This window comes from Dyadobacter psychrotolerans (assembly GCF_004349265.1).
GTDB lineage: Bacteria > Bacteroidota > Bacteroidia > Cytophagales > Spirosomataceae > Dyadobacter > Dyadobacter psychrotolerans.
In genome coordinates, this window is record NZ_SMFL01000022.1 from 1 (window position 1) to 57,671 (window position 57,671).

Here is a 57,671-nt window from a genome sequence, read left to right on the forward strand (position 1 = left end):
CAGAGTATGTCACGCGCTGACGATCCTTATGATAACGCCTGGGCTGAATCTCTTTGGAGCCGACTCAAGGCGGAATTAGAAATGCCTAAGGGAGGTTATGAAAGTGTTGAAAACCTAACAACTGTTTTATTCGAATACATCGATGGATATTACAATATCCGAAGGTTACATTCCGGGTTAAATTATTTAAATCCAGTAGCCTTTGAAAACTTGTATTACAAAAAAACAGGATGATATTTCAGTGGTAATTATTTAACTAACCTGCGAAAAGTGTAAACCGAAAGTGAACCACGTCAAACCTCCTAGTTATTTCTGTGGAAAAGCTTGATGCTATACGCCAGTATTAATTTGCAAGAAGATGTTGATAAAACATCCTCGATGACCGGATTATCAACATCGTATACTTAACTAGTCGGCAGTCGTGGCAATATTTGCGGCAACTGCCGACTATTTAAGTGTTGAACATACACGATTTAGTCTAATCCTTTTCAGAAACGAAAATTACCTCAGACGGGATGGTATATTATTATGGAGAATTGGCGATGATAGCAAATCGATGCCCGTCAACTAGATCGGAGCAATATTAGATTTAAGATTGGAAATCTTTGATATAACCCAACCTAGTCAGGTGAACTCACACTGTAAGAGCATTAGCCCGTGTATTCTATTTTGTTCTAACCACGGACGCGTAAGATGAGCGGTGGTGCAAAATCTAAACGGGCTAATCTCCCTGATAGATCTGATCCAGTATGTTGAACTATAATATTAATATTGCCTTGAACATCACTTAATAAATTCACTATCCATACTTGACATTTTTAGGGTAAATTCAAACGAACTGAATACCCAATTATTCACAAAGAAATTTAACCACTTTTAAGAATATTTTCCCTTTTGAGATTGTCTAATAAAACCGCACACTAAATTCTCTTAATTTTGTGTGAAATGGAAAAGAAAACAGCCAGCCGAAAACGTCGTAAATACGATGAAAATTACAAGCAGGAGATCTTAAAGATGATCAATTCTGGCCGTAGTGTGCCTGAAGTTGCTCGAACGATGGGCTTAGGCGAGAATCTGGTTTACAAGTGGAAAGCTGAATCAAGAATCCAGGAAAGTCCAGAAGAAAAGTCTGTAAATTCTGAATTGGATCAACTTCGCAAACAAATTCGACAACTTGAGACAGAGCGGGATATTTTAAAAAAAGCGCTCGTTATTTTTGGCCGGGGGACATAACAAAATCCTACGAAGTAATCGAAGCATTGTCATCCGAGTATCCAGTTCGAGTACTATGTTCCGTTCTGAATGTTGGTTTTGGGGTGTTTTATGCTTGGAAACGATCAGAGACATACGTACTCGGAAATGCAAAAAAGGATTTGGCAGAGCAAGTAAAGGTTGTTTTTGATGATCATCGGTGTCGTTATGGAGCGATAAGAATAAGTAAAGAATTGCAATCCAGAGGTGTGAAAATTGGACGCCATCAAACTCAGACGTTGATGAGAATACAGAATTTAAAGGCGATACAGCCCAAGAGTTTTGTCCCGAAAACGACAGATTCAAACCATAAATTTGGACGGAATGCTAATTTATTACTCGATAGAGCACCGCCAATACAGCCTAATGAAGTATTTGTAGGTGATATAACGTACATTCCTTTGGCCGACGGGTCCTTTCTTTATCTAGCCACTTGGCTTGATATGTTTAGTAGAGTGATAGTTGGTTGGGATCTGGATGATAATATGCGTAGTGATCTGGTAATAAACGCCTTATTTAAATCGATTGAAAGGCGAAACCTGAACGATGAACTAATTATCCATACCGACGGAGGTGGACAGTATGCATCTGAAGACTTTCGAAAGCTGGTAAAAAAGCATAAGTTCAACCAAAGTATGACGCGAAAAAACAATCACTATGACAATGCAATGGGTGAAAGCTTATTTAGCAGATTTAAGGCCGAATTAATGCAGAAGGGAACGTTTCTCAATTTTGATGACGCATACACGGAGATTTTTGAATACATCGAAATATACTACAACCGAAAACGGAGACATTCAGGTATCAATTATGAAATACCTGCTGAATTTGAAGAGAACTTTCAAAGACAATCAAATAAATCAACCTAAATTTGAGTCAGACAAAAGACTACACGGCTTCCTAACGCAGGGGCAGATATTCAAATATTTGTCCTTCGTTTCGAAGAAATTTTGAAACTCTTATACAATTAACCGTGCGGCAAAATTAGCACACCTCATTTGACATAAGGGTTTCTTTTCTGATGTAGTTGTCTTTGCTAGATGTGTAGCCAAAAGCTACTTTTTTGGCTCGCTGTAGCGCTCTAGTGAAATTGGTTGCAATGTTCGCGTCGAAGGTGCCGTCCACTGAGTTCAAGTCTGTGAAATGATCGGTTTATTATGGCGCCGTCCAAAATCACCCAACTCGAAGCGTGAATCAGGTGGATACTGCTTAGATTTCACAAGCGTTTCTGACTAAGATATCGACATAGGCCTTTGCAGGATTGTTTTTCCGATGTCCCATCCAAAATATCCTTGCTTTTAGGGTTTTTCGTATTCCCCGGTGATTCGCCAACCTTAACTACTTTAAAATTCGATTACGCAACCATCAAATAAAGTTACGAGCTTTGCTTAACAAGTACTTCCATATTTTCAAAGTGCATTTTTATCCCAGATCCAATGTCAAAAGAACTAATATCGCATCCTGACTTCAATTTTGTCAAAGTACAGGGAGCAAAACAGAATAACCTGAAGAATGTTGATCTGGAAATTCCCAGAAATGCGCTGGTGGTATTTACAGGTGTCTCGGGTTCTGGCAAATCATCACTGGCTTTTGGGACATTGTACGCCGAAGCGCAGCGTCGTTACCTGGAATCAGTCTCTCCGTATGCGAGGCGACTGTTTAATCAAATGTCCATTCCTCAGGTGGATAGTATAGATGGTCTTCCTCCGGCTATCGCTTTGCAGCAGCAGCGGGGAGCTGTAAGCACACGTTCTTCTGTGGGCAGCGTCACGACGATCTCAAATCTGATCAGGATGCTGTATTCGAGGGCAGGAGATTATCCGCCAGGTCAGTCCATTGTATATGCAGAATCGTTTTCACCAAACACACCGGAAGGCGCCTGTCCGGAATGCCACGGTTTGGGGGTTGTTTATGAAGTGACAGAGCATTCGATGGTGCCCGATGATTCACTCTCGATCAGGGAAAAAGCCATCGCAGCGTGGCCCACCGCCTGGCAAGGGCAGAACCTAAGGGAAATACTGATGACACTTGGTTACAATGTGGACGTACCCTGGCGCGATCTTCCCAAGAAAGACAGGGACTGGATCTTGTTTACCGAGCAGCAGCCTGTTGTTCCGGTTTATTCCGGACTTACTATGGCGCAAGTTCAACAAGCTTTGGCGCGAAAAATGGAGCCCAGCTATATGGGTACATTTACCGGCGTGAAACGGTATGTGATGCAAACATTTGCGAATTCACCGAGTCAGGCAATGAAAAAGCGCGTGTCAAAATTTATGCGAGGCGCGCAATGTCCCGTCTGCCATGGAAAGCGCCTGCGTGCTGAGCCTTTATCCGTGAAGTTTGCAGGGATGGACATTGCTGAATTTTATCAGTGCAATATCAAGAATTTACATGAGATAATATTTTCATCCGTAAAAGCCAAAAGTACCGACCCAGACCATCCGGAAAAGGCTTTGGTTCTTCAACGGATAGGTCATGATCTGTTATCCCGCCTGGATGTACTCATTGACCTGGGACTGGGGTATTTGACTCTTGAACGTAGTACCCCAACGCTTTCGCCGGGAGAATTGCAGCGCCTGCGGCTGGGCACTCAGATACACTCCAATCTTTTTGGCGTTGTCTATGTGCTCGACGAGCCATCGGCAGGTCTTCATCCTGCCGACACACAGTCATTGCTGCGGGCCCTGGACCGGTTAAAAACAGCCGGTAATTCGCTTTTTGTAGTCGAACATGAGGTTGAAATTATTCGCCATGCGGACTGGGTTGTTGATGTAGGGCCGGGCGCGGGCGAAAAGGGGGGTGAAATACTTTACAGTGGTCCATTACAGGGATTGGCAATGATTCACAAGTCTGTTACAAGGCAATATCTGTTCAATGTAGATCAAAGCCAAACGCCTGCAAGAGAGCCAAAAGGATGGTTGCGATTAAGGGACGTAAGCCGAAATAATTTAAAGAATGTCGATGCCGACTTTCCATTGGGCGTATTAACCAGCGTCACTGGCATATCGGGTTCGGGGAAGAGTAGTCTGATCAGTCAGGCGCTTGTAGAGCTTGTTTTAGAGAAATTAGGGCAGCAAATACCAAGCACAGATGATCAGCAAGATAATTTGCTTCAAGCAGAAAGCCCGAAAACAACGACGGGCTATATCCTGGAAGGGATCAGTCACATCCGCAGGTTAATACCGGTAGATCAGAAGCCCATCGGACGCACGCCAAGATCAAACCTGGCGACCTACACAGGCCTTTTTGATCATGTGCGTAAATTGTTTGCAAATACCAAAATGGCAAAGAGCCGAAAATATGATGCAGGACGTTTTTCCTTTAATGTCGCAAAAGGGCGCTGTCCGAATTGCGAGGGAGAAGGCTTTGTAATGGTTGAGCTTTTGTTTCTTCCCAGTGTTTATACGCCATGCCCGGCCTGTGGTGGAAGTCGTTACAATGAAAAGACGTTGGAAGTTACCTATAATGACAAAAATATTGCCGATGTACTTGCCCTGGCCGTCGATGAGGCGTTTGACTTTTTTGAGTCTGAACCTCAGATCAACCGGGCGCTTGATGTGGTTCGTCAGGTTGGTCTGGGATATCTTCGTCTGGGGCAACCGGCTACGGAGCTTTCAGGTGGGGAGGCACAGCGAATCAAGCTGGCCACCGAGTTGCAACGGGCTCAGCATGGCAGTACATTGTATATTCTTGATGAGCCAACGACGGGACTGCACCCTTCCGATGTGGACAATTTACTTGTTCAGCTCAACAAGTTGGTTGATCAGGGAAATACGGTCATTTTAATAGAACACGACATGCAAGTGGTCGCAAACAGCGACTGGGTGATCGACGTTGGTCCAGGTGCCGGAGATGAAGGTGGTCAAATCGTCGCTTTTGGTTTGCCAGCAACTGTTGCCCGTCAACCAGCAAGTCAAACAGGAAAATATCTGGCAATGTCATTTCCACAGGGGTGAACACGAAGGAATCCAGGAGCGTCATAGGACTATGAATGCCTGAATTTTCTACGCGAGAATGTTAGATTCCAACAGATCAAATCCATCAGTATCTGCACACCAATTCAAAAGCTGGAAGAGAGATTTGGTGATTTTTTTTCAACTTAGACGGATCGGAATAGAAGCAGAAAGCAACAGATAGAACAGGTTTTAAAAATTTGAATAGCAAATGAGCTACAACCCTTACGGTCTGAGCCAATGACGGTTTAGGTAGATGTTGCTGCTCCTGACAGCTACTGTGCATCACGACAGAGGCTTTTTTTATATTGATTGGCTTGCTTTATCTTCTTATGCGCTTGATAACCATTCATTTCAGGCAATTGGAAATCCAGAAAAATTACCCGCGCAGGTACGCTTCCGCTGTTAATAGGATCTGACAATGAATCAAGTAGCGTCGGCGCGCCCTGCAAAAAGCGGGCGGGGTAATCAGCAACAATTCGGTTAAGGAAAGATCCCAGAAATAGTCGTTGGTCGGTCGAATCGTCTACAACATATATGGACTGCATTTTTGAGTAATTTCATTCCGGCTCTGCATTGAAATCATCATTACGGTTCCTTACCTGGCCCCTTTGACCTTTTCCCCTTTGATTTCGTCTCGTTCTTCCAGCTGCTGGTCTGCATCCGGAGCAGATTTGTCAATGCCATGATCATCTTCGGTGTCTTGCTGAAAGTTGTCGTTGGCATTTCTGCCAGAAGCGAGCGACTTTTTGACCACTTGGTCCCTTGCAGGTAGGATCGTTTTGATTTTCGGGTTCCATGATAGGCATTTTATCCATGATGTGTGATATGTATAAATAACGTTCGTGGCATTTTGTATGCCTTTGGTTGTATGCAGGTTAGCGGCCCAAAATTTGCAAACTGACTGAAATGTATTCTTAGGAATAGAATAATTCACAGCTTTGACAATCACTGCGTTTGCACCGGCCTGGTAGCATTGTTGAATTTGAAGCGCGGAATTATCACTGGTCATGATCACAATGGGAATGTCATTAATCTGGGGACAGTCCGCTAAATGTTGGCTGCAGTAATATCCGTAGCAGTTGGACGCCATTCATATTGCCGCTGCCGCTAAATACGTGACAATCGGCGTCGGTTTTGATGTTTTTGCCCAGATGCTTTGTTATGTGGCCATGTTCAGAAACGCTTTGGGAAATGCGGTCATGGGCGCTTTTTTTAGCGAAAATGTGTACCGGCTCACTCAGGATTATCTGCAAAAACTGGCTTCAAAAATAGATGCAAACAGGCTCGAACCACTAGCCGCAGGGATTTACAATCAATCTTTGAAAAGTGGCTTGCCAAGCTTTCATGCTTCACAGCTGGCTTCCAAAGCAGTCGCTGCCAGATTAAACCAGCAGGCAATGCTTCTGGCCGGCAGAGATATCTTTGGTTGGGTAAGCGTTTTTGGTGTGATCGTTCTGATAGGGATCTGTCTTTATCACTTTTCGGCACCCTTGATCAAACATTCCCATCGTGGCAAAATCAATATAAAATCGTTAAGCGGACTGTATCCTGACATTGCTGCCCTGATAACTTCGTAGCTGATAATATTACTGGATCAATCATATCGACAGATGACAGACAAACCGTGTCCGTTTAATCATAATTCACCAACTTTTATCTTATGCCTGTGCTCTGTTCCCCAATCAGCAAGTGCCTGAATGATGGGTTCCAGGGTATGGCCATAGGCAGTCAATTCGTATGTTACGGTTACCGGTTTGGTTGCATTGACGGTTCTGGTAATGAGCCCGTTGATTTCCAGGTCCTGCAACTCTTTTGAAAGCATTTTGGCTCCAAGACCGTCAATCTGCCTCTGCAAATCTGTAAAATTCTTTTTTCCATACAGCAGAACGCTAATTACTTTGATCTTCCATTTACCACTGATCAGATCAAGAGTATCCTGTATGGCAAAAAGGATTTTAGAACAATCTGCCTGCTGCTGGGCTTGTGTCATAATTTTCTCCATTATCATCATGTTACTCAGGGAACTGACTATACTTTGGGAAACCCATATCAAAAGTAAAGTTAACAGAGTTTACTTTTGATTAAACAATTTGTTAGAATAAAATATCCAATGAAAAAATTTGAAAACAAGATAGCAGTCGTTACCGGAGGAAATAGTGGCATGGGTCACGGAACAGCAAAAGTTCTAAAAGAAATGGGGGCTACTGTCATCATTACAGGAAGAAGAAAAGAGGCCATCGAAAAAGCTGCACAGGAACTGGGAGTTACGGCAATTTTATCAGATCAGGCAAACCTTAAAGATATTGATAATTTGGTAAGCGAGGTTACTGAAAAATTTGGAAAAATTGATATACTTTATATCAATGCCGGCATATCGGCAACAGCTTCCATTGAACTGGAAACACCGGAAAACTTTGATAAGATTAACAATATTAATTACAGGGGTGTTTTTTTTACTTTGAGCAAATTCATTCCCCATCTCAATGACGGCGCATCTGTTATAATCTTTTCCTCTGTTCTGGCTTCGACAGTGAGTCCTGGTTTGAGTGTTTACAGCGCAAGCAAAGCAGCAGTAAATTCTATCGTAAAAACAGCCGCACTAGAACTTGCATCAAGGAAAATCAGGGTCAATTCCATTAGTCCGGGTGCAATTGATACCGAATTATTCAGCAAAATGGGCATGGATGATGAAGCCTTAAATGGCATGACCGACTACCTGATCGGCTTAACGCCACTTGGCCGTATTGGAAAGCCAAAGGAAATAGGCCAGCTTGTTGCCTTCATATCCAGCGATGAGGCTTCATTTATCACTGGTTCAGACCATGTCATTGATGGAGGAGCCACACTTCTTTAAGCGATTTAATAAATTAAAATCTTGCTATTCGCAAAAACAACCATCGTTTGCCAGCTTTAATACTGACAAACGATGGTTTTAAATTTGTATGACTCTAACAGAAAATATTACCAATCAGCAAGTCATTATTCAGACCATTCGTAAAATAAGTGATTTATACATCGGGTAATCAAGCCAATAATTCTGCACCATAAGCGGAACCAGGAAACTGAATCTACACCGTACTGAACACCGTTTGGCAGTATTTCCCTAATCCGTTCAATCACATTTTCATTCAGATTGTTGATGGTATGGGTAGCACCGAGTTCTTTTGGGAATCCAGGCTGTCCTGACTAAGATTGACTGCAATAATCGTTGATGGCTTTGATCATTTTTAAAGTATGAAATACCGAAGGAAAGATATATTCATCGTAGCCTTGAATAAACGGGTCAGGGTCCGTTGGCTGAAACCGGTTTCTCTATTCAGCAACACTAGGCTCAATGGTTCAAATAAATGCCGCCCGGTGTATTTCAGCACCGGACACATCCGTTCGTTTTCTGTTGTAGGCAGCGCAATGGGAAGGGCTTTTTTGCTAAACTTCGGAAGATTGCTTTTTATACCAGCTAAGAACTGAAATCTGCTATTGGGTGGTCTAATATTTCCGTTCCATTACTCTGTGTATGCCAGCACCTGAGATAAAAGTGGTTTGATAAAATATATGCCGCCTTTGTAAAAAATGGATTTGAATCTTCATCATCAACATAGAAATATAACGAGCTGACTTTTACGGATATGTGCATCTTAATGAAGTGTGTAGGATGTTTCGGCATCCAAACATAATACCGCGCGGGTATGACAAGCGTGTTATCAGTAAGATGTATGAAGGCAACGCCTCCCTGGCTATAAATCAGTTGACCTTTATGATGTGTGTGTGCAGGCCGTAGAAACTCGCTGTTAAAATGAATTAAATGGAGTAGGAATTCATCAACGCTGGTGAGAAAATCAGATGATAAGCATTGGGCTACTGAAAAACTGCATCAGGAATGCAATTTACCGAAAACGACCTTCAATAAGTATAAGCACAATACGCCAAAAGTTATGATTGATTTACTTTTCCATCCTGATAAAATTCCGGCATAACCACATGTTATGCCGGAATCAATTTACCATTTTACTAATAGGCGCTGGCTTGGTTCAATACTTCCAGATCGCTGCTGTCCAGATTAATATTCGGCGCTTGGGTCAAAACTGCTAACTGCTGCTTTGAAGTAGCACTTACAATAGGGGCAACGATATGTGGCTGATTAAGCAGCCAAGCCAATGCAATCGTAGCGGGTTGTGTGTCATGTTTGGCAGATACCTTATCCAGCGCTGAGAGAATACCTAAACCTTTTTCGTTCAGATATTGATTTGCGCCACCACCACGTGGGCTTTTGCCAAGATCATCTGCTGAACGGTATTTGCCGGTCAGAAATCCCGAAGCAAGCGAATAATAGGGAAGTACCGACAATTTATATTGATCGATAACAGGTTCATATTTTGTTTCAAATTCGCTTCTTTCGATCAGATTGTAGTGCGGCTGATATACTTCGTAAGCAGGAATGCCCTGGTTTTTAGCGTATGTCATGGAAGAAACAAGATTTTCAACGCTTAGATTGGATGCGCCGATATGCCGCACTTTTCCTTCTTTTACCAGCTGCGCATGTGCATCCATCGTTTCTTCTACCGGCGTTTTTCCATCCTCAATGTGGGTATAATACAGATCAATATAATCTGTTTGCAAACGAAGTAAGGATTCTTCTACGGTTTTGATGATATTTTCCTTGCTTACATCAGCGGGTCTGTCATTGTTTTGGAAGCCAACTTTGGTAGCGATAACCATGTCCTGACGGTTGCCGCGCAGTTTCAGCCACTTGCCGATAATGGCTTCGGATTCTCCGCCCGTGTTGCCTGGCACCCAAAACGAGTAAGTATCCGCAGTATCTATAAAATTGAAACCTGCTTCTGCAAAGGCATCCAAAATATCAAAAGATTCTTTCTCATTCAACGTCCATCCAAATACATTGCCACCGAAATTAATTGGGGCTACCTGCAGACCTGTTGTTCCTAATGTTACTTTTTTCATTTGTAAATATTTTACTTGATGTTTCAAAATTGACGTATTTTTGGAAATACTCCGGTATACCTCATTAGTAAATGTTGAAAAATCCAATATAGTTGAACAAATGATTCAATCCGTTAAAAGGACATTCGATATTCTGGAATATGTAGCCGCAAACGGCAACCTTGTCCGCCTGAACGATATTGCTCAGGCATTGGGTCTTCAAAAAACAACGGTGCATAATTTTTTGGCTGGTCTCAAGGAATTGGGCTATGTTGAACAGGATGAGTTAACACCTCGTTACCGCATTACATCCAAGATCCAGCATTTGGACTTTTCAGCTATTCCGTACCATCAATTACGCACTGATTTAAAGCCGGTGATGGAAAAACTAACTGCTGAAAGTGGGGAAACTTCCTTTATGGCCATACAGCTGGGCAGTTATTTCAGGTATGAATGGAAATGCGAACCCAACAGGTCGTTACGAATTTCACTTGAACTGGGGAAAGAATTTGAGATGAAGCATACGGCAATAGGAAAAGTATTCATGGCTTATTCGCCGCATTTATCGAATACTATTTACAAAGAGGTAAACGAAATCCGAATGCAGCAAAATGAAATGCAGGGTATAATTGATAGGGGCTATGCCATTGATCTGGAAGAATATGAAAAAGAACTTAATTGTATAGCTGTTCCCTATTTTTATAAGGACAGGATTATATCGGTCATCGGACTGTCCGGTCCGGCGCACAGGTTTGATAAAAGTAAAATGGAGGCGATGGCTGATTTTGTTAAGTGTCGGATTTAGATATTCCATTCAAATTTCAGATTTCAAAACTTTCTAATACTCAATCTAGGCTAAGACTATTTCTTAATTCAGTTTGTGGGTACAGCCGACAGGTATGGCCAACTTTACGGAAAACTAATCTACAAACGCCGTATGGATCATCGGCTGGGACATGCTTAAAAGAAGAACTGGCCACTGCCAATGAAAAGCTGTTCTCGCTAAACGAAAACATGCAATCCTTTTAACGAAGAGCTTTTATCAACTAATGAAGAAATGCAGAGTGCCATTGAGGAAATGGTAATCCGTAGAAAAGTTTCTTCTTCTAAAAATCGATCAAATCTCTGATTTCTCTTGCCTTATAATAGGGTCACAAAACCGTTTTGATCAGTCTGTCTGTGCTGTTTCAATAACTGTCGATCAGAACATCTTTATTTATTTTTAACCGCTTGTGATTTTTAGGGTACGTATCTTGATGATTAATAACGCCCGACCTTGTCTCAAGCCGATCAACCGTCTGACTTGTCAGAAAAATGATGGCGCCTAAAAAGATTATCAAAAAAAGGATTAAATTGATCATAACAGATACACTTTCAACTGCAAAGTATTATATGATTGATTGCATTTTAACTTTATAGTCATCAATTCTCACCAATCATTTCATCGCTATTTTAGTCCCATTTTTCAGATCGTTTCGAGGATTGGTAATAATGCGGTCACCGACGTGAAGATTTCCAAAAACTTCTGTCATCGTATCCGACTGCTGACCGGGTTTGATCTCAACATATTCAGCCAAACCGTTTTGTAGACGAACGACATACTGTCTTTCGGTTGATGTCAGAATTGCAGAACTGGGAACAGACATTGCTCCGGCAGTGCCATCGGAAGCCATACTGATTTCAGCAAACATTCCTGGTCTTATGAGCTGGTCGTTATTTTTGACATCAATTTCAACGGTTTCTGAGCGGAATTTCTCATTCATGTTACCCGAACGCCGACTGATTTTTCCTGTGAATTTTTTTCCAGGCATTGCATTTACTTCAAACGTGACTTCTTTTCCGTTCTCAACACCTAAACTGTACGTTTCAGGAATATCAACGACCAGTCTGAGACGGTTTTGCTGCTGTAGCATCAGCATGGGTCCGGCAAGTTTCATGCCTGAACCAACCAATGCGCCAGGGTGAACGTTTCTTTCTGTGATAACACCATCAAAAGGAGCACGAACTACCAGATAGGATTTGATTTTGGCTAATGCGCCGAAATTAGCCTGTTCACCCATAGCCGCTGCACTATCGGCCATCATTTTTGCATGCGCACTTTCCAGATCCAGTGCCGATACAGAGCCGCTAATCCTGCTTCCTGCGAGCAGCCTTCTGTAATGTTCTGCACTACCCACCAGCATGGCTTTTGCCTTGAGGTAATTCGAGCGGGCTGCCACCAGCTGCTCCTCGGTTTCTGGCGCTTCGAGAACCATTAAAACCTGACCTTTGTGAACCTTGGATCCCCGGTCTACCAGTACTTTTTCAACAAAACCGTCCGCTTTGGGATAAATACTTACCTGCTGAAAAGGTAAAAATTCTCCGGGCAACTGAATTTGCTGCCCCACTTTCTGGCTTGAAACTGTGCCAAACTCATGCGTTGGTGAAAATTTCTTTTTCTTATCTTTTGAAGTGGCCTCGGCTGATTCTGTCGAGGAGCAAGCGCTCAAAATAGTTAAGCTTAGCGCCAAAGACAAGCCACTATATAGTATGTTTTTCATAAGTTGAAGATTGATCGGGATGAGAACTGCCATTGGAATGTTCAATAAATTGAGAAGAATTAACCTCGTCAGGTAAAAGTGATGGGTCTTTAAATGTGGTTGTACCCTGCAGCCAAACATAAACCTGCGGAACAATGTAAAGAGCGGCAAGCGTTGAAGCGATTAATCCGCCTATAACGGCACGGCCGAGTGGCGCCACCTGTTCACCTGCTTCTCCGGTTCCTAATGCCATCGGAACCATCCCGGCAATCATGGCGAAACTCGTCATGAGTACGGGCCGAAGGCGAAGTCCGGCACTATCCAGCGCGGCGCGGCCTACATCCCGGTACTCCCAGCGAAGTCTTTCTGCATTGGTAACGATCAGGATCGCGTTGGCGACCGAGATACCCGTAGACATGATAATGCCCATGTATGATTGCAGATTCAAGGTACTTCCTGTCAAAAGAAGGATTGCAATGGAGCCCACAATAACTGCCGGGACTGTCGAGAGAATAACCAGTGATAATTTAAGCGATTGGTAATTGGCAGCGAGCAGCAGGAATATGACTACAATGGCGATGCCGAGTCCCAACTGTAAACTATCCAACGTTTCAGTCAGTAGCGAAGACATTCCCTTCACCTGTGTTACCAGTCCTTTGGGTGCCTCCCCCAGACCGGCAATCACTTTTTCGACCGCATTCGTTGCTGTACCCAAATCCGTATGATGAAGATTCGCTGAGACAGTAACGAAACGTCTTGGGCCAATACGGGCATATTCACCTGGAAGGGTATCAATTGAAAAAGTCGCTACATCGGCCAATACGGGACGGGACTGGCCGGCTACGAGCGGGATTTCCTGTAATTGTGAAAGGTTGCGCATGGCAAACTCAGGAATCTGCACCTGTACCTGATAGGTGTAAGCGGCCTTCGCGTCAAGCCACTGATTTTTCTCAGTAAAGCGGCTTGACGATGTCGAAGCTGTGATCGAGCGCGCTGTCTGCTGTAAATTCAGGCCCATGACAGCCAGTTTTTGGCGGTCCAGTTTAATGTTGATCACAGGAAATTTCAGCGGCTGTACGATACGCACGTCCCGCAGATTTTCAACTTGTGACAAGCCGTGTACTAATTTATTGGCATATGTTTCGATCTGCTTCATATCGCGTCCTGCCACCTGCACTTCGATGGGCGTAAAAGCGCCACCACTCATTAATTTTTCTGTCAGGTCGGCTGGCTCAAAAGATAATGTGGCATCCGGCATCTGCTCATTAACGGCATCGCGAATCCTCTCTTTCAAATCCTGCATATTGGTATGGTACTCACTATCAAGCCCCACTTTAATGACCGCATCGTTAGGACCACTGGTGCTCACATACAGGTTTGTGGTTGCGTAGTTGGTAGGGACCACGCCGACATAAGCCGAGGAAATGGCCAGGTGACCATCAGCAGCCTCATCAACCAGTTTGATCAATTCACCAACTTTTTCCTCCGTTCTTTCCAAACGGGTTCCATCAGGTGTTTTCAAACGGATCACCATCTGGCCCGAGTTCAGTTGAGGAAGCATATCTTTTCCAATCATAAGAAAACCCACAGCTGCCAGAGCGAAGACTGCTACCAGATACGCCACCACAATCAGGCGGTTGCTGCGCAGTAACCTTCGGTTCTGGCCCATGAAGCTTTCACGGATCCGGTCGAAAAAGGAAGGTTTTTTATCGATACTATCTCCATGAGAGATCTCCAGGTGGTCTTTTAGCATCCAATTGGCCAGTATGGGTACCAGACTTTGAGCAAGAAAATAAGATACGGTCATGGCAAAACCGATCGATAAAGAAAGCGGCAAAAACATAGCCCTGGGCACGCCTGTCATAATAAAGGAAGGCGCAAATACGGCTATGATACAAAGCAGGATCAGTAAGAGGGGCAGGGCAACTTCCTGACAGGCATCATAAATAGCCTGCTTTTTGGGCTTGCCCATTTCCAGATGCTGGTGAATGTTTTCAATGGTAACTGTTGCCTGATCCACAAGTACGCCAATGGCCAGTGCCAAACCTGACAGGGTCATGATGTTGATGGTCTGTCCGGCAAGGCTCAAAAACAGCACTGCTGCAATGATCGAAATGGGGATAGTCACAATGACAATGACCGATGAGCGCCAATCACCCAGAAAGAGCAGGACCATTAAACCTGTCAGAATTGCGCCAAGGCCTCCTTCGAATAACAAGCTTTTCACAGCGTTGATTACAAAGATTGACTGATCAAATTCGTAATTCACTTCAATATCATCAGGAAGCAAACTGCGCATTTCAGGCAGTTTGGCTTTTAAGGAAGTGACTACATCCCAGGTAGAAGCGTCCGCCGTTTTAACAACTGGGATATAGGAAGACCGGTTTCCGTTGACAACCGCATAACCAGCCGTAACATCTGATCCGTCCTGTATATTGGCCAGATCTTTTAAGAAAACAGTCCGGTGACCGTCTGTCGTAACAGGTATCTGACCAAAATCTGCGACCTGTTCTTCAAGTGAATTAAGGGTTGTGATGTAAGATGTGTTGCCAACGCGGATATTTCCCGATGGCGTCATAGCATTGTTAGCCGCAAGGGCCTCAACGACCTGATCAGGAGAAATATTTAAACTGCGCGCTTTCTGGGGATCCAGATTGATAACCACCGTTCTGGAATTTGTACCTATCGGGGGCGGTGCAGTCAGGCCAGGCACTGTTGAAAACAGAGGTCTGATCCGGGTTACTGCCAGCTCATGAATTTCTTTCAGTGAGCGCGTTTTACTACTGAATACCAGATCACCAATCGGTACCGACGAAGCATCATACCGAACCACCTGCGGAGGCAATGCGCCGGGCGGAAAGAATTTCATGGCCCTATTGACCTGAATGGCCACTTCGGCAGAAGCCTGTGCCATGTCGCTGCCTTCGTAAAAAGCCAGTTTTACAACGGTTAAGCCCTGCACGCTCCGGCTGGAAATTTCTTTTATACCGCCAATGTACAGGAACTGGTCCTGCATACGGGTAGCAAAAAATCCTTCCATTTGTGCTGGTGACATCCCACCATAGGGCTCGATGACATAGATCACAGGTGAATTAAGGCGTGGAAAAATGTCGATGGGTATCTTTGTTGCCGACATGACCGAGAAAACGATCAGTCCTGCGACCAGCACCAGGATTGAAATCGGTCTTTTTAATGAAGTTGATAGCATAAATCTGGTTTGTATAGGAACTTACTGACGCCGGAAAAGCGAGAAAAAATCTTCAAAATTGCTGGTTGCATACGCCCTATGCAGGCGGACGTTGACTGCTCTTCGCTGGATATTTACTGCCTGCTTTTCGACTGTCGTTAGCAGTTGTAATGCATCGGTCAGGCCCAAAATATTTTCAAGTCCGTTGTTGTAGAGCGAAAGCCGCTGCTGATAGGCCCGTTCAGCCGAATTCAGCGCAGTTGGCAATTCCAGCAGTGCAAGCCTGACTGTTGCCATCACCGAATCCGAGGTGGTAAGCATATTTTGCAATTGAAATTGCTGCGTTTCTAACTGGCTGCTGGCCTGTTTTACCCGCCACTGTTGCATTTGAGATCGGTTTTTGATCCGGTGGAAATCCATCAGGTTTACGGTTGCTGCTATACCGACCAAAAAATTCGTCCTGCTGAATCCAAACCCTGAGCCAATCGGGCCGAAATTATTGTCTATATCCAAACTCGTCCCACGGGCCCATGCTGATGTAAGCAGTGAGACTCTTGGTAATGCAGATTTTCTTATCAATTCAATTTCAGAAGTCTGTCTATTGACCAGATTAGTACGGTAACGCAGCAGCGGATGATCCGCTGTGAGTTTGATCTCAATGGGCTGCATCAAAAGCGCTTGCTGCTGAAAGCTAGTATCGATTTCCAGCGCGTTCACAGGCCTGGCCGTCAGTGTGGCCAATTGAATAAATGCCCGCTGGAGCTCTTCTTGCATCTGGAAATAATTCAGTTTGGCACGCGAGAATTCTACCGAGGCCAGTGAAGAATCAAGGCCCGGACGGATTCCGTTATTGACCAGATTACCAATAATCCGGCGAGCCGTGTCGACACGGGCAATGTTTCGCTCTTCGATTTTAAGGGTCTGTCTGAGCCAGAGCAGTTCCAGATACGTATTGATAACGGTTTGGCGGATACCAAATTTTTCATTTTCAACAGCCGCTTCACCAACTAGAATATCAGCCCTAGCCAGACGGTCTTCGGCCTGAAAACGTCCGAAATTGTATACCTCCCAGTCGGCGGTCGCCAAAGCAATGTTACCTGAGGCCAGATCTGAACTGTTTTCCGGGCGCCGTCCGCCGGAAGTCGGAACAATGAGCCCCATTGAAAAATAGGATCCCGAAAGCCCGTTAGCCGTGCCGACATTGATCTGATCGTGCAGACGCACATTGGGTAGCCGGTTGTCTTTGATAAGTTGGGCATTCACGCGCAGCGCTTCCAGCGCAGACTGCGCAGCGGACAGTGAAGGGTAATTCGAAAGGGCCGCATTTACTGCATCTTCTATCCCCATTACCTGGGCAAAAAGTGTATAAGGGAAGATTAAAACGATAAAAACACCGATCAAACGGCGTGATATTCTTCTCATGATTTGGTTAATAGTTTCTTAGCGAAATGAATAGCCCGGTCTAGAATGTATGTCCATTGGTCTTGAAATGCTGGTTTTAATAAATAACCTGTAACACTGGCTTGGTAAGCCTGAACAATATCGTTTGGAGAATGAGAGCCCGACAAAATGAAAACCGGTAAATGCCAAGCCAATGCAAGTGCGCGGACCTGGCGTAATATTTCAATACCATTTAAAGACGGTAACGTAAGATCAAGAAAAATCAGACTGGTTTCGATTTTTTGAGTTTTGCCAAGCATTGAAATTAAATCTTTACCATTTACACAGCGGCTCACAATGCAGTCAGAATGGGTTTGATTCACTGCCATTTCAAAAAAGAGAACATCATCATCGTCGTCATCTACCAGATAAACAGTCCATTCAGCGTTTGGTGTCATAAGCGGTGGCGTCAAAGTCCAAAGTAAATATGCAACCGATTAGAGGATAGTTAGAGGGTTATTAAAATATGATTAGAAGGGCGTCTTTACGCCAGTCTTCGGGCGAGGTTGCTTAATTTTGACCGGTGAAGTGTATGAGATCAGTTAAAAGCTATGAATGTTTTAGTCGTTGAAGATGACGTCGAATTAACCCAGTTCATTCAAAAAGGACTGCTTTCTGAGGGAGTTGCGGTTTCGGTCGCCTTTGACGGCGTTATCGGGCGCAGTATGGTCAATGAGCACCGCTTTGATGTGGTCATATTGGATGTGAACCTTCCGGGCATAAATGGTTTTGACCTTTGCCGTTTTATTAAAGAAAACTGGCCGGCCATTCCTGTGATCATGCTTACCGCGCTGGGTAGTCTGGATAATAAAGTGTTGGGGTTCGAAGCGGGAGCTGACGATTATTTATCAAAACCTTTTGCATTCAAAGAGTTGTTGTTCCGTCTGAAAGCATTAGCGAGACGACACCCGTCCCGGGCTCCGATGGCCAAACGACTGCAGTTACTGGATCTTGAAATGGAAACAGATTCACATAAGGTCTGGAGAGCCGGCGAGCGTATCGAGCTGACTGCAAGGGAATATGCGCTGCTTGAATATCTGATGCTCAACCAGGGAAAGGTAATGAACAGGGTTGATTTGCTTGAAAATGTCTGGGACGTTCATTTCAATACCAACACCAATGTGGTTGATGTTTATGTCAATTACTTACGTCGGAAAATTGACTGTATGGAACCCAGGCTGATTCACACTGTTTTTGGTGTTGGTTACATGATCGGGGCAGAGCCATGAGTATCAAGAGAAGGATCACGATCGGATTCGTTGTCTTGGTGGCAACTTTACTGCTTTTGTTTTCAGTTTTTATTTATCAGAATTACGAATCCTACCGTGAGTCTTTGATGCAAAGCAGACTGCAACGACGGGCACTTGCCGGACAATTGTATTTTCAGAACCGTTTAGAATTCCACCGCTCGAGCTATCTGACGCTTCCTGATCAGCATGAATGGCTGATCGACGAAAAAAACGAACTGGTCTACCAATCATCTGGTGCAAATGATTATCAGTTAACCAAAAATCTGCTTGCTCAAGCCCGTAGAAAAGAAGTATATTTTCAATATAACGCCAAACCCTGGAGCTCACCAAAAGAGGGGGTTGCCCTGTCATTCCTAATTGACGGATCACGATATGTTTCTGTGGTTACCGCTTATGATCTGACGGGAAGACAAGCCAATGAAAGCCTGCTTTTTATTCTGATTTCCGGAAATATAATAATGATGATTGTTGTAGCTTTTGCAGGGTTTTGGTTTGCCCAAAGGGCGCTGCTGCCATTTGATGGGTTGATAGGGCAAATGAACCCTGCAGCGGTTAATGATTTTTCATTTAGGCTTTCAACCCAATCGAAAGGTGATGAAGCGGCCTACCTGGCAAGTTCGTTCAACGAACTTCTGGCCCGTTTGCAAACTTTGGCCACGAGCCAGGAGCATTTTGTGGCGTACGCTTCTCATGAAATCCGTACACCACTGACGGTTGTAAAAGGTGTTTTAGAAACATCATTAGCTTATGATGAAAGCCTTGAAGATACCAAGCAAAGTATGGGAAAGGCACTTGTGCGTCTGGAAGGGGCAATCAATCTGGCCAATTCGCTTTTGCATCTGGCAGAAGTGGAAGGTTTGCCTGCGGGTCAGTTTAAGGAAGACATAAACATCGTCGATACGATTTTAGATACAATCACTTATTTAGGAGAAAAGCATCCAGACCAGCATATTGAATTGCAATTAACGGATAATTTTACAGAAAATACCTCCGCAATACGGATACTGGGAAATTCTACGCTGCTGCGTACTGTCCTAAACAATATCCTGGAAAATGCCAGCAAGTATTCTTTAAATAAACCTGTTGCGCTCATTGTTGATTTTGATAGGAATCTGGTGATGATCAAAGTGATCGACCAGGGAATGGGTATTCCCGCCGGCCAGCTTGATGACGTATTTCTGCCGATGATGCGGGCTGCAAATGTGGGCAATCTTCCGGGCTTTGGACTCGGGCTCACCATTGCCAAAAAAATCGTTGATATGCACCAGGGACAGCTTACCGTTAAATCTATGGCTGGACAGGGTACCACGGTTTGTATCCTGTTACCTACTTTATCGCTTTCCTGAATTTAAGTTATAATCAGAGCTATCTTTGTTTATGGATCGAAATAAAAAAGACGATATTCCCTTTAAGCCAAACGACCATCTTGCCAATGAGAGGACCTATCTGGCTTGGGTAAGAACAGGAATCGGCATTATGGCTTTTGGATTTGTAGTAGTCAAATTTTCTCTTTTTGTAAAACAGATAGGGTTTGCCTTAGGTACGAAAGTAAATACCGCTTCGCATGGATATTCTGCAATTATCGGTATTGTACTGGTTGCCATGGGTGTTTTGGCCATTTTGTTTTCTTTCTTGCAGTACCGAAAAACCGATCAGCAGCTCAGAAGCGGTGCGTACCAGCCGTCCACGGTACTGACGAGCGTTTTAACCGGAGTTATCTTGCTGATTAGTGTGGTTTTGATAGTATATCTTATCCAGAGCGTATAAGCTCAACGAGCGCTAAAATATTAGTTGGTTTTCAAAATTACCTGTCCGTCAGCATCGTTGATACCCGCTTTATTTCAGCACTTAAAAAGATGCTTTCAGGCTCAAAAGGTGTGGCAGTGTTCAGATCACTCTTCAGCGCTTTTGGAAAAGAGAACCCTCTCATTTTTTAGCTGACAAGATTCTTAATGCCATTACGCTTCGTGTTCGCCAAAAGCACATAGGCATTACGGGATCCGACTAAATTATCTGCTGGGGCAAGATTTCTGACTGATAATTTTACTTCATAATTGCCATTGTTATCTTTCTTTAACTTAATCGTTGCTTCGGCTGCGGGAACAATGGCACAAGCCTATAAGAGTTATTAAGGCACTTTTTGCGCTAATTTTACTTCTTGTTTTGTGACCTGATTTGTCTGCTGATAACGTTTTCTGAGGCGGACGGAATCCAGCATTACACCCTGTAAAAGAAGTGTCAATTGATGTCTGGTGATGGCTATATTTTCTGACTGTGGCCATTCAAAAGTGCCCTGTTCAAGCTTTTTGATATACATCGCAAACCCGTCCCAATCCCACTGCAAGAGCCGGATTTGATTAAGTCGTTTACCTAAGAAAACGAAAATGTCTCCGCTCGCCGGATCAAAGCCCAATTCATTCCGGACCAGGCCAGCCAAACTGTATTTATGGTATCCTATACCATTCTGATTGTAAACAGCCTGTTTGCTTATCCCTTGCGTTTGCCACTGATCGTACAGCTCACGCATTCTTTCTGTCTCATTTTTCATGAAACAAGATTACGAACTATGCGAATCTGTTAAAATATGGGTATCACCGGACGGATACGTTCTTTCGACCAAGGTATGTAAAGCTTTACATAAGATCGGACGAAAGGCGTTTTTGTTCGCTGGTTCTCATTAGGCAGCCGAACTGACAGCCGCTATGTATTCCTTTATGGCAACATGTAAGAAAAACGGCGTTGACGAGCAGCAGTGGCTGACAGATGTATTTGAAAGAATACAATCTCATAAACATAAAGATCTTTATCAGTTGCTTCCCAATAACTGGATTAAATACCGGAACGGTTGATCACCTGTCACAAAGCTAAACTACACAATACTGGTTCCTCGGACGGATACCTTTATTTATACTTTTTATCAATTACAAGTTTCGACCATATTGACCCACCGGTATCGGTGTTGGTAATAATTATATGCGTCATGGCTGTATTTGGAGCTCCATGCCAATGCGCTACGTTGGTTGCACATTTAACTACATCACCTCTTTTAATGTTTTTAATTGGGTTACCTATAAGCTGGTAGAGATTTTTCTCCGGGTCGCCAAAAGTTCCCCCTGTGGTCGGGAAAGCGATTATAACCGGAAAAAAAATGTGCTGAACTTTATCTGATACAGTCCGAGCCTATTTTATTCAGTTTGGTTAACAAAACTTTGAAATGATAGTATTTGAGAGATCTTTTGTGACTTTTGTGAAGCCAATTACCTTTCCGTCATAGTCATGAATTGCTGTGATGGTTACCTGCCCCCAAAACTGTGTAGCGTCCTTTCGGACACGCCATCCAGTGTCTCTGGCAGTGCCCTGCTGAGAGGCTTCCTCGATTAGGTTTAAATGCCGTTTTTCGAGTTGATCCTGGCCGGAATAAAATATACTAAAATTCTGGCCAATAATTTCATTTGCTTTATACCCTTTTAACTTTTCTGCACCCCTGTTCCAGTTTTCGATGTATCCTTTCTCGTCGAGGATCAAAATGGCGTAGTCTTCTATTTCTTCAACCATCTTCTGATAACGTAGCGCCTTTAAGTCTTTGATTGCCAGTGACTCCATTACGATGTCCTTAATCTTTGAATCTAAATTATGGGTTTCCTCTCCCAGTAATGTGAGCCAGTTTTCATCCACCTCGGCAACGCCGTCTCTAACCAGGTTTACCAAACCAATAATATTGGACAGGGGATGTCTGATCTCATGGGATTGCATAAATGCTATTTTTTTTAAAGATTCATTTTTTGTCACAGTTTCGGCAATTTGCTTTTCGAGCAGAAAACGGCTCAGATCAAGTTCCAGCAACGCTGTCACCTGTTTTGATAGAGTTAGCAATGTTCTTTCCTGTAATTCTGACATCGTGCTCGGTTTCAGGTCAAACAAACAAAGGGTGCCTATTTTCAAGCCGTCGTTCAATATTAGTGGTGCTCCTGCATAAAATCTGACATGTGGAGACGACTGGACCAAAGGATTGTCATTAAATCTGGGATCCTGGGATGCGTCACTGACAATCATCACCTCACTTTTTTGTATCGCAAATTGGCAGAAAGATGTCTCGCGAGGCATCGGTTTGGTCTGGAAACCAACAGCTACCCGTATCCAATTAATTTCTTTACCTAATAATGTCAGTAGGGCGACGGGTTTGTCGCATAACTGCGAGGCCAGATCAACAATATTTTGCAATTCGGTTTGCTTACTAAATTCGAAATTCAAAAAAAGCTCTGCTGTTTGTGAGCGGATATCCTCATCATTTAACGAATTCATTATTAATTGTAGTAAAGTGATTTGTTAGTAATTAATCGTAAATATGCCTAATGGGAAGATGTGGCATCAATAAATCCTTCAAAGCCTAATATTGGCTAATGGCCGGTGTTGGCCTGTGAAAGGATTTCTCTTATCACCTGCAGTGGAATTGGCTTGGAAATCAAACGGGTAATTTCTTTATAAGTTCGTGCCATTGTGATATCTCCTATATCGGATGAGGAGCTCACCATATATATGGACGGGCTGTAATGTGCAATACTGGAATCTCTAAGCTGATCCAGGAACTGCCAGCCATTGAGTCGTGGCATGTTGATGTCCAACAAAATAATGTCAGGTAATGCAGACAGCTGATATTTATTTTGATTAATGAATTCGATTGCCTCCTGGCCATCGTTCAGTTCAATAATACTGGATGTAGGCGATGTTCTACCAATCAAAGTTCTTACTACGAACTTGTACACTAAATCATCGTCAATTACGCCTATGATCATTATTTTATGTAATTAATATCATTTCTTAACCACGGAATTTTATGTTATTTGAGGCAAGAGGAATCTATTATTGAAGCCGTTTTGTCGAAATCAGACCGGTGTACACATAAGCTTTGCGTTTGAGTCAATTGAATTCGACAGTACTCCATGCAGTCCGGTGGTATGCAATGTATGACATTAAAGCTGATAAAGGGTTAATAAATGCAAATTTAAGCCCTTCATAAGTTTAATTTGCTGACAACTATTAAGATAGCAGCCAAAAAGGAGCTGATATTTCCCAGAAAGTGAGATACAGCAGCTCGGGCAGCCTTGGGCATCAGGTGGCCGAATTCAAGAACATGGTCAAGCAGATGCATAAGGCAGGGATCGAAGTGATCTTAGATGTTGTCTACAATCATACCGCCGAAGGCAACCATTTGGGGCCTACCTTGTCCTTTAAAGGTTTAGACAATATTTCCTACTACCGTCTTAGCCAACAAGATCCCTGCTATTACATGGACTATACCGGCACAGGCAATATAATGAACGCGCGGCTGCCATTTGTATCGGGCCTGATCATGGACAGCCTACGGTATTGGATCACAGAAATGCATGTAGATGGTTTCAGGTTTGACCTTGCATCTGCACTGGTCCGAACGCTGCATGAAACAGACACACTCAGCGCCTTTTTCAGCATTATCCATCAGGATCCGATCATTTCACAGGTGAAGCTAATTGCAGAGCCATGGGATATTGGAAGTGACGGATACATGGTCGGACAGTTTCCCGGAGGGTGGGCGGAATGGAACGGTAAGTACCGCGATTGTGTACGTGATTATTAGTGTGGAGCAGATAGCAAGCTCGCTGAATTCGCAGAGCGCTTTACAGGCAGTGCTGACCTTTACAAGGGCGGTTACCGCCAGCCGACTGCGAGTGTCAACCTGATCACGGCCCATGATGGCTTTACGCTCAATGATTTGGTCAGCTATAATGAAAAGCACAATATTGCCAATGGAGAAGATAACAATGACGGCGCCAATGATAATAACAGCTGGAACTGTGGCACGGAAGGCCCTACGGATGATCCGGAGATTACCGCATTGAGGGACAAACAAAAAAGGAACCTGTTAACAACACTATTTTTATCACAAGGCGTGCCGATGCTGGTTGCCGGGGACGAATTTGGACGCAGTCAGAGCGGCAATAACAACGCTTATTGCCAGGACAACGAGATATCCTGGCTGAACTGGGAAACTGCCGACCAGGAGCTGCTCGAATTCACTAAGGGGATTATCCGCTTTTGTAAACAGCACCCTACCTTTAGAAGAAGAAGGTGGTTTCAAGGAAGGCCGATCAAGGGCTCGAGTGTTCACGACATTATGTGGTTTTTACCTGAGGGTACCCAGATGTCAGATGAAAACTGGGAACATGGTTTTGCTAAATCCCTTGGCGTTTATTTGGACGGAAAAGGGATAAAGGATGTTGATTACAATTCCGACAGGCTTGTTGATGATAGTTTCTACATCATTTTCAATGCCCATTTCGAACCTTTGGATTATATTCTTCCGGTTGGAAATAGCGCCCAAACCTGGAGAAAGACGATTGATACAAGCATTGGTTTTGTTGGTCTGGACTGGCATGAATTTAAGCCAGGCGATGCCATTCAGGTGCAAAGCCGCTCATTGATGGTGATGCAGCAAACCTGATGTTATCTCCGAACAGGAATTAAGCAGAGCCCAATCTGTTCATCAATTGGGTGATCTACAAAGAATTTTTGAGCTATATACGTCATTTTTATGAAGGAAGTTAGATCGCTGCGGTATTATTAATGATGCAGTTGATTTGCAGGCAAAATATTTCCGGGATTTTCCAATACCGCGACTTCTGCCGTAAAAGAAATAAAAGACATTCTACATTGAGTATTTGATTTCTCAGAATTTCTAATCAAAGTGCAAAACCAAAAATGCATTTAATAAGAAGGTTAAAAAGTGAAAGAAAACCTTTATGCAGCCGAATGTCAAAAAATACCAGGGATGGATGAGGGACGTAAAGGTGTGGGATGGAGGGATTTCCAGTAAGATGCAAAATGTAATGTCTAATAAATCCCTCCGGATAAAGTTTGCAATTCAAATACTCAATAAATTTAAAACAAAAAACATGAACCTCTGATACAGACTGAAATTAGCCGACTGGCTGTAACACTTAGTGTTGTGTGTAGAACTGCTAGCAACAAACGTCAAAGTATTACATTAGCAGTGCGCGTTGCATTTCTTACTTTTATTTAAAGTTCACAGAACCGCCCAGAAGAAGTTTTCGTCAGCTTTTACAGAATTGAAGTCGTTACAGATTCTCAGAAGAACGGATTATTGTTTAAGCAAAAAAGACACTTCTGTTGAACAGCTGGTGCTGGGATTTTTATTAAAATTTGAAGAATCAACGCCTTTGATACAATATAATTTGTCCAAAGCAGTCAAAACAATATATAATCATTAAAACGGTTGGTTGAAAGTTAAAAACAGGTTATATATTTACAAAATATAGCGACATCTCCATCCGTGAATCACTGCTTACTTAAAACCCTCATTTTCTTAAATGAAAGGTGAAACCAAAGTGACAGGGCGCATCTTTCGGAGCGCCCGATTTTTGAATTTGCTCCTGCTTTTTTTCAATGTATGGATCACGGTCCATGCTCAAGAGGTGACAATCAATCTGATGCCGTTGAGCATTTCAGACCATTTCTCCCAGAATACCATTCAGACAATTTACCAGGACAGCTACGGATTTATGTGGTTTGGTACTCAGGACGGGCTCAACAAATACGACGGCTATCAAATAGAAGTTTTTAAGAGCCGCCAAAATGACCTGACTTCGCTTTCTGCAAACCACATCACAGCAATCAGCGAAGATCAAAACGGGGATTTATGGATTGGAACCCGCACGGGAGGAGTCAATAAATATGACCGGGCAAAAGATATATTTACCCGTTTTCTGAAAAAGGAAGGGGATCCGAACTCGATTCACAACGATCAGGTCAATGTAATCTTTAAGGACAGCCAGGCAAATATCTGGATCGGTACACCCGATGGCTTGCACCGGGTGGCAAAGAACGGCAAATCATTTCAAAGAATCTCTTTGCAATCTGCAACCAGCCCAGCAGGCACAGATGAGGTACGCTCGATCTATGAAGACCGGCAACATAATATGTGGATCGGTACCAATAAAGGTCTAAAACAGTTGCGAAGAAACGCGGGCACGGTGCTGTATTATCAAGACCGGAATTCCAGCAGTCAGGACGACACCATTGACGCGATATGTGAAGACGAAAGCGGAAATATCTGGATCGGTTGTGCAAGTGGCCTTAAAATGTTCAACAAGCAGAAACGTAGTTTTTACAAATATACCGTTGAGCCGGATATTAACTCGGTCGGCGGGCTTAATCCAGTCAGTTGCCTGCTTAATGCTGCGAACAACAAGTTCTGGCTCGGGTCCAACACGACATTGCAGCTCTTTGACATAGCGACAAAAAAGATTATTAAAATCAGTGACCGGACTGATGGCGACAGCCGCATGCCTAATGATGGAATTTACTCCCTTTTTAAAGATAGTGCCGGCGTGTTATGGATCGGAACATCCAGTCAAGGGGTATTAAAACTTGATCAGAATCTGACCACCTTTCAATCCTTTAAATCTTCGCTTGTCAATATTGCTTCTGCTAAAAATATTATCCGGTCTTTGGATGAAGACGGTGCGGGTAATCTTTACATTGCCACAGATGCCGGGCTTGAATATTTTGACAGGACCAAATTATCCTATAAAAAATATACGCATCAAAGCCGTAACCCTAACAGTCTTTCCAGCAATTATACCACCTCGGTGATCCATTCACAAAAAAGTGGTTTGGTGTGGGTAGGCACATATAGTAACGGTCTGGATGTCTTCGACCCCAGGTTAGGCACTTTTAAGCACTTCACAAAAGGTGCCGCCAAGGGTGCGCTCAACAGCAACGCTATCGATATTCTTCTCGAAGACCGAGGTGGCAGGATCTGGATAGGGACTGATGGAGGCGGGCTCAACCAGTTTGATCCGGCAACGGGTATTTTTACAAAATTCCTGCATGGTGCTGCCACGCCGTCAAATGGCCTTTGTGATAATACCATTCTGGCACTTTACGAGGATAAAAAAGGCAGCATATGGATCGGCGGCTATTCAAAGGGAATAAGCATTTTCGATTCTAAGCAAAATACTTTTTCGCAGCTCAACACTGCGAACAGCAAGCTTTCCATGGACATTGTAAGTTGTTTTTATGAGGACTCAAACGAAGTGATGTGGATCGGTACACAGGGAGGCGGATTAAACCGTTATGATCCCAAAACGGGATTGATTACAATTTACAATGAGGATAATGGTTTAATCAACAATTCTGTCAATTATATCTGCGCGGATGCCTTCGGGACTTTATGGCTTACCACAAACAGCGGCATTACTTCATTTGAGCCAATTAAGGGCATATTCAGAAATTTTGGAAAGAACAATAATCTGAAGTCACTGGAATTTAACCTCGGGGCGGGCACTAAACTTTCCACAGGTGAAATTGCAGTGGGAAGTATCAACGGGTTTACCATCATTGATCCCTCACGGTTGGCCCACAATAAGCACAAACCTAACATCGTTTTGACCGGCTTACAGCTTTTTAACAGGCCAGTTGGCGTAAAAACAGAAAACAGCCCCTTGAAGCAAACGCTTTTGACCTGTAAAGAAATCGAACTGGACTACGCTCAATCTGTCTTTACAGTTACATTTGCCGCGCTCGATTATACAAGTCCTGAAAGCAACCAATACGCCTACATCCTGGAAGGCTTTGATAAAGACTGGAGTCATACCGGAAACGTGCACAATGCCACGTATACAAATCTAAACCCGGGAACGTATACTTTAAGGGTCAGGGCGTCCAACAATGACGGCTTATGGAGTGACAAAGAAGCTAGCGTTGTTATCCGTATCCGAACACCGTATTGGATGAGCTGGTGGTTTAAATTTGCACTGATCTCGATTGTAGCAACGGGTGCCTACCTGTTTTATTATTACCGGTTGAAATACGAGCGAAGACAGAAAACAAAGTTAGAATTGCTGGTCCGGCGCAGAACGGCAAAGATCAGAGACCAAAGCTCACATTTGGAAAAACTTAATCAGGAGCTGGTGCATAGCACTGCCTCGCTGGGAGAGCTCAATAACCGCTTAAAAGAGCAGAAACAACAGGAACGAAACGCCAGACTGGCTGCCGAGTCGGCCCAGAAACAAGCTGATGCGGCCAATTCTGCAAAGAGTACTTTTCTGGCCACGATGAGTCACGAGTTGCGAACACCTATTAACGGCGTAATGGGAATGGCTTCTTTACTGACTGAAACGGCCTTGGACAACGAGCAAAAAGAATATGCGGAGGCTATCATTAACAGTGGAGAGTCACTGCTGAGTGTGATCAATGATGTTCTGGATTTTTCAAAGATTGAATCGGGAAATATTGAGCTGGAATCGCATCACTTTGGGCTTCGCAAATGTATTGAGGATGTTTTGGAATTGTTCGGTCCCAAAGTCGCAGAATCAGCAGTCGATTTACTTTATCTGATCGGAGATCAAGTTCCCGACTTCATAATTGGCGATAGTCTCAGACTTAGGCAGATCCTGATCAACATGGTTGGCAATGCAGTCAAATTCACAGAACGCGGTGATGTGTTAATTAAAGTCACATTGGATAGTGAATCCAACGATCATTTGAAACTTTGTTTTCAAATTCAGGACACGGGCATAGGCATACCCAAAAGCCAGCAAAAGAACCTTTTCAGAGCTTTCCATCAGCTGGACTCCTCCGTGACGCGAAAATACGGCGGATCGGGATTAGGACTGGTGATCTGCGAGCGTCTGGTAAGATTAATGGGTGGTATGATTGAAGTGGAAAGTGACCTGGGCAGCGGGTCGACTTTCAGTTTTGTAATTGACTGCCAAAGAGGCCAAAATCTGCGATCCAGTGGCCAGCAGCCGGATAATACAATTTTCAGCGATAAGTGTGCATTGATCATCAATGACAACCCAAACAGTCTGCAAGCACTTAAAAGCCAGCTTACATCCCTTAAAATCAACGTTATTACGGCAGCTTCAGGAGCACAGGCGCTGCAAACCTTGGCAGCCAATAAGAATATAGATTTGGTAATTACGGACATGCAGATGCCCGATATGACCGGCCTGCAGTTAGCAAATAGCGTCAACGAGCTGCCAGGCGCTAGGCCGATAATACTTCTTGCTTCTCTGCGTGATGGAATTCAGAGCAGTAATTCTTCTCTCTTCGGAGCTGTCATCAGCAAGCCAGTGCGGCAGTCGAAACTTCTGCGGTCGGTCAATGATTTGTTAAAAATGCAGAATTCTCCTCAAACCGAGGTCCGTAAGACAGCTCTTCCAAAGGAATTTGCAAGTCAATATCCCTATAAAATTCTGGTAGCCGAAGATATTTTATTAAACCAGAAGTTGATTGTTTGGGTTCTCAATAAGCTGGGTTATCAGCCAGATCTGGCCAACAACGGGCGTGAAGTACTCGAAATGATGGAGGTTAAGGAATATGAGCTGATCTTAATGGATCTGCAGATGCCCGAGATGGACGGATTAGAAGCAACCCTGCTTATCCGGCAAATATATGGACAACGGCCGTTCATTGTTGCATTGACTGCGAACGCAATGAGCGAGGACCGGCAGAATTGCATTGGCGCGGGAATGAATGACTATATGCCTAAGCCCATTAACCTCGAAGTACTTAAAAAATGTCTTAAAACCCTAAGCAGCGTGCATCCAAATACACCCTAAGCCAGTATTCTGTAATTCTATGATTTTTTCTAACTCATTTATCAACGCCGCTTTACGTGTATTTTTCTTTTCAATTATTGTACCGATACTGACGTTTGCCCAAAATACAAAGGGCACCTTAGCAGGCAACATTACGGATGCAAACGGCTTGCCGGTAGCGTTTGCAAGCATTGCGTTCAACGGCCTCACAACGACTGCAAACACCGACGAGCAAGGAAACTACCTGATTAAGGCAGATGCAGGAAACTACCAGATTACTGCCACGCTAATTGGATATCATTCGAAAGAATTAACGGTTACCATTAAGGGTGGCGCAAATACAACGCTTTCTTTTCAGATGACGGAAAATCCTTTGATGATAAAAGAGATGGCCGTCTGGGGGATCAGGTCAAAATCGGCTACTGCAACGCGTACGCTGATTGAAATAGAAGACATACCTCAATCCATTGCGGTTATCGGACAAAAACTCATTAACCAGCAATCAGCTCACGACCTGGCTACGATCGTACGCAATATCAGCGGTGTGACTTTCACAGGCAATTACAGCGGGGCGGGCTCCGCACAGTTTTTTAATGCAAGGGGCTTTGATTTGAATGACGCGCAAAATTATCGCTGGAACGGGATGATGATCTGGAACTGGGGCAATAATTATGCTGATAACATCGAGCAGGTAGAATTTTTGAAAGGTCCGGCTTCTATCTTGTTCGGCGATGTTGCCCCAGGGGGAGTCTTTAATTTTGTTACAAAAAAGCCACTTGCTGATTTTGCCGGCCGTGCGCAGATTAAGACTGGTTCCTGGGGACTTGCCCGAACATCGATTGACCTGACCGGTCCATTGACTAAAAGCCATAATCTCAGGTTCCGCATAAACGCATCGCTGGAAAAAAGCAAGAGTTTTAGAGATCATGTCAGTTCCGACAACAGACTTATTGCTCCTGCTATTTCCTGGAATATTACCCCGAAATTTTCATTGAACGTCGAATCGGTCCTCCGTGCTTCTGCTTCTACGGACGATGCCGGGCTGGTATCACCTGACGGAACAATTGCTGGCCTGGGTCAGCTCAGGCCTTCGCAGTATTTGGGGGAACCTGCACTAAAGTATTGCTTTGGAGAACAAAGTCACCTTTTGACACTTAACTATCAACTAAGTAAATCGTGGAGAGTCGCAGCCCGGGGCTTTTTGGCCAGAACCAACAACCGTCCTTTTGGAATTTGGTTTGACCAGCCCGATTTAAAGGGCGACTTTGCACGCCGCATTTACGGATTTTACCAAAAATCCAAGAACCTGGCAACTTCTGCCGACGCCTATGGTACTTTTTACACCGGCTCTGTCAAACATCAGCTTCTGATCGGAGTGGATTTTCAAAGCACGCGTTATCGGTATACAAATGGAGGAGAATTGAGCTTGCTTGACAGCAGCAACATCTACTATTCCCAATATGGCATAACCAGTATCAATCAACCTGCCAAGTCGCCATTCAGACCCTACATTTCCATCATTGAGCGGACCGGCTTTTACATTCAGGACCAGCTGATGCTGTTGGGTGACAAACTGCAGGTATTGGTCGGTGTACGGGCAGGCATTACCAGACAAGGTAATCATTATTTGCAGGATGAAATCTCAGGAACAGACTACGAAGGTTACCTGGATGATATAGTCAGCAAGAAGGCTCTGACGCCCCGGGTAGGTTTTGTTTACAAACCCAGAGCACGCTTGTCGCTTTATGCTTCCTATTCGAAAGGTTACGAGGTTAACTCGCCCGATATTTTTGCCAAAAATTATAAAGAATACGCCCTGCCGCCAGCTACCGTGAGCTCTCAGATTGAAGCAGGAACGAAGACTGAACTATTTTCTAATAAATTAGGGGTATCGCTAAGCATTTTTCAGATTGATAAACACAACCCATATGGATATGTTTACCTAGATCCGATTCATCCCAATTATGATGAATACAATGTGTATTACGATGGTCATCATCGTAGCCAGGGAATAGAAATCGACTGGGACGGAATGCTGCTGCCCTCACTTTCATTGACATCCGGCGCATCTTATACACAGACCAAAGTTATTTCCGATCCCGGCTACCCGACAGGCAATTTATTGCCAAACGCCCCGCGATTGGCTGCCAATATATGGCTGAGTTATCATCCTTTCAAGAGAAATTCTGGTTTCTCAATCAGCTCAGGCCTGTTTTATAAAGACAAATTTTTTTCAGGAATCGCAAATGATCCGGCTCTTTTAATTCCAAAAAGCTACACCTGGGATATTGGTCTTGGCTATAAATTTAAAAATTATGAAGTGCAGATAAATGCTATGAATATAACCAACCAGGTGAGTTATTCCAATCCGTGGCAATTTAATCTTTTCGATGTAAGGCCGCTGCGGCAGTTCATAATCATGCTAAACTATCGGTTTGGCAAGCTAAGATAATGCCTGCTGATCCTATTTTAAGATGTTGAAAATTTTTGGTTGCCAAAGGATCGTACCTTCTCGCTCAGCCTCATAAAAAAATCGGGTCATGCAAATTCATATGCTGCTTTGAGGTTGCATAGCCAAAGTGGCGCTTTTAAAATGCACCACTGCTGATCAGGCCTCGAGCTGGAAAGCAATAATTAACAAAGCGGTCAAATTTTTTCTTGTTCTGTGAAAATACCGATAATTCCTGGAAGCCCTCACACCTGAATGTGAATAAATAGATGGCGTTTACACTATAATTTAATGATAAGAGATCAAATAAATTCTATATTATTTTGGATTTACAGTAAAATACTTCTATAAAAATGCAATTATAAAGTGTATTTTTATAAAATGGTTAAAGGGATCGAATATCAGAATATTAGAAGAAGTAAATCAACTGAATTTTCAGATCACGAAAAAGACATGGAGCTGGTAATGCCCGGTTATGCTATTATGGATGCAGCCATCCGGCAGAGCTTTGATGATCTTGCCGAACTGCTTTGTTTGGTATGCGATGCGCCGACAAGCCTAATTGTGTTTATTAATCCGAAAGGCTTGATGGTTAAAATCGGGAAAGATGCCCATTCAGGCGAGATGACTTTACCGAGCTCCTTCTGTGAGTTTACAATGAGGCAAGGTTCGTTTTGTGAGATTGCTGATTTAAGCCTGGATTATCGTTTTGAAAGTAATGAACTAGTTGGAAAGCAAGCTGGCATACGGTTCTATGCCGGCTACCCGCTTATAGATCATGATGACAACCAATTTGGCAGTGTATGTGTCCTTGATTACAAAGTCCGAAAACTGGATCAGTCACAGATCCGATCGCTTCAACTCATCGCTTCCCAGGCGATTGCTCTGATAAAAGCGCAAAAAAATCAGGAGCAGGCAGCGCTAACGCATCACAACGACAACCTTGTGGGAGAGTTCAATAAGGATAGTATAAGTAACAGTGAAGAAAAGCTCAAATCCTTTTTTGAAAATTCACAGGGGCTGATGTGTACACACGATCTTGATGGCAATTTTACTGCCGTCAATTCTGTGGGAGCAGGGCTTTTGGGTTACACGGTTGAGCAGATCCTGGAAATGAACCTGCGCGATTTGACCCCATTGAAGCACCGCCAGGGTTTAGAAGCATATCTGCATCAGGTCCGGTATATAGGAAGATCCAGCGGTTTAATCACTACCGTGCATAAAGACGGACATCACGTTATATGGAGTTACCGCAATGCATTGGTCAAGGAGTTGAATGGCCAGGATTATATTGTTGGAAATTGTATCGACATAACACAAAGCCACAATCAGGCCAAAGAGCTGCATAAAACGCAGCAGATGCTGATGCAAACCAACAAGATAGCAGGGGTAGGAGGTTGGGAATTTAATCTGTTCAATAGGGAATTCTACTGGTCTGAGCTTGCCAGACAGATTTACCAAGAAGGTGCAGATTTCCACCTGGACACTGAAACTGTGCTAAACTTTTACAAAGCAGGTGACAGTAGAGACAGGGTTGCGTTCGCTATATCCGACGCCATTGCGAATGGGACTGCTCACGACTTAGAAGTACAGATTGTAAACAGCGAATCGCAGCAGCGTTGGGTACGGGTTGTAGTGAATGCCGAATTTGTCAGCGGCCAGTGTAAGAGGCTTTACGGGACAGTACAGGACATCGATGAAAAGAAAAAGACTGAAATTCAGATAGCCCAGACAAAGGTGCAGCTCAGCATCCAGCAGGCACGCTTACTGGCATTTGTTGAACATATACCGGCAGTTGTTGCGATGCTGGACAACGAGGCGAGGTATTTGGTCGTCAGTCGGAAATGGGAGCAGGAATACGGCCTAGCTGGCAAGGATGTCATTGGAAAGAGCCATTATGAGATATTCGAAAATACGAGTCAGCACTGGAAGGACAGATATCAACACGCCCTTTCAGGAAAGGGTGTGCTTAAAGGAGAAGACGTGTCCCGGCCACAGGGATGGGAGCATGACAAGTACCTGTCATGGGAAGTTTGGCCATGGTACCAGTTTGATAGCAAAATAGGCGGGATTATTTCCCTTATACATGATGTGACTGAGACGGAATTACGTGGTCAGGAGCTAAAAAACGCGAGAGAGCAGGCAGAACATGCGAGTATGGCTAAGTCCGAATTTCTGGCCAATATGAGCCACGAAATACGGACTCCTCTGAACGGTGTGATCGGATTTACAGATCTCATGCTTAAAACGCATATGAGTGACACCCAAAAACAGTACCTAGGCATTGTCAACCAGTCAGCTAATACGCTGTTGAGTATCATTAACGATATTCTGGATTTTTCAAAAATTGAAGCCGGTAAACTTGAACTTGACATTGCCAGATATGACATTTATGAGATAGCTGCACAAACGGCCGACATTATTTCTTTTCAGGTGCAACGCAAAGGTCTTGAAATGTTGCTCGATGTTCCTTGTTGCCTGCCCCGTTTTGTATGGGTGGACGATATCCGCCTTAAACAGGTTCTGATAAATTTGCTGAGCAATGCTGCGAAATTCACTGAAAGCGGAGAAATTGAACTGAAAATAGAAGTCTTAAAATACGAACCGCAGATTCACGACGCCATCACTTGCAGGTTTATCGTGCGTGATACCGGTATTGGAATCCGGGAGGAAAAGAGGACTAAAATTTTTGAAGCATTTCTTCAGGAAGACGGATCTACAACTAAGAAATATGGCGGAACGGGGCTGGGCCTGACGATTTCCAACCAATTGTTGGCGCTGATGGGCAGCTCCCTACAGCTGGAGAGCGTACATGGTGTGGGTAGTACCCTGTTTTTTGATCTGAACATGAAGTGCGAACAAGGGGATGCTATCTCAGCCCCGGCTGTTGGTCCTATCGCTAATGTGCTCATTGTAGATGACAATGCAAATAACGGCAGGATCATGCAAAGGATGTTAAACCAGCTTAATATTAAATCTTACCTGGTAGACAGTGGTCTGCATGCCTTAGACACGCTTGCAGGTGAGGCGATTTACAACGCCGTGCTGATGGATTACCACATGCCCCATTTGGATGGACTGCAAACAATACGACAGATCCGAAAGAACTTTTCTAGTCGGCAGCTGCCGATCATATTAATGAATAGCACCGCAGATGATGCCATAGTTTTAAAAGCTAGTGAGGAACTTCAGATTAATTTACGATTGACTAAACCCATAAGACTGGAACAGATTTCCAAAGCGCTTGCCAGTCTGGTTCACAAAGAAAGTGGCTTGCCATCGGCCACAGTTTCCCTTAATCCACAGGTATTTACCAGGAAAATTTCCGTTCTGGTGGCCGAGGATCATTTAATAAATATGTTACTGGCTAAAACTTTGATTAATAAGATAGCGACCAATGCGACAATTCTGGAAGTCGCTAATGGTAAAGAAGCGCTTGAACTGTGCCAGAAGCAATTACCGGATTTGATCTTTATAGATATTCAAATGCCACTGATGAACGGCCACGAAGCTACCTCTCTGATCAGGAAGTTACCTGGTGCAGACAAAGTATTTATTGTAGCACTTACCGCAGGCAATGTTATGGGAGAAAAAGAAAAGTGCATTGAGGCCGGAATGGATGACTTTATATCCAAACCTTTTGTACAGGATGCCATATGGGAGGTATTTCAAAGGTTCGAGAATCTGGGGGAATAGCAAATTAAAAGTGACAGAATTCATTCCCGAAGCTTTTACTGTCACAATTTTAGCGGTCTTGATGAAAGGGTCATTAAAAGGAGTCAATGAAACATTGATATCATCATGCTCATGACGGACTGTTTCTTCCTGATAGCTATGACCAAAATCAGCTCAGTAGTAATGGCTGGTGTAATATCTTCCAGATTGTCGAATATAATTGAGCAAAATAAATCGGGCACTTAATCAAATGGATCGGATGAGTGTGCGTATGGATAGGAATCCATCGATTCTTTGTATTGACAGGCAAAGCGTTAAGTTTATCTCCTATGATTTGTGAATTACCTCGTACAGATGCCAATAAAAAGGTAAACGGATGTAAAAGGCAAGTGCTAGTTGACAGCGAGGGCAGGATCTGGTTTGCGCATATTCATGCCGCAAATCAGGCCGACGGTCCAGCATCCCTAGCTTTCATGGCTGATCTTATTTGCCAAAATGAACGCTTAGTAAAGATTTACGGAGATCAAGCATATAATGGCGTTTTTGCGGATGATATCAGAAAAAATGGTTCGATTTTGAGAAAGCATCAAAGTCAGAATCTGCAAGCGGATTTATACCAGTAGCAAAAAGATGGGTTCTAGAAAGGACATTCGCATGGACTTTTTCTTCCACAGAATCATGAAAGATTATCAATATAGGAAAGTGGTGCTGCTGGAAATTTTAGCAGCTAGCATGAGTTGCCGGGAGTATGCTAATTTTTCTGTACGGGAATCTATAAAGATCACCACGCTATTAACAAATACCCTTGAAAGGGCAAGGTACGCTCCGGTCCAGATTTTAGGAAGGAATCAAAGTACCAGTAAAGGCGGCAGGCTTGGTTTAGAAAGTTACTCAAATATAACACATTAGGGTATTTATTCGAGCCAAACCTAGTTTGTTCTGGGTATTCAACAGCCAATATGCTGTACACGGATTTTAGTATATCGCCTTCAAGTTGTGTGTCGCGGAGTTCTTTTCATAGCCGTGTCATTCCTGTTCGGTTTCGCTTAAAATCACCTTTCCATTTCCAGGAAAACTACCATTTTGTTTCGCAGACAACTCTCTTCGCCAACGATATAGCATCGCCGGTAGAATATTGAATTCTTCTGCCAACGCACTAAGGTCGGTGCGGGTGTTGCCGACCGGCGGCGGCTTAGTTCAACGTACATCATTTTGATTCCTTATCAAATACACTTCTTTTTACAGGTATAGATGTTAAGTGATAAAAGTTTCTCTTAGCTTAATGTCCACTTAAATATAGCAAGTCCAGTCGAATCTATTGGCGCGACAACTTCGGGTTTACTATACAATGTCTGGTAATTGTTTGAAAGACTTGGTTAAATTGCAAGATCTGTTTCGCGAAATTCTTTTGAAAATGATTAAGCCCTTTTTAACGCTTAATGTCTGCGTGATATTTTTTTTCATCTGCTCAATGGCATATTCTGAAACTGATACACTCAGAATCACGGGATCTTCCTATTTTGATGAAAAAAGGACTCAGGTTCTAAGCAAATACATTTCCTATAAGTTAAAAATACCTGTCAGATATGAAAACATTGTGTCTACCAAAAAGATGCATGCGCTGCTCAGGCAAGGCAAAGTAGATCTGGCCATGATGAACACCTTTCAATATGTGTTTGCCAAAAGCGACAGTATCAATAACATTGAACCTTTCATGATTTTGGGTGATAGCGCTGGTAAGGCAAAAACCTATCGCAGTTGTCTGATCGTGGCTCCATCGAGCAGTTACCGAAATATCCAGGACGTTATAAATGATGCTGCTCATATTAGCCTGGACTTTGCGTATGTCTCATCTACATCTGGGCATATTGTGCCGAGAATGAAACTGGCTTCATTAAACGTTCCTTACCCGGAAGCACAGTTTGAGAGTATTCAATATTCCGGCGGACATTTGGACGCTATAAACTCTGTTCTTACAAAACGAACGGATGCGGCCTTCGTCTCCTTTGATGACCTGACCAATTTCCAGCTGACGGGAAAAGTGGGCAAAGATGCTGTCAGGATTATATGGACCTCTGAGCCAATCGCACAAAGTCCCATCGTCATTCGCAGCAACCTACCCAAATCACTAAAAGCAGATCTCCGTAATCTTTTTCTGAACTTACATAAAGAAAATCCGGCTGTGTGGCATCACGTTCAGGAAAACTGGGGTGCTGTGGATCCTACCCGTTTTATGGACGCGACAGAGGCGGATTTTGTGTCGGTACAGCAGGCTGCGGACAAGGTTGGAAAGCTAGTTTACTTTTTGAACTACTATGAAGAACGGCTTGCTCAACAAGCGCAGGAGCTTAAAAATGGGGACCAATTGATCGGCAGACAGCAAAGCGCGATCACCAAGCAAAAGACCATTCTCGATCAGCAGATCATTCAGATCAAGACGCAAACATTTTCCCTGTATTTATTGGGCCTGGTGGTTTTGGGAATTATTGCAATTATTGTGGTGATCACACAGGCCAGCCGGTCAAAGCAAAAGTTAAATGATGCGCTCACTACAAAAAATGAAGAACTCGAACATGCGGTATATGACCTGAATATTGCCCAGGACAAACTTGTACACTCCGAAAAAATGGCGTCCCTGGGTCTTCTGACCGCAGGCATTGCGCATGAGATTAATAATCCGGTTAACTTTATTTTTTCAGGAATAAATGGTCTTGAAAAGAACATGAAAGCGCTGATGAATGTGGTTGCAGAATACGAAAAGGCTGAACAGTTACCTTCGGATCAGCTTGCAATTCAGCGGGAACAAATTGCGGAAATCAAGCGTAAGAATCGATATGAAGCTGTCAAGCAGAGTCTGGCAGAATTTATCGTTGGCATACGGATCGGGGCCAAACGCACCGCAGATATTGTGAGTGGACTTAGAAATTTTGCCCGGACAGATGAATCGGAACGTACAAAGGCACACGTACACGATTGTCTTGATTCGACGCTAGTTCTGCTGCACTTCAAGTTTAAACAGGCGGGCATTGCGCTTGTTAAAAACTACGATGATCGCGTTCCGGAAATGTTCTGTTATCCGGGTCCACTCAACCAGGCTTTTATGAATTTGTTTACAAATGCTATCCAGGCGATCGAAGCCCAAAGTGATCAAATCAGTAGTCGCATTGAGTTAACAACCACGCATAAGAAAGAAATCGTTGAGATTGTCATCAGCGACAATGGTATAGGTATTCCTCAGAACATTATTGCGAAAATCTTTGATCCCTTTTTCACTACAAAACAGGTTGGCGAAGGTACAGGTCTTGGTTTGTCGATCACTTACGGTATTATCCAAAAGCATCAGGGGACTCTTGAAGTTAAGACCCAAGTAGGGGTGGGAACCACCTTTTTTATCTGTTTGCCTACAAACTTAACACTGACTTAATTTAAGAAAGCAGATCGATTCCTATGTTTAATATTTATTAACTAATGAGCATGGATCACAAGCCCTATACGATTTTGTACGTTGATGATGAAGAAATCAATCTGACTTTCTTTTCGGCCACTTTTTCCTGGGAATACAATGTCATTACTGCCTTATCCGCAGCAGATGCAATCAGACTTTTTCAGGAAAACGAAGTGGACCTGGTCGTGGCCGACCAGCGGATGCCGGGTATGTCGGGTGTGGAATTTTTTGAGCACATATACGGCCTTAATCCGGAGCCGGCGCGCATTCTGCTTACGGGTTACGGAGACCTTGAGACAATTATTCAGGCAGTAAACCAAGGCAAGATTTTTCATTTTTTTCAAAAACCATGGGTTGAACAAGACCTGATAGCTGCTTTCGAAAGGGCTTTGAAAATCCGCACCTTACAGCGGGAAAACGAAGGCCTGATCGCACATTTAAAAAAATCAAACGATGAGCTCAGCCGCGCGCTGGGAGAAATCCAATCGCTTACCATGTTGCTTGAGGAAGAGAACCAGTTATTGCGCGAAGAAGTCAATGATAATTTTAATTTCGATGATATTGTTAGCAACAGCGTAAATTTTCAGGAAATCCTTCATCGGACAGCCCGGGTGGCTGCCACTGAGGCGACGGTACTGATTACCGGCGAGACCGGTACCGGAAAAGAGTTGTTGGCAAGGGCCGTTCACCGGCTGAGTAAGCGAAGGCAGAAGCCCTTTATTAAGATCAACTGCGCCGCTCTGCCAATACAGCTCATTGAAAGTGAATTGTTTGGCCATGAAAAGGGCGCTTTCACCGGCGCGGTATCCTCCCGCCCGGGCCGCTTTGAGCTGGCGCATCAAGGGACTATATTTCTTGATGAGATAGGTGATTTCCCGCTTGAGCTACAGGCCAAGCTGCTACGTGTTTTGCAGGAGGGTGAATTTGACCGTCTTGGTGCAACTAAAACGACCAAAGTGGACGTCCGCGTGATCGCTGCTACACATGTTGACCTGAATGCGGCAGTCAGAGATGGTAAGTTTCGTGCAGATTTGTTTTACAGACTTAACGTGTTTCCAATTCACACGCCGCCCCTGCGGGAAAGGCAGGAAGATATTCCCATGCTGGTAAGGCATTTTGTGCGCAAATACGCGCTTAAAAATGGAAAGGTGATTCGTCGTATCTCCAAAAAAACCTATCAGTTATTACAGGCACATCACTGGCCGGGTAACATCCGCGAGCTTGAAAACGTCATAGAACGTGGTGTGATCATGAGTAAAACCGATAAGTTCAAGATGCAGCCCGGTGAGCTTGGGTCAACGACAGTAGTTGCCGGATCGCAAAACGGAGTATTAGAATCTTTGGATCAGAATGAGCGGCTGCACATCGTCCGCGCTTTACAGCAAACAAACTGGCGTGTAACAGGGGATCAGGGCGCCGCCCGGTTGCTTCAGATCAACGAGCGCACCCTGCAATCGCGCATCCGGAAATTACAGATCAGAAGGCCGAAAGAGCTTGATGATTAATCATCAGCATTTTCGTATTTAAAATGATCGCTTTGTCTTGAGATTCCGGCTGGAAATTCGGAAAATCGGGCTGCGGGAAAAATAATATTGCACTTTAGCTGTAATTACCTGAATCGTTTCAACTATTTGAGATTCTGTTTATTATCTAAATGTTAGCTGGGATATGGCAAAGTGCAGTTTTTGACTAAATATCATCAAATACGGCCTGTTTAATCAAAATAACCTACTTTATTTTAGGTAAACTATTGATTATAAGCAATCTATTATTTGGTTTGTTTTTTGAATAAAGAATAGAAGTCTTTAATCACTCTATTCTATGAAAAACAAGTTGTACTTCTTTAAAAGCCAGCAACTGAATCAAGGGCTTTTGCAAGCTTTTTTTATGCTGATCGTGACATTTTGCATTCCTGCGGGTGCAATGCCAGCTAAAAGGTCCCTGACGCGTGCTAGCAGCCCGGTGGCTGAAACGATCAAAGGAAAGGTAGTCGATGCCTCCAACAGTGAGCCGCTGCCGGGTGTGAATGTGTTGATCAAAGGAACATCGAAAGGTGCGATCACCGACGCATTTGGAAATTATGTTCTTGAATTGCAAGGCGCCAGCGATGTGTTAATCTTTTCATTTCTGGGTTTTACAAGTCAGCAAATCCAGACGGGAAACCGAACTGTGGTCGATGTCGCATTGGTTGCCGACCCAAGACAGCTCAATGAAGTAGTTGTGACGGCCCTAGGTATCAAAAAGGAGAAAAAAGCGGTCGGATATGCCGTACAGGAAGTAAAGGGTGAGACCATGGTGAAAGCCCGTGAGCCCAACGCAATTGCTTCGCTCACCGGCAAAGTGGCGGGTCTTACCATTGCGCAAAGCCCAGACCTATTTTCGAATCCTTCGGTTACTCTCAGGGGGCGCAGCGGTGTATTGTATGTGGTCGATGGGGTACCCGTTAGCACAGATTCCTGGAATTTAAGCCCTGACGATATAGAAACTTACTCCGTTTTGAAAGGAGCAGGTGCGGCAGCACTATATGGTAACCGCGGACAAAACGGGGCGATCATTATAACCACCAAAAAAGGCTCAGGTAACAAAAAAGGCTTTCAGGTGGACTTCAATTCCAGTACCCAGCTTCAGGCCGGTTTTAATGCAATCCCAAAATATCAGACAGAGTACGGCCCAGGCAGTAACTTCCGGTATTCCTTTGTGGATGGACGCGGCGGTGGGATCAACGACAACGACTACAATATCTGGGGTCCTCGATTCGAAGGTCAGCCGATTACACAGTACAATAGTCCCAAAGATCCTGCGACGGGCAAACTTCTGGCACTTCCCTGGATTGCAAGGGGGAAGGATAACTTCACAAATTTCTTGCGTAATGGTCTTTTAAGTACCAATAACATTGCCATTTCTAATAAAAGTGACTTCGGAGATTTTCGCTTGTCGGTTTCACAACTCTTTCAGCGCGGTCAGGTTCCCAATACCAAGTTGGGTGGTACGACCGTCAATATTGCTGGTGGGATCAACGCCGGAAGCAAACTTCGTTTTGACGCAAGTATTAACTACAACCGTCAGTATTCCCCTAATTATCCAACGCTCGACTACGGCCCGGCAAGTCCTATTTATATATTCACCGTTTGGGGTGGTGTAGATTATGACGTAATGGACATGCGCAACTATTGGCAGCCAGGTAAGGAAAATGCCCAGCAGTTTAACCGTGAATACACCATTTATGACAATCCATGGATGACGGCCTATGAAGCTTTGAAAACCTACTACAAAAATGACACATACGGGTTTTTGCAAATGAATTACAAGCTTACAGACAAGCTGACTTTCAACCTGCGTACCAATGTAAGTACCTGGAACAGAAACCGCAGCACACGTGCTCCGATCTCTTCGAATCTGTATAATTTCGGTTTCCCAAATCAGGCTGGGGGCTATTCTGAAACCTATGATACTTTCTTTGAAAACAACACTGAGGCTTCTTTGAAATATGACCGCAGACTCTCGCCAGATCTTGGCATGAGCGCATCACTTTACGGGAACCTGCGTTCTGTAAAAGTAACTTCACTGAATGGCACCACCACAAAAGGATTGATCGTGCCGGGCGTGTATGCATTGTCCAACTCGGTGCAGCCTGCTACTTCGAGCAATGACTATGCAAAGCGCCAGGTAGGCAGTGTGTATGGTTTTGTGGATATGGATTACAAAAATTTCTTATACCTGAACCTGACTGGGCGGGTAGATAAATCCAGCACAATGCCTGTTAAAAACAACACCTACTTCTATCCGTCGGCTTCATTGAGCACTGTTTTGTCGGAAGTAATATCATTTCCTGAAAAAATTTCATTCGTGAAACTAAGAGGCTCCTATGCAAACGTGGCAAGTGATTTTGTAAACGAAAGTGACCAGTACGGTATTTACAGCCTGATTCCTACCTATTCAAATTCGGGCCGTTGGAATAACTCTTACACTGGCGTGAGCTACACAGGAACACTCTACAATGATAACCTGGAAGCGGCCCGCGTAAAGACGCTCGAAGTTGGTTTGGAAATGCGATTTTTCCAGAACCGCCTTGCTTTTGACGGAACCATATTTCGTAATGTAGAGGGGCCCGGCATTGTCAATGTTGCGACTTCTGTCACTTCGGGCGTCTCAGGAATTCAGCAAAATGCATATACGTATATTAGGAAGGGTGCCGAGCTGACACTGGAAGGAACGGCTATTAAAACTGAAGATTTTTCCTGGAATGTAGCTGCTAACTGGTCGACAAACCACCGCTGGCTGGATAAAATCAATGGAACACAAATGCGTGATGGGAACATCAAGGTAGGTGACCGAGCAGATGCCTATTACATCAAGGATTTTCAACGCGACGAGCTTGGCAATATGATTGTCGGATCCAATGGAATGCCTGCCTACAATCCATACAATACGAAAATAGGCTATTACGATAACAAATTCACAGCCGGAATCAATAACACCTTCAAATACAAGTCGTTGCTTGTCAGCTTCCAGGTGGATGGACGTTTTGGTGGGAAGGTGAACAACTATATGTACACCAAACAGTTTGGTAGCGGAACTGCACCGGAATCAGCCAACGAATTTCGTCTGAAAGACTGGCAGAACAGAGATTTAGCAGGCTACAAGGGAAGTGTGATGACAGATGGCAAGCGCATTGTAAAAGGCCAGCTGAATACCGATCAGGATGGTGTTGTCATCTCAGATACACGTGAATTTGCCACAAACGATGTGCCCGTACTTTGGCAGGCCTGGGCTACCAATTACTATCAGTCGGCGTATGTAGCAGCAAAAAACCGGACTTACCTGAAACTTCGGGAAGTGGTGATCAGCTATAACCTTCCTGCAAAATTATTAGCGAAAACTCGGTTCGCGTCAGCTGCCAGTATTTCACTTGTAGGCCGCAACCTGCTTTACATCACCGGCAAGTACACGAAAAATATCGATCTGGACCAGTTTACCGGAACGATCACAAGCTTTCAGACTCCTTCTGTGAAAAGCTTCGGCGCTAACCTTAATCTTACATTCTAAGCATTACAATGATGAAAAAGCTAAAATACTTAATCATTTGCCTTGCGGTTTGCCTTGCATCCTGCGAAGACATCGCTGATTTGCAAAAAGACCCGGGAGCGATTACAAACCCGTCTGCGGACCTGATTTTTACCGGAATCCTGCTGAACGCTTACGATTCACCGTGGAGTTTGGACCAGCGGCATAATCAGTACATGACCCAGAACGAGGCCTATTACGAAGGCCAGCCTTACAGCTGGACGACCGGTTCTTACGATGTGTTTTACACCAGTTTGAGAAATGTAAACCAAATGGAGCAGGTCGCCGATCAGGCAGGGGCCGTAGCAACGCAGTACAAAACGATGGCCAAATTTTTCAAAGCCTACTTTTACGCCCGTGCTACCGAAATGTTTGGTGATGTGCCGATGACTGAGGCGATCCAGGGTGTAAGCAGCCAGAATTTCAAACCTAAATATGACAGCCAAAAAGATATCTATGTGCAGGTTTTGAAATGGCTGGAGCAGGCCAATGCGGAGATGCCCGCTTTAATTGCAAGCCGGGCTACGTTGCCGGGTGATTTTATTTACAACGGTGATCTGTCCAAATGGCAGAAACTGATCAATTCATTCCGGTTAAGAACCCTGATCAGTCTGAGCAAAAGGGCTGACGACACTCCCGAACTGAACGTTAAGCAACAATTTGCGACTATTTTGTCTAGTCCGGCGAAGTACCCGCTGATTTTGACCAATGCGGATAATTTTCAGATTGTCTACAACACATTCAACACCTATCCGCTTTGGCCGAGTAATGGTGTGGTAGTTAAAAATGACAAAAGAAACACGTTGGCAGCCACCTATGCCAACATCGCAAAGACAACCAGAGATCCGCGCCTTATGGTCGTAGCACTTCCGGCTGAGGCTCTGGCGGGTAATCAGGATGCATTTGCAAAATACGCAGGCGGTAAAACCGGTGATTTGCAGTCGACGCTGCTGGACCAGGCCGGAAAAGGGCTTTTGTCTATGATCAACTTCGACTTCTGGGAGGCCTCGGCGGCGGGTGTGCCCGCAATTCAGCTTGGTGCTTCGGAGGTGAATTTTATCATTGCGGAAGGTATAAATCGTGGCTGGGCAACCGGTAATGCTGCCAACTATTACAAATCCGGAATAGAGGAATCTATGAAGTTTTATAACATCGGAACAGCAGACATAGCCAGCTTTATTGCGGGCAATCCTTACCCTGAGGTTCAGACCGCTGCGCTCAATAAAATACTGGAACAGAAGTATGTGTCCTTCTTTGAGAATTCTGGTAAGCAGGCCTATTATCAATTTCGCCGTACGGGTGTACCGACCTTCGAAGTTGGACAAGCCAACAGTAATAACAATCAGATTCCAACGCGCTGGGCTTATCCAACCTCAGAGTACACCAACAATGAATCCAATGTAAAAGCATCCATTCAGACGCAGTATAGCGGAGCAGATACTCAGAACGGCACAATGTGGCTGACCAAATAGAGTCCTTAACGAAGCATAACATTCAATAATATGAAAACAAAAATCATATTTCTTTGTTTGCTGGCCTTCGCCCTTACCGGCAAGGCTCAGCAAACGCAGAACATCGTCCTGATATCAATTGACGGTTACCGTTGGCAGGAGATCTTTCAGGGAGCAGATTCGACGCTGATCTTCAACAAAAAGTATCGCAAGCAGGACTCAACTTTCCTATTCAAAAAGTATTGGGCTGAATCGGCAAAGCAGCGAAGAGAAAAGCTTATGCCCTTTCTATGGAAAACCATCGCCAGCCAGGGCCAGCTTTATGGTAACAGGGAGCTAGGCAATGAGGTGAATCTGCGAAACAAATACTGGTTTTCTTACCCTGGTCGCAGTGAAACGCTTTGTGGTTTTTACGACGAAAAGATCAACAGCAACAGCTACCCAAACAACCCCAATGAGAATGTGCTCGAATTCTTCGACAAGCAAAAAGGCTTCAAAGGCAAGGTCGTTACATTCGCCTCCTGGGATGTGGTTAAGAACATTGTTAACCGCGATAGAAACGGCATGCTTGTAAACATTGCCGGCGAAATGGTAGAAGGCAAGCTGACCGAAGCACAGCAACTGGCCAACGAAATCCAGGACAATTTCCCCCACTATTTCGGAAAAGGTATCCGCTTTGATGTGAACACCTATGCGATGGCAAAATCTTACGTGAATGCCAATCACCCGCGCGTTTTGCATATTGATTTCGCAGATCCGGACGATTTCGGCCACGCAGGCGAATACGATTCGTATCTGGATTCAGGACGCTATATCGACGCGATGATAGGCGGACTTTGGGAAACAATGCAAAAGGATCCTTTCTACAAAGGCAAAACCACTTTTTTGATTTATCCTGACCATGGAAGAGGCATTGATAAACGCTGGACTGGTCATGGCACTTCGGCGCCGGGATCAAATCAGACATGGCTGGCAGCGATCGGTCCGAATACACCAGCTCTTGGTGAGATGAAAGACAAAACCCGCATTTATCAGGACCAGATCGCGCAGACTGCGGCGCAAATCATGGGCTTCAAGTTTACAGCAAACCATCCGGTAGGAGAGCCTGTACAAAGTGCAATCAAGAAATAAATCTGTTTACCAATTATAAAAAACAACATGAATCTTAAATATGACCTGGTGGTAATTGGCGCAGGCGCAATTGGCACATTCCATGCATACCATGCAGCTCTTTTAGGTAAAAAAGTACTTGTACTTGAAAAAGACCAACGGCCTGTTAATGCCACAGTCCGCAATTTCGGACAGGTAATCGCCTCGGGAATGTCCAGCAAATGGTTTGACTATGGCGTCTACGGCACCAATCTTTACAAATCCATTCAGGAGCGTTATGACGTTTCTGTTCGTAATAATGGCTCGGTTTACATTGCTTCCGACGACGATGAACAGCAATTGATCCATGAACTGAAAGCAATTTACGATACAAAAGGATACGGTTGTGAGCTGCTCTCGCAAAAGCAGTTGATTGACAAATATCCAACCATGAAGGCATCATATTGCCGGGAAGCGCTTTATTTTCCGCAGGAAGTTAGCGTTGAGCCTAATTTGTTCATCCACAGGGTTCATCAATACATGGAGCAAAGTTTTGAAAACCTTACGATTCAGCGCTGCTCACCGGTTATTGGCTGTGAAGTGTCATCTAACCAGGCTGTAATCACAACTTCTGGTGGAGAGAAATTCCTTGCTGAAAACGTGGTTGTTGCGTCCGGCCATGAATTCAAAATGCTATTTCCAACCCTGTTCAAAGCACAGGATTTGTCTGTGAGCAAACTGCAAATGATGCGGACCAAACCGTTGCCATCACTGTCGCTGCCCGGTAATATCGCTACCGGATTGACCATTCGTCGCTACGAGGCTTTTGAGGAATGCCCCGGATTTGCAGCCATAAAGACGCCCGAGCACTTACAAGAGCTTGAAAGTTACGGCATTCATATTTTGTTTAAACAGGCCATTGACGGCACTGTTATCGTGGGGGATTCTCACCAATACGCAAAAATTGGAGAAGAAGAAAATTTAGGTTATCAGCACAATCAGTATGTCAATGATCTGATGGTGAAGGAGGCCAGCCGCATTGTTGGTTTTGATCTGAGTGATATGACCGAAACCTGGGCTGGTTATTATGGCTTGCATGAAAATGGAGAAATCTTCGAACATACCATAGAGGACCGCATTCACATCGCCGTCGGCATTGGCGGAAAGGGGATGACCTGCTCATCGGGTTATGCAAATAACAATACGAACAGGATTTTTCGAAATTAAAGCCCAGCAGCATGCCCAATAGAAGAAGTTTTCTCAAAGACATTGGAATTGCGGCTGGCGCTACGCTGCTGACCAGCTCTTGTTTTGCCATCCCGGCGAGTCAAACGGCAAGCCACAAAAAACTGCGCTTTGGCTTTATCACCGATCTGCACCATTTGCAGTTCGGCAAAAACGAACAGGCAAGAATCAAGAGTTTTATCAGCTCGGTGCTGAAAGAAAATCCGGACTTCATTGTGCAATGCGGTGATTTTTGCCGGCATACCAACTCAGATGAGATTATGGCTGAATGGAACCGCTTCAAAGGTCCCAAGTACCACGTTCTGGGAAATCATGACATGGATTTTTGTGACAAGGCGACGATCATGAAGTTCTGGAATATGCCTAAGCGATACTACTCTTTCGATAAAGACGGATTTCATTTTGTGGTAATGGATCGTAACTTTTTGAAAAAGCAAGATGGTTCCCTGGTGGATTACGATACATCAAACTGGGGGCCGTTTGCTTGGCCACAACGCAGTTTTACGGATCAGGCCCAGCTCGACTGGCTGCGGGACGATCTGGCAGCTGCGCAGTTTGCTGTCATTGTATTCATGCATCAACCGGTATTTCTCAGTGATTTTTATCAAGAAACTGGCAATGCGGACGACATTCTGAAAATATTCGATCAGGCAAATCTGAATGCGACCAGAAAAAAAACCGGCAACAAGATCGCTGCTGTTTTCATGGGTCACGACCACGATGACCGGCATGGGCAGCGCAATGGTGTGCATTATTTTATTATGAACAGTGCATCTTATGTGTATACCAACAGCGGGGCGCATTATTACAAGGATCCGTTGTACGCATTCATTACCCTTGATCCCGCCGGAATTTTGACGATTGAAGGACGCAGTTCTACCTACCGCGATCAGACGCCTGATGTAGTACGTGCCAGATTCCCAACCAGAATCAGTAATCACAAAGTCGGTTTCTAACTACTAAAAAATATTATGAACATAAAGCTCCGGAGCTGGCTGTCCAGCTCTCCAGTATTCTTTGTTGCCTGGTGTATCGTGGCCGCCTTCGGTGCTTACTTCTGCATGTATGCGTTCAGGAAGCCTTTTGCCGCAGGAACTTATGCCGATTACAGCCTCTGGGAGCTACATTATAAAACGGTACTGATCGTTGCGCAGGTGGTAGGTTATATGTGTTCTAAATGGATGGGTATCAAAATCATTTCGGAGTTAAAAGCTGCATCAAGGCAAAAACTGATCATCGGGTTGATCGTTTTTGCAGAAGTCGCCCTGGTATTATTCGGAATGGTTCCTGCGCCGTATAATTTCATTCTGCTTTTTTTTAACGGACTTCCCCTGGGTATGGTCTGGGGGGTGATTTTTAGTTATCTTGAAGGACGAAGATTCACTGAGGCATTGGCTATGGGTTTGAGCATCAGCCTGATTGTCTCTTCCGGATTTTTGAAAACGATCTATTTTCAGATCAATGATTTCATGCCTGATTTAAGCGAGTTTTGGCTGCCTGCCATTGTGGGTCTGCTGTTTCTTCCCGCTTTTCTGCTGTTCTCCTGGATGTTGCATGCTATTCCTGCGCCGGACGCTGCTGATAAAAAACTTCGGTCTGAGCGCTTGCCGATGAGCTCAGCGGACAAAAGGCTTGTTGTGAAAAATTACGGATGGGGCATAGCCGCTTTTGTTTTTATTTATATGCTGCTGTCAACCATGCGCGATTTTCGTGACAACTTTTCGGTTGAGATCTGGAATGAAATACAACCAGGATGGAATGCCAATATTTTTTCAACAACTGAAACGATCATTGGATTAGTTGTGCTCATTAGTGTAGCCTGTCTGTCTTTTTTTCAGAGCAATTTCAAAGGGTTTGTCGCAGTTCAGGTACTCATAGCCATCGGTTTGACTACTTGTGGCGCAAGTACCTATGCTTTCAACAACGGACTTATTGGCCCTTTCAGCTGGATGCTGACGTTGGGAGCTGGTATGTTTATGGCCTACACGCCAATCCAGGTCGCTTTATACGAACGCATGATCGCACTGTTCAGAATTAAAGCCAACGCGGGATTCTTTGTTTACATCTCCGACGCCTTCGGGTATTTAGGCAGTGTTTTCCTTTTGTTATACAAGGAATTTTTCATGAAAAGCCTGCAATGGTCTCAGGTGTTAATACAGTTTTCCTACCTGCTTGCGGTGCTAGGAACATGTGCCCTGTTATTTTCCTGGATATACTTTGTGAAAAAGTCCCGGGCTGCGCCACAAGCACCACTATTGCCAAAGCGTAGCGCGCTTTGCTAGTTCTTCAAGGGCTGGCTGCATAATTTGATTAATACATTCTTTAAACTAAAATTATTTTACAATGATCAGAATGGTAATTTTCGATATGGCTGGAACAACAGTCAATGAAAACAATGTGGTATATAAGACGCTCATGCGTGCTATTAATGAACGGCAGTTTGACTTTACCTTAGAAGAGGTGCTCTCGGAAGGGGCAGGCATGGAAAAACTACAAGCCATACGCAGCATACTGGCATCCAAGCAGATCGCAGACGAAGTTTTGGCAAATGATATTTTCAAAACATTTAAGAAACTGCTTAAAACAGCTTATGAAGATCTGGATGTTACCGAGCAAAACAATGCAACTCCGCTTTTTGCTGAATTGAAGAAAAAAGGAATATCCGTTGCTCTCAACACAGGTTATGACCGGCAGACAGCCGAAGGTTTGATAGGAAAAATTGGTTGGCAGAAAGCCACGCATTACGACGAACTGATCACAGCTTCAGATGTGGAAAAAAATCGACCGAATCCGGATATGATCCTGCTGGCTATGAAAAATCGGGCAATAGAGCATCCAGATCAGGTGGTCAAGGTGGGAGATTCGGCAATTGATATAGAAGAAGGACAGAATGCGGGTTGTCTTTTTAGTATCGGTATCACAACAGGCGCGCAAACCAGGGAGCAATTGCTGAGCGCTGCGCCTGACTTTGTTATTGACAATTTAATGCAGCTGCTGGCGATCATAAATGGTTTTGAAAACTAGTGTCAATGTTGTCATCTTGTCATTGATAAAAACATACCTGATTGATAATTGGGTATGTTTTAACAGTCGTATGCTTGTTTTTAGGTGGGCAACCCTGAGTAGTTTTTCTGCGAATAATCCGTTTAGGTTGTTTTTGCTATAAGAGGGCCATATGTGAAACGATCATTATTTGCTTAACGGCATCAGCTCAGAGCTATACCTTCTTCGACTGGATTCTTTTAATTATTACATGAAATTTCTCTGGATCTGAATTAACTTCTTAATTTACAGGGGCTGTGAGCTGGTGTCTTGAAATTTCGCTCTGCTGAAAAGCTGCTGTGAATACTCACTTGTAGCCAAACCGGTTTATTAAAAAAACAGTCCTTGTACCAAAACAGCCCTATTTAGTAGTGTTCAGCACGGTATTATCAATAAAGTCCCAGTCTGCAATGCCGCAATCGGTGTGTTCACGTTTAAGAACTGCATCTAGTTTCTTTATCAATTCCGGATGCCGGCCGGCCAGATTGTTTGTCTCCTTGGGGTCAGCTTTCAAGTTGAATATCTGCCAGGGACTTGCGGGATTTTTTCTTAATTCTGTTTTGACACCCTTCCAGTTTCCGATACGAATGGCCAATTGACCGCCCTTTTCAGGATATTCCCAATAGAGAAAGTCATGTTTTTGTTGTTTTCTTTTCTGTCCCAGCAACTCTGGAAGAAAAGAAATGCCGTCAGTTTCTTTGAGCTTTTGGCCTGTCAGCTCAGCGAGTGTAGCCATCAGGTCGTACTGGGCCGAAACATGATCGCTTACGCTGCCTGCTGTGATTTTCCCCGGCCAGCGCACGATAAACGGCTCTCGAATTCCGCCTTCGTATACATCCATTTTCAGTCCGCGAAGGCCTGCTACGCTATCAAAGAAAGCAGCGTTCACACCACCATTAAAAGTTGTACCATTGTCGCTGCTGAACATGATGATGGTATTTTCGTCAAGTCCGAGCTGTTTGATTTTTTGTAGGATAATACCAACCTGATCATCCAGATAAGTGATCATTGCAGCATAGGTAGCAAGTGGATATTTTGTGGATGCATATCCGTTGTTTCCGTAATAGGGCCTTTCGTTAAAAACCGGTAAGTATTCGTTTATATACTCATCCGGAGCCTGCAACGAAACGTGTGGGATAGCGTATGGCAAATAAAGAAAAAAAGGTGCCCGTTTGTTTTGCTCGATAAAGCGCAGCGCTTTTTCGGTCATTTTTTCAGAAGCATAAGATTTGCCTTTAAAGTAGTTAAAATCATTTTCAGTTGCTGTGGCCGCCTTAAGCTTCTTGTGTACATCAATCCAGGGCTGTGGGAGTGTATCCCATTTGTCGTTTTCCCATAAATGAGATGGGTAATGGTTATGCGCCTGCTTCTGATCCAAGTAGCCATAAAAATAATCAAATCCCTGTTTGAGCGGCGCACCCTCTGTATTGAACATTCCCAAACCCCATTTGCCAATTAGGGCCGTGGCATATCCTTTCTGTTTTAATAGTTCACCTATTGTAAATTCTTTGTCCGGCAAAGGCATTTGTCCTCGTTCTTGGTCATCTTTGAAGCCACCCATTTCAAGATTCCCCCTAATTGCGGCATGGCCACCGTGCTTACCAGTCATTAGCATTGCCCGCGCGGGTGCACAGACTGGCATGCTGGTATAATGCTGTGTGAAGCGAATACCCTGTCGGGCGAGTCTATCCAAATTTGGTGTTTTAATCTTTTTCTGGCCGTAACAACCCAGCTCTGCATACCCCAAATCATCAGCATAGATGAAGATAATATTGGGAAGTCGGGTTTTTATTTTCTGCGCATTCGTATATGGAGATACAATGAAAAGAAAACTTAAAAGTGCCAACCATCGGTCTTGGTAAAGGGACATCGAAGTGTGTTGTTAGTTTAGACAAAAATATCAAATTTAATTTAACATTTGTTTAATATTTGTAAACAATATTTATTTACATTTGTCAGCTTTATTATCCCAATTCAAAAATCAGAGACCAAATACTTATGATTAAAATGATTGTTTTTGACATGGCAGGCACGACGGTCAATGAAAATAATGTGGTTTATAAAACCCTTTGTAGTGCTATCAATCAAGCCGGTTTTAACTTTTCATTAGAGCAAGTACTCCAAGTCGGAGCGGGCAAGGAAAAACTCGAAGCTATTCGCAGTGTACTTCGCATCAGCGAAATTGACGATGAAGCGCTTGCTGGACGTATTTTTTCAAAGTTTCTTGTACTTCTTTCTGACGCCTACGAAAACCTGGATGTTGCCCAACAAGACAACGCCACCCTGTTATTCCGTGTCTTGAAAGAAAATGGCATGCTCATCGTTCTCAACACAGGCTATAACAGGATCACAGCCGAAAGTCTTGTACAAAAAGTCGGCTGGAAGCTTGGGGTTGATTATGATCTTTTGGTTACCGCTTCGGATGTTTCAAAAAACCGTCCGCAGCCGGATATGATCCTGCTGGCTATGCAACATTTTGGGATTGAAGATCCTTTGGAGGTAATCAAAGTAGGAGACTCGACGGTCGATATCATGGAGGGCCAAAATGCTGGTTGTAAAATTAATATTGGTATTACGACCGGCGCTCACACAAGAGAACAATTAACGAGCGCGAATCCTGAATTTATTGTGGATGATTTATTGGACTTGTTACCAATCGTTGAAATGCAAAATCAACAACCGGAAACCGTCTAAGATTAAACTTATGCATCTAAGCATTAAACTGGTCTTTCTGATTTTGTTGTCTGTTGGGGCTTGCGGGCAAAAAGTAGCTAATGAACATTCTTCACATCCAAACATCATCTTTTTTCTTGTTGATGACATGGGCTGGCAGGATACTTCTGTCGCTTTTTGGCAAACAGTAACTGCGCAAAACCGGCTCTACAGCACACCCAACATGGAAAGACTTGCTGGCGCAGGAATGAAATTTACCCAGGCCTACACCTCAGCGGTCTGCTCTCCGAGCAGGTGCAGTCTGATCAGCGGTATGAACGCAGCGCGCCACCGAGTTACCAACTGGACCTTGGAGCGAAACACCAGCAAGGACGCTGTTGACGAGAAACTGACCTTTCCTCTCTGGAACGTAAATGGCATTCAACCGGTCGATAGTATTGAGCGCAGTACCTACATTACCCCCTTGCCGGAAATACTTCGAAAAAATGGCTATTTCACCATTCACGTTGGTAAGGCACATTTTGCAGCCCGCAATACACCCGGAGCTGATCCATTAAGTTTTGGTTTTGACATCAATGTCGCTGGTCATGCTTCCGGAGGGCCTGCTTCTTACCAGGCGATCGAAAATTATGGCAACGACCAAAATGGCCATGCAAAGAGCGTATGGTCGGTGCCGGGTCTTGAGAAATATCATGCTACAGAGCTAAACCTGACCGAGGCTTTGACCCTGGAGGCCAAAGCAGCTATGGATTCAGCCCAGGCATGTGGAAAACCTTTTTACTTGTACATGAGCCACTATGCTGTCCATGTTCCTTTGCAGCCACACGATCCCTACTATGCAAAATACAGAACTCAGGGCCTTGACCAGCAGCAGGCTGTTTACGCCTCAATGATTGAAGGCATGGACAAAAGTCTGGGTGATCTGATGGATTACGTCCGCATTCGAGGAATTGAAAACAATACCGTAATCATTTTCCTTTCCGACAACGGGGGATACACTGCATCAGCAAAAGTGCGTGGTGGCCAACCTCACAGCCACAACCGTCCGTTAAACAGTGGAAAAGGGTCCGCCTACGAAGGTGGCATCAGAGTACCGATGATTGTAAAGTGGCCCGGTAAGACAAATCCAGCAACTGCATCAGCGCAATATTTGATAGCTGAGGATTTTTTTCCTTCTATTCTTGAAATGGCAGGAATTCACAGATATAAAACGATTCAAAAAGTGGACGGCAAAAGTTTTGTGGCTCAGCTGAGCGGTAACAACACCGATAATATCAGCCGAGACCTGATATGGCATTTTCCAAATAAATGGGAGGAATCCGGTCCGGGGATTGGGCCTACAAGTACGTTAAGGCAAGGAGATTGGAAGTTGATATTCTATTATCACGACAGCCACTTTGAGCTTTTTGATATTCGGTCCGACATTGGTGAACTTCAAAACCTTGCCGATCAACAACCAGACCGTGTTAAAAAGATGTCTGCTGATCTGGGCCGCAGACTTCGTAGTATGCACGCACAGCGACCAGCCCATAAAGCTACCGGGCAACTCGTGGCCTGGCCAGATGAGATTGGCAAAAATTAACAATTTAATAAACTATTGTTTAGTATATATAAACTTATGCGTCACTACATTTGTGAAGCTAACTGACACTTAAATTATTATGAGCGCAGCCAATCTTTTGGTTTTTAATCGTGCCGGTGAGCATATGCAACTTTTAGAGAAAGAACGACCATCGGCTCAGTTTGGTCAGGTCCTGGTAAAAAATCTGTATACGACCATATGCGGCAGTGATCTGCATACCTATTGCGGGTTGAGACATGAAAAAACGCCGACAATTCTGGGCCATGAGATCGTCGGTGAAATTATCGAAATTGGTATTGGACACTCAGGTAAAGATTTTGCAGGCAGTGTGCTGGCAGTAGGTGATATTGTCACATGGAGTATTTTTTCTTCTGACCCTTTGTCAGCAGAAGCGTTAAACGGCATGCCACAGAAAGGTCCCGGGCTTTTTAAATATGGACATGCGCAGATCACCGATGAAGAATCTTTTCATGGAGGATTGGCTCAATACTGTCTTTTAAGGAAGAACACCGTGCTCATGAAGGTTCCTGCCGGCGTACCGAATCAGGTAGCTGCTACGATAAATTGTGCCGTTGCGACCGTGGCAGGTGCGCTTAGGCTTGCTGGTGAAATTTCTGGTAAACGAGTATTGATTACCGGGCTTGGTCTGCTTGGTGTGGTATGTGCTGCCATGTGCAAAGATGCGGGTGCAGCCGAAATTATTACCGCTGATATAAATCCCGACAGGCTAAGTCAATCGCTTCAATTTGGGGCAGATCAAAGTTATTTACTGTCGGGGGATGCCGGCGAGAATCACCTGCCCGGTAAATTTGACCTTGTATTTGACATGAGCGGCGCTGCCGAAGCGATGGAGCAGGGGCTTGAGAAATTAGATATCGGCGGCACGTCAGTTTGGATAGGTGCTGTCTTTAAGACCCGTAAGGTGTGTATTGATGCAGAACAAATTGTCAGAAGACTCATCACCGTTAAAGGCTTGCACAATTACAATTACCAGGATTTTGCCTATGCGGTTGATTTTATTGGCCGCTGTCACAAAAAATTTCCGTTCAGTACGGTTATTGGAGCAGAATTTGAATTGAAACAGGCGCAAGCTGCATTTGAATATGCAATTAAATATAAGCCGCTTCGTGTAGGTATTTTTTTCGATTGACTTAACTTTATCAGATGAAAGCATTCAGGAAACAGCAATGGAAAATGTTACTGCTTACGATGGTTTGCTACCTGTTCTTTTATACGGGAAGGCACAATTTCGGCTGGGCAGCACATGGTATTGCAGCTGAATTCAATGTCCCGTTTGCAACCATCGGCTGGATTAGTTTTGCCATGCTTGTCGGCTATGCGATCGGACAATTTGTGAACGGTAATCTGGCAGACCGATTCAGCGCCCGGTTTATGATTCCTGCCGGCGCGTATCTGTCTGTGGCTGCGAACCTGGCTGTCAGTTTTGCTACTTCACTTGAAATGGTTATGATTTGCTGGGCCCTGAATGGGTTTTTTCAATCGATGGCCTGGGCGCCGGGAGGAAAAATTATTTCCAACTGGTGGGGTGCAAACGAGAAAGGCATGGCATTCGGGTTTTACACGATGGCTGCTGGCTTATCGTCTGTGGTCACCTACCTGTTATCGATCGTGATTTTAAAGCAAGAACTTGAATGGAGAATGCTCTTTAGACTACCGATTTTATTGCTTCTGGTTACCTCTACCTTACTGCTGATCTTTGTAAAAGACCGCCCCTCAGATCTGGGTTACCGCGAATTGGACCATGAAATACCCCCAAAAGGTCAGCAGGATTGGCTTACCCGCTACAAGGCTGTG

43 protein-coding genes (1 of these 43 running past the window's edge) are annotated in these 57,671 nt (G+C 44.1%); 30 read left to right on the forward strand and 13 right to left on the reverse strand.

Annotated features, from left to right (window positions below; genetic code table 11):
• The 4 genes from E0F88_RS31315 to uvrA all read left to right on the forward strand — a co-directional run.
• Positions 1–234, forward strand: a 234-nt coding sequence (locus tag E0F88_RS31315) for an integrase core domain-containing protein (protein ID WP_165940047.1), incomplete at its 5' end; no start/stop codon positions are given.
• A 711-nt stretch (positions 235–945) separates the two neighbouring features.
• Positions 946–1,233, forward strand: coding sequence for a transposase (locus E0F88_RS31320; RefSeq protein WP_131962366.1), 288 nt, complete (start codon positions 946–948; stop codon positions 1,231–1,233).
• 17 nt (positions 1,234–1,250) lie between these two features.
• Positions 1,251–2,120 (forward strand): IS3 family transposase, encoded by an 870-nt coding sequence (locus tag E0F88_RS31325; RefSeq protein WP_229213972.1) that lies wholly within the window; start codon positions 1,251–1,253, stop codon positions 2,118–2,120.
• A gap of 567 nt (positions 2,121–2,687) precedes the next feature.
• Positions 2,688–5,207: an excinuclease ABC subunit UvrA gene (uvrA, locus tag E0F88_RS31330; RefSeq protein WP_131962370.1), complete on the forward strand. Its 2,520-nt coding sequence runs from the start codon at positions 2,688–2,690 to the stop codon at positions 5,205–5,207.
• Positions 5,208–5,479: 272 nt separating this feature from the next.
• On the opposite strand, the gene E0F88_RS31335 is transcribed toward uvrA, so the two are convergent.
• The gene (locus E0F88_RS31335) at positions 5,480–5,752 is read right to left on the reverse strand and encodes a response regulator (protein WP_131962372.1); all 273 of its coding nucleotides are present in this window, start codon (positions 5,750–5,752) and stop codon (positions 5,480–5,482) included.
• A 50-nt stretch (positions 5,753–5,802) separates the two neighbouring features.
• Complete coding sequence (locus E0F88_RS31340) at positions 5,803–6,216, reverse strand: response regulator (protein ID WP_131962374.1); 414 nt, start codon at positions 6,214–6,216, stop codon at positions 5,803–5,805.
• A gap of 70 nt (positions 6,217–6,286) precedes the next feature.
• Here E0F88_RS31340 and E0F88_RS31345 point away from each other — a divergent pair, with 70 nt between their 5' ends.
• Positions 6,287–6,784, forward strand: coding sequence for a hypothetical protein (locus tag E0F88_RS31345; RefSeq protein ID WP_131962376.1), 498 nt, complete (start codon positions 6,287–6,289; stop codon positions 6,782–6,784).
• A 59-nt stretch (positions 6,785–6,843) separates the two neighbouring features.
• Here the strand turns inward: E0F88_RS31345 and E0F88_RS31350 are convergent, their stop codons facing one another.
• The gene (locus E0F88_RS31350) at positions 6,844–7,209 is read right to left on the reverse strand and encodes a winged helix-turn-helix transcriptional regulator (protein WP_131962378.1); all 366 of its coding nucleotides are present in this window, start codon (positions 7,207–7,209) and stop codon (positions 6,844–6,846) included.
• A gap of 108 nt (positions 7,210–7,317) precedes the next feature.
• Between E0F88_RS31350 and E0F88_RS31355 the strand changes: the two genes are divergently transcribed.
• Positions 7,318–8,061, forward strand: a complete 744-nt coding sequence (locus E0F88_RS31355) for an SDR family NAD(P)-dependent oxidoreductase (RefSeq protein ID WP_131962380.1) — start codon at positions 7,318–7,320, stop codon at positions 8,059–8,061.
• Positions 8,062–9,215: 1,154 nt separating this feature from the next.
• Here E0F88_RS31355 and E0F88_RS31360 read toward each other — a convergent pair.
• Positions 9,216–10,166, reverse strand: coding sequence for an aldo/keto reductase (locus E0F88_RS31360; RefSeq protein ID WP_131962382.1), 951 nt, complete (start codon positions 10,164–10,166; stop codon positions 9,216–9,218).
• A 100-nt stretch (positions 10,167–10,266) separates the two neighbouring features.
• On the opposite strand from E0F88_RS31360, the gene E0F88_RS31365 reads away from it, so the two are divergent.
• Positions 10,267–10,950, forward strand: coding sequence for an IclR family transcriptional regulator (locus E0F88_RS31365; RefSeq protein ID WP_131962384.1), 684 nt, complete (start codon positions 10,267–10,269; stop codon positions 10,948–10,950).
• A 631-nt stretch (positions 10,951–11,581) separates the two neighbouring features.
• Here the strand turns inward: E0F88_RS31365 and E0F88_RS31370 are convergent.
• From E0F88_RS31370 to E0F88_RS31385, 4 genes are read right to left on the reverse strand one after another with little or no spacing between them, the layout of a single operon-like run.
• Positions 11,582–12,685: an efflux RND transporter periplasmic adaptor subunit gene (locus E0F88_RS31370; protein WP_165940205.1), complete on the reverse strand. Its 1,104-nt coding sequence runs from the start codon at positions 12,683–12,685 to the stop codon at positions 11,582–11,584.
• Positions 12,666–15,872 carry an efflux RND transporter permease subunit gene (locus tag E0F88_RS31375; RefSeq protein WP_131962388.1) on the reverse strand — a complete coding sequence of 1,069 codons (3,207 nt, stop codon included), beginning with the start codon at positions 15,870–15,872 and terminating at the stop codon, positions 12,666–12,668. Before E0F88_RS31375 ends, E0F88_RS31370 begins: the two co-directional genes overlap by 20 nt.
• Positions 15,873–15,893: 21 nt before the next feature.
• Positions 15,894–17,273, reverse strand: a complete 1,380-nt coding sequence (locus E0F88_RS31380) for a TolC family protein (RefSeq protein WP_131962390.1) — start codon at positions 17,271–17,273, stop codon at positions 15,894–15,896.
• Positions 17,270–17,689: a response regulator gene (locus E0F88_RS31385; protein WP_131962392.1), complete on the reverse strand. Its 420-nt coding sequence runs from the start codon at positions 17,687–17,689 to the stop codon at positions 17,270–17,272. Before E0F88_RS31385 ends, E0F88_RS31380 begins: the two co-directional genes overlap by 4 nt.
• Positions 17,690–17,842: 153 nt before the next feature.
• On the opposite strand from E0F88_RS31385, the gene E0F88_RS31390 reads away from it, so the two are divergent.
• The 3 genes from E0F88_RS31390 to E0F88_RS31400 are packed head-to-tail and all read left to right on the forward strand — an operon-like array spanning position 17,843 to position 20,308.
• The gene (locus tag E0F88_RS31390; RefSeq protein ID WP_131962394.1) at positions 17,843–18,520 is read left to right on the forward strand and encodes a response regulator transcription factor; all 678 of its coding nucleotides are present in this window, start codon (positions 17,843–17,845) and stop codon (positions 18,518–18,520) included.
• On the forward strand, positions 18,517–19,887 hold the full coding sequence (locus E0F88_RS31395) for a sensor histidine kinase (RefSeq protein ID WP_131962396.1): 1,371 nt from the start codon (positions 18,517–18,519) through the stop codon (positions 19,885–19,887). Before E0F88_RS31390 ends, E0F88_RS31395 begins: the two co-directional genes overlap by 4 nt.
• 31 nt (positions 19,888–19,918) lie before the next feature.
• Positions 19,919–20,308 carry a YidH family protein gene (locus tag E0F88_RS31400; protein ID WP_131962398.1) on the forward strand — a complete coding sequence of 130 codons (390 nt, stop codon included), beginning with the start codon at positions 19,919–19,921 and terminating at the stop codon, positions 20,306–20,308.
• A 37-nt stretch (positions 20,309–20,345) separates the two neighbouring features.
• On the opposite strand, the gene E0F88_RS34615 is transcribed toward E0F88_RS31400, so the two are convergent.
• Both E0F88_RS34615 and tnpB read right to left on the reverse strand, forming a co-directional pair.
• Positions 20,346–20,471, reverse strand: coding sequence for a hypothetical protein (locus tag E0F88_RS34615; RefSeq protein ID WP_262709914.1), 126 nt, complete (start codon positions 20,469–20,471; stop codon positions 20,346–20,348).
• A 198-nt stretch (positions 20,472–20,669) separates the two neighbouring features.
• Complete coding sequence (gene tnpB, locus E0F88_RS31405; RefSeq protein ID WP_131962400.1) at positions 20,670–21,089, reverse strand: IS66 family insertion sequence element accessory protein TnpB; 420 nt, start codon at positions 21,087–21,089, stop codon at positions 20,670–20,672.
• Positions 21,090–21,255: 166 nt separating this feature from the next.
• On the opposite strand from tnpB, the gene E0F88_RS31410 reads away from it, so the two are divergent.
• Positions 21,256–21,390 (forward strand): transposase domain-containing protein, encoded by a 135-nt coding sequence (locus tag E0F88_RS31410; protein ID WP_229213969.1) that lies wholly within the window; start codon positions 21,256–21,258, stop codon positions 21,388–21,390.
• 349 nt (positions 21,391–21,739) lie between these two features.
• Here E0F88_RS31410 and E0F88_RS31415 read toward each other — a convergent pair whose 3' ends face one another.
• Positions 21,740–22,843, reverse strand: a complete 1,104-nt coding sequence (locus tag E0F88_RS31415; RefSeq protein WP_131962404.1) for a GAF and PAS domain-containing protein — start codon at positions 22,841–22,843, stop codon at positions 21,740–21,742.
• A gap of 95 nt (positions 22,844–22,938) precedes the next feature.
• Positions 22,939–23,334 carry a response regulator gene (locus E0F88_RS31420; protein ID WP_131962406.1) on the reverse strand — a complete coding sequence of 132 codons (396 nt, stop codon included), beginning with the start codon at positions 23,332–23,334 and terminating at the stop codon, positions 22,939–22,941.
• Between the two features lie 284 nt (positions 23,335–23,618).
• Between E0F88_RS31420 and E0F88_RS34680 the strand changes: the two genes are divergently transcribed.
• The 15 genes from E0F88_RS34680 to E0F88_RS31485 all read left to right on the forward strand — a co-directional run bounded on the left by E0F88_RS34680 (position 23,619) and on the right by E0F88_RS31485 (position 51,583).
• On the forward strand, positions 23,619–24,155 hold the full coding sequence (locus E0F88_RS34680) for an alpha-amylase family glycosyl hydrolase (RefSeq protein ID WP_310589738.1): 537 nt from the start codon (positions 23,619–23,621) through the stop codon (positions 24,153–24,155).
• Between the two features lie 135 nt (positions 24,156–24,290).
• Complete coding sequence (locus E0F88_RS34685; protein ID WP_310589739.1) at positions 24,291–25,019, forward strand: hypothetical protein; 729 nt, start codon at positions 24,291–24,293, stop codon at positions 25,017–25,019.
• Between the two features lie 886 nt (positions 25,020–25,905).
• Positions 25,906–30,162: a hybrid sensor histidine kinase/response regulator gene (locus tag E0F88_RS31430; protein WP_131962408.1), complete on the forward strand. Its 4,257-nt coding sequence runs from the start codon at positions 25,906–25,908 to the stop codon at positions 30,160–30,162.
• Between the two features lie 19 nt (positions 30,163–30,181).
• Positions 30,182–32,593 carry a TonB-dependent receptor gene (locus E0F88_RS31435; RefSeq protein ID WP_131962410.1) on the forward strand — a complete coding sequence of 804 codons (2,412 nt, stop codon included), beginning with the start codon at positions 30,182–30,184 and terminating at the stop codon, positions 32,591–32,593.
• 378 nt (positions 32,594–32,971) lie between these two features.
• Complete coding sequence (locus E0F88_RS31440; RefSeq protein WP_131962412.1) at positions 32,972–36,286, forward strand: response regulator; 3,315 nt, start codon at positions 32,972–32,974, stop codon at positions 36,284–36,286.
• A 308-nt stretch (positions 36,287–36,594) separates the two neighbouring features.
• Positions 36,595–36,888, forward strand: coding sequence for a transposase (locus E0F88_RS34940; protein WP_165940206.1), 294 nt, complete (start codon positions 36,595–36,597; stop codon positions 36,886–36,888).
• A gap of 848 nt (positions 36,889–37,736) precedes the next feature.
• On the forward strand, positions 37,737–39,689 hold the full coding sequence (locus E0F88_RS31445; protein ID WP_165940207.1) for a sensor histidine kinase: 1,953 nt from the start codon (positions 37,737–37,739) through the stop codon (positions 39,687–39,689).
• A gap of 50 nt (positions 39,690–39,739) precedes the next feature.
• Positions 39,740–41,215, forward strand: coding sequence for a sigma-54-dependent transcriptional regulator (locus E0F88_RS31450; protein WP_131962416.1), 1,476 nt, complete (start codon positions 39,740–39,742; stop codon positions 41,213–41,215).
• Between the two features lie 316 nt (positions 41,216–41,531).
• Positions 41,532–44,756 carry a SusC/RagA family TonB-linked outer membrane protein gene (locus tag E0F88_RS31455; RefSeq protein ID WP_131962418.1) on the forward strand — a complete coding sequence of 1,075 codons (3,225 nt, stop codon included), beginning with the start codon at positions 41,532–41,534 and terminating at the stop codon, positions 44,754–44,756.
• An 8-nt stretch (positions 44,757–44,764) separates the two neighbouring features.
• Entirely contained in the window at positions 44,765–46,246 is a 1,482-nt protein-coding gene (locus tag E0F88_RS31460; protein ID WP_229213970.1) for a SusD/RagB family nutrient-binding outer membrane lipoprotein, read from the forward strand.
• Positions 46,247–46,276: 30 nt separating this feature from the next.
• Complete coding sequence (locus E0F88_RS31465) at positions 46,277–47,356, forward strand: alkaline phosphatase family protein (RefSeq protein ID WP_131962420.1); 1,080 nt, start codon at positions 46,277–46,279, stop codon at positions 47,354–47,356.
• A 27-nt stretch (positions 47,357–47,383) separates the two neighbouring features.
• Positions 47,384–48,541 carry a TIGR03364 family FAD-dependent oxidoreductase gene (locus E0F88_RS31470; protein WP_131962422.1) on the forward strand — a complete coding sequence of 386 codons (1,158 nt, stop codon included), beginning with the start codon at positions 47,384–47,386 and terminating at the stop codon, positions 48,539–48,541.
• 11 nt (positions 48,542–48,552) lie between these two features.
• Complete coding sequence (locus E0F88_RS31475) at positions 48,553–49,515, forward strand: metallophosphoesterase family protein (protein ID WP_131962490.1); 963 nt, start codon at positions 48,553–48,555, stop codon at positions 49,513–49,515.
• A 15-nt stretch (positions 49,516–49,530) separates the two neighbouring features.
• Positions 49,531–50,841: a DUF5690 family protein gene (locus E0F88_RS31480; RefSeq protein WP_131962424.1), complete on the forward strand. Its 1,311-nt coding sequence runs from the start codon at positions 49,531–49,533 to the stop codon at positions 50,839–50,841.
• Between the two features lie 61 nt (positions 50,842–50,902).
• Complete coding sequence (locus E0F88_RS31485; RefSeq protein WP_131962426.1) at positions 50,903–51,583, forward strand: phosphonatase-like hydrolase; 681 nt, start codon at positions 50,903–50,905, stop codon at positions 51,581–51,583.
• 379 nt (positions 51,584–51,962) lie between these two features.
• On the opposite strand, the gene E0F88_RS31490 is transcribed toward E0F88_RS31485, so the two are convergent.
• Complete coding sequence (locus E0F88_RS31490) at positions 51,963–53,471, reverse strand: arylsulfatase (RefSeq protein ID WP_131962428.1); 1,509 nt, start codon at positions 53,469–53,471, stop codon at positions 51,963–51,965.
• Between the two features lie 128 nt (positions 53,472–53,599).
• Between E0F88_RS31490 and E0F88_RS31495 the strand changes: the two genes are divergently transcribed.
• From E0F88_RS31495 to E0F88_RS31510, 4 genes are all read left to right on the forward strand, one after another.
• Complete coding sequence (locus E0F88_RS31495; RefSeq protein ID WP_165940208.1) at positions 53,600–54,295, forward strand: HAD-IA family hydrolase; 696 nt, start codon at positions 53,600–53,602, stop codon at positions 54,293–54,295.
• A 10-nt stretch (positions 54,296–54,305) separates the two neighbouring features.
• Positions 54,306–55,856 carry a sulfatase gene (locus tag E0F88_RS31500; RefSeq protein WP_131962432.1) on the forward strand — a complete coding sequence of 517 codons (1,551 nt, stop codon included), beginning with the start codon at positions 54,306–54,308 and terminating at the stop codon, positions 55,854–55,856.
• 79 nt (positions 55,857–55,935) lie between these two features.
• Positions 55,936–57,006 carry a zinc-binding dehydrogenase gene (locus E0F88_RS31505; protein WP_131962434.1) on the forward strand — a complete coding sequence of 357 codons (1,071 nt, stop codon included), beginning with the start codon at positions 55,936–55,938 and terminating at the stop codon, positions 57,004–57,006.
• A gap of 14 nt (positions 57,007–57,020) precedes the next feature.
• On the forward strand, positions 57,021–57,671 hold the 5' portion of the coding sequence (locus E0F88_RS31510; RefSeq protein WP_229213971.1) for an MFS transporter. The gene runs 585 nt beyond the window's last position; 651 of the gene's 1,236 nt are visible here — the first part of the coding sequence; its start codon is at positions 57,021–57,023; its stop codon lies beyond the right edge, outside the window.

Excerpts from the sequence above, each read along its gene's own strand:
- E0F88_RS31475 (WP_131962490.1), top strand. The coding sequence starts at position 48,553 with ATGCCCAATAGAAGAAGTTTTCTCAAAGACATTGGAATTGCGGCTGGC.
- E0F88_RS31455 (WP_131962418.1), top strand. The coding sequence starts at position 41,532 with ATGAAAAACAAGTTGTACTTCTTTAAAAGCCAGCAACTGAATCAAGGG.
- E0F88_RS31320 (WP_131962366.1), top strand. The coding sequence starts at position 946 with ATGGAAAAGAAAACAGCCAGCCGAAAACGTCGTAAATACGATGAAAAT.
- E0F88_RS31350 (WP_131962378.1), bottom strand. The coding sequence starts at position 7,209 with ATGGAGAAAATTATGACACAAGCCCAGCAGCAGGCAGATTGTTCTAAA.
- E0F88_RS31370 (WP_165940205.1), bottom strand. The coding sequence starts at position 12,685 with ATGAAAAACATACTATATAGTGGCTTGTCTTTGGCGCTAAGCTTAACT.
- E0F88_RS31430 (WP_131962408.1), top strand. The coding sequence starts at position 25,906 with ATGAAAGGTGAAACCAAAGTGACAGGGCGCATCTTTCGGAGCGCCCGA.
- E0F88_RS31420 (WP_131962406.1), bottom strand. The coding sequence starts at position 23,334 with ATGATCATAGGCGTAATTGACGATGATTTAGTGTACAAGTTCGTAGTA.
- E0F88_RS31355 (WP_131962380.1), top strand. The coding sequence starts at position 7,318 with ATGAAAAAATTTGAAAACAAGATAGCAGTCGTTACCGGAGGAAATAGT.
- E0F88_RS31415 (WP_131962404.1), bottom strand. The coding sequence starts at position 22,843 with ATGAATTCGTTAAATGATGAGGATATCCGCTCACAAACAGCAGAGCTT.
- E0F88_RS34940 (WP_165940206.1), top strand. The coding sequence starts at position 36,595 with ATGATTTGTGAATTACCTCGTACAGATGCCAATAAAAAGGTAAACGGA.
- E0F88_RS31375 (WP_131962388.1), bottom strand. The coding sequence starts at position 15,872 with ATGCTATCAACTTCATTAAAAAGACCGATTTCAATCCTGGTGCTGGTC.
- E0F88_RS31505 (WP_131962434.1), top strand. The coding sequence starts at position 55,936 with ATGAGCGCAGCCAATCTTTTGGTTTTTAATCGTGCCGGTGAGCATATG.
- E0F88_RS31410 (WP_229213969.1), top strand. The coding sequence starts at position 21,256 with ATGGCAACATGTAAGAAAAACGGCGTTGACGAGCAGCAGTGGCTGACA.
- E0F88_RS31435 (WP_131962410.1), top strand. The coding sequence starts at position 30,182 with ATGATTTTTTCTAACTCATTTATCAACGCCGCTTTACGTGTATTTTTC.
- E0F88_RS31450 (WP_131962416.1), top strand. The coding sequence starts at position 39,740 with ATGGATCACAAGCCCTATACGATTTTGTACGTTGATGATGAAGAAATC.
- E0F88_RS31440 (WP_131962412.1), top strand. The coding sequence starts at position 32,972 with ATGGTTAAAGGGATCGAATATCAGAATATTAGAAGAAGTAAATCAACT.
- E0F88_RS31400 (WP_131962398.1), top strand. The coding sequence starts at position 19,919 with ATGGATCGAAATAAAAAAGACGATATTCCCTTTAAGCCAAACGACCAT.
- E0F88_RS31460 (WP_229213970.1), top strand. The coding sequence starts at position 44,765 with ATGATGAAAAAGCTAAAATACTTAATCATTTGCCTTGCGGTTTGCCTT.
- E0F88_RS31480 (WP_131962424.1), top strand. The coding sequence starts at position 49,531 with ATGAACATAAAGCTCCGGAGCTGGCTGTCCAGCTCTCCAGTATTCTTT.
- E0F88_RS31495 (WP_165940208.1), top strand. The coding sequence starts at position 53,600 with ATGATTAAAATGATTGTTTTTGACATGGCAGGCACGACGGTCAATGAA.
- E0F88_RS31485 (WP_131962426.1), top strand. The coding sequence starts at position 50,903 with ATGATCAGAATGGTAATTTTCGATATGGCTGGAACAACAGTCAATGAA.
- E0F88_RS31500 (WP_131962432.1), top strand. The coding sequence starts at position 54,306 with ATGCATCTAAGCATTAAACTGGTCTTTCTGATTTTGTTGTCTGTTGGG.
- E0F88_RS31340 (WP_131962374.1), bottom strand. The coding sequence starts at position 6,216 with ATGACCAGTGATAATTCCGCGCTTCAAATTCAACAATGCTACCAGGCC.
- E0F88_RS31490 (WP_131962428.1), bottom strand. The coding sequence starts at position 53,471 with ATGTCCCTTTACCAAGACCGATGGTTGGCACTTTTAAGTTTTCTTTTC.
- E0F88_RS31385 (WP_131962392.1), bottom strand. The coding sequence starts at position 17,689 with ATGACACCAAACGCTGAATGGACTGTTTATCTGGTAGATGACGACGAT.
- E0F88_RS31445 (WP_165940207.1), top strand. The coding sequence starts at position 37,737 with ATGGCATATTCTGAAACTGATACACTCAGAATCACGGGATCTTCCTAT.
- E0F88_RS31380 (WP_131962390.1), bottom strand. The coding sequence starts at position 17,273 with ATGAGAAGAATATCACGCCGTTTGATCGGTGTTTTTATCGTTTTAATC.
- E0F88_RS31365 (WP_131962384.1), top strand. The coding sequence starts at position 10,267 with ATGATTCAATCCGTTAAAAGGACATTCGATATTCTGGAATATGTAGCC.
- E0F88_RS31360 (WP_131962382.1), bottom strand. The coding sequence starts at position 10,166 with ATGAAAAAAGTAACATTAGGAACAACAGGTCTGCAGGTAGCCCCAATT.
- E0F88_RS31390 (WP_131962394.1), top strand. The coding sequence starts at position 17,843 with ATGAATGTTTTAGTCGTTGAAGATGACGTCGAATTAACCCAGTTCATT.
- E0F88_RS31395 (WP_131962396.1), top strand. The coding sequence starts at position 18,517 with ATGAGTATCAAGAGAAGGATCACGATCGGATTCGTTGTCTTGGTGGCA.
- E0F88_RS34615 (WP_262709914.1), bottom strand. The coding sequence starts at position 20,471 with ATGAGAGGGTTCTCTTTTCCAAAAGCGCTGAAGAGTGATCTGAACACT.
- E0F88_RS31470 (WP_131962422.1), top strand. The coding sequence starts at position 47,384 with ATGAATCTTAAATATGACCTGGTGGTAATTGGCGCAGGCGCAATTGGC.
- tnpB (WP_131962400.1), bottom strand. The coding sequence starts at position 21,089 with ATGAAAAATGAGACAGAAAGAATGCGTGAGCTGTACGATCAGTGGCAA.
- uvrA (WP_131962370.1), top strand. The coding sequence starts at position 2,688 with ATGTCAAAAGAACTAATATCGCATCCTGACTTCAATTTTGTCAAAGTA.
- E0F88_RS31465 (WP_131962420.1), top strand. The coding sequence starts at position 46,277 with ATGAAAACAAAAATCATATTTCTTTGTTTGCTGGCCTTCGCCCTTACC.
- E0F88_RS31335 (WP_131962372.1), bottom strand. The coding sequence starts at position 5,752 with ATGCAGTCCATATATGTTGTAGACGATTCGACCGACCAACGACTATTT.